Below are 57,671 nucleotides of genomic sequence, written 5' to 3'. Positions count from 1 at the left end.
CGGAACGGCGGGGATATGGCCGATTTCGCCGGCATTGCCCCAGGCGCCGCGCATCACTGTCCCGTCATGCATCATCGCGCCGCCAAGGCCGACGCCGAAGAACAGGTAATAGTAATCCGAAATCTGTTGTCCGAGACCGTAGAGCTGCTCGCCGAGCGCCGCTGCCGCCATGTCGTTTTCCATAAAGGCCGGCAGACCTGTCGCCTCTGTGAGGCGGGAATTGATGTCGACGTCTTTCCAGCCGGTCATCGTTGTCGGGCCAACGAAGCTGATGGATTCCACGTCGAACGGCCCGGGCAAAGCCAGTCCGGCGCCCAGCAGGCGGCCGCGGCATGGGCTTGCCTTGAGTTCGTCCACCATCTCGCCAATCAGAGCGAAGGCTTCGTCCGGCGTCGGGTTGGACGCGCTGCGGTGGCGGCTCTCGACGACATCACCGCGCAGATTGACCAAGGCAACGTCGATGCCAAGCGGCGTCAGGTGAATGCCGACCGCATGCCCACCCTCCGGATTGACGGTCAGCTTCGAGGGCGGAATACCGCGGCCCCGAGGCTTTTCGCGCACCGAGACGATGAGCTCTTGTTCTTCGAGTTCCCGGACAATGGTAGAGACAGTCTGTACGGTGAGGTGAACCCGTTCGGCAATTTCGCCACGCGTCGTCGGACCAGTCAGGCGGATCGCTTCCAAGACGATCCGTCTGTTGTAGGGCCTTCCGGATTCCTGGTTGGTACCGCGCAGCGCCATTTCGAATGTCTCCGAATGACGAAAGTGTGTCAGCGCTCACGTATTTAGTCAAATGGTTTTCAAAAAAGAAAAACGCGCGCGCGAAGGGCCCGATCGCGCTGACGTTGCAAAGGCTGATCTGGCGGTACGCGCGCTATCCGCGAAACTCTTAATGAGTTCGCCTCACCCTCGGAGCCAGGAATCATGACCAGCGCCTGATCAACTTGAGCACGAAAGCGTCATCCTCCGCTGGTAGGTTGCGCTATGTCACGGGGGTCATACCCGCAAGGCGGCCGGGTGGGCACGCCAAATGGTAGGCGTTTGGCAAAAGCCTATGCCGTCGCCTCCAACGGTTGAGCGAGGGGCGAGAATATCGCCCGGCTGCGATCGACCATGTATGACGCTGTATGGGAAGGGGCATCCCGGGCGAGTTGGATCACCGCTTCAAGGATGAACCTGATTTTTTCCTCGGAATGGAGAACGCTCAGATTGAGCCGGGTGAAACCCGGTTTCTCGATTTCGTTGCCGTTCCGGATCGATTGCCTGATCCGCTCCGAATGCTCGTCATCGATCGACAGAAGCCGGTGGACATAGGGGCCGGCGCAGGCGCAGCCGCCGCGTGCCTGTATGCCGAAGCGATCGGAAAGCATGCGGGTGATCAGCTGCTGATGCACATAGCCACCCTTTCCATCCCTGATGCGAAACGAAAAGATCGGCAGTCTCGACATACTCATCGAGCCCAACAGCTCGATCTGGGGAATGCCCTGCCAAGCCTCGAATGCGCGCGCGGTGAAATCCTCGTTCAGGCTCGCAATTCTCTCAAGGCCGATTGCGTGCTTGACCAAGAAGGCGAGTGCAGCGCGGATATCGCCGATGACGTTGGGGGTTCCGGCTTCTTCGCGCGCTTCGATATTGTCGCTGTAATCGTGGCCCGTCGGGGAGACGAATTTGACGGTGCCGCCGCCTGGCCAAGAGGGTTTTGTAGTGTCGACTGCATCGCGTCTGACCACGAGGATACCGGAGGCACCGGGGCCACCGAGGAATTTATGGGGTGATACGACGATGGCGTCGATCTCGGCGCCTTCGGCCGGTGTCATCGTGATTGGGATATAGGGACCTGCGCCGGCGAAATCCCAGAGGATCTTTGCGCCTGCCGATTTTGCGAGCCGGGTGACCGCTTCGATATCCGTCAGGATACCGGTGATGTTCGATGCGGCCGAAAACGAGCAGATCGTCAGAACGTCCCTGCTGTCTTCAAGAGCCTTTTCCAGGAAGATGAGGTCAGGGCCACCATCGCAACCTTCCTGAATTTCGATGATCTCAGCGCCGCTTTCCCGCCAGGGGAGGATGTTCGAATGATGCTCGTAGGGGCCGATGATGACCCGTGCGGGTTTGCCGGTAGTGACTGCATCCTCGACGCCGAGCAACTTGACCAGGCGGTTGATGCCGGCCGTTGCACCGGATCCGGCAAAGATCACCGCATGGCGGCTGTCGGCGCCACAGCATTCGGCGATAGTGGCACGCGCTTCACGGCGCTTGCGGGTCATCATCGCTCCGCAAAAGGACGCTTCCGTATGGCTGTTGGCATAGTAAGGCAGGACCTCTTCAAGAACGAAGGTTTCCACCTGCCGGAGCGCCCGTCCTGACGCCACATAATCGGCATAGATGAGATCCTTCAGGCCGTATGGCCCGTCCACCTTGGCGGATGCGCCAATCATTCCCGAGGTCAGTGCTGCAATCGGATCGGCGACAGCCAGACTGCGACGAAATCCCTGAAGAGCAGTTTCGGGTTCGGTTCGTGGCATGCAGTCAGCCAGCTGGCGCATTGTCGATCTCCTTGACGAGTTGACTGCGATTATAAACTGAAGCAGGGTCTGAATTCTTCACCGTATTTGCGCTGATTATGCCAGGAACTGTGTCACATGATCGAGAAAGACCTGAATTTCGATGAAATCGATCTACGGATCCTCACGAGCCTGCAACGCAACTCGGCCTTATCGCAGCGTGATTTGGCAGAGCATGTCGGACTTTCGCAAAATGCATGCTGGCGCAGGCTGCAGCGTCTGCAGGCAAGCGGGATCATCGGCAATGCCCGATCCGAGATCGATCTCGACCTGCTGGGCTTCGATCTGACGGTCATTGTGATGATTCGCACACGCCACCATTCCAAGGAATGGGCTGACGATTTTCGCAGTCATGTCGATCGCCTGCCGGAGGTGATCGACTTTTACAGGATCGGGGGAGATTGGGATTATCTGATCAAGGTCGTGACCCGCGGAATATCCGGGTATGACGCATTTTATCAGAAGCTCATCACGAATTTCGATCTCGCGACGGTGACGGGCTTTTTCGCGATGGAGGCGATCATTCGCAACCGTGCACTAGATCTCAGCCGAATGAACCGGTGAGACCTGGTTCGGTTTCCAGCCATATTTGGCGGCACAACCGATGGATTAACCCGCAGAATGTGCCTAGCCCACCCTAAAGCAGGCTAGGCGCTTTTTATCGTCGCTTAGAGAACCGAGACGTTTTCAGCCTTCGATTTACCGGTCTTGCGATCCTGTCCGACTTCGAAGCTGACCTTGTCACCTTCGCGAAGCGAGCCGCCGCGCTGCAGAGCAGAAACGTGAACGAACACGTCCTGGCCGCCATTCTCAGGCGTGATGAAGCCGAAGCCCTTGTCGTCGTTGAAGAATTTAACCGTACCTGTCGCCATGAGAAACCTGTTTCCTATGTAATCCGCGAAATTGCGATGGGCAAACTATAGCGCCACCGCTTCACTATCAACCCCAGCACCATGAACACCGTGATGCCCGGCCCGTATCAACGCCAAATTTTCTTGCCACCGACTACGCAAAGTATCTTAAGCATTGATATCTCTGGCGAGCAAGCCTGCCGCGACACCTAACTCCGTTATCTTGATCGGATATTGGTCGCATAGCGGGCAATAAGCCGTATAAACCAGGGGGTTGCCGCCGACCTGACGCTGTAAACGATGCTAGAATTTGAGGAAGCCCATGATCAAAAGCACGACGGTTTTCACCAATGCCAGGCTGGCGGAGGGCGTTCTGCGCGATATTCACGTCGAGTCGGGGCGGATATCTGCGATTGAAGCCGCAGGCTCGGTTACTCCTTCTGCCGAGGTCATCGACATCGGCGGCGAGTTGCTGGTTCCGGGTTTTGTCGAAGGGCACATCCATCTGGATACGAGCTTCTACGGCGATAAATGGATGCCGCATCGGCCCTGCACCAACGGTTTCGACGTGCAGGAGCGGGTCACCTTCCAGGCGGAGAACATGGCCGCCGCGGCGCCGATGGACAAGCGGGCCCACGATCAGCTCGATCTCTGCATCGCCAATGGCACGCTTTCCATGCGCAGCCACGTGATGGTCGATGGTTCGGTCGGGTTAAAATCGCTGGAGACGATCCTGGCGGTTCGCGAGGACTATAGGGATGTGATCGATCTCCAGCTGGTGGCTTTTCCGCAGAGCGGCATCCTCAGGAGCCCCGGCACACCGGCGCTGCTGGACGAGGCCATCGGGCTGGGTGCCGATCTGGTCGGCGGTCTCGATCCAGCCAGTTTCGATCGTGACGTCACCGGCCATCTCGATGTGGTCTTCGGCGTTGCCGAAAAGCACGGTGTCGATATCGACATTCATCTCCACGATTCCGGCAGCATGGGCGCGTTTACCATCGAGGAGATTTGCGCCCGCACGGTGGCGCTCGGCATGCAGGGCCATGTCGCGATCAGCCATGCCTATGGGCTTGGAGATCTCGACGCTGACGCGGCGCGCAAAATTGCCGCAACGATTGCGAAAAGCGGCGTTTCGATCATGACCAATGCGCCGGGCAACCACAATTTCCCGCCGGTCGCTCTGTTGCGGCGAGAAGGCGTCACCGTGTTCAGCGGCAGCGACAATATTCGCGACAGCTGGTGGCCCTATGGCGATGGCGACATGCTGCACCGCGCGGAAATCATCGGATATCGCTCGGGCTTCTACACCGACGACGAACTGACAGCCGCCTTCGACATCGTCACTTCGGAAACAGCAAAGGCGCTGAGGATAGAGGGCTATGGCATCAAGATTGGCGCGCAGGCGGATTTTGTGACGCTTTCGGCTGCCAATATTCCGGAAGCGGTCGTCGCTTTCCCCCGCAACAGGCGTGTGTTCAAGGGTGGACGTCTCGTTGCCCAGGGTGGCAAACGGGTCTGATTCGCTTTGAGATCGGTGACGGAGGACGGCTTCAAACCGTAACTCCGCCGATCGGGATGGCGGGCATGGTGTTCTTCGTCCACATCATGATACCGGTCGAACAGCCGGAGTCGGACAGGCCTTTGCTATTACCGGAGGTCCTGACGCGAATTACCCTGCAGCTCGTTCGATACTGAGAGGAGATTTCATGACATTCAATGCTGAAACCAAGGGCGTTTACGCCATTGCCGCGACGCCGTTTAACGACGATGGTTCGATCGATTTCAATTCCGTCGATCGGCTGACCGATTTCTATGAGGAGAGCGGCTGCACCGGCATTACCATTCTCGGCATCATGGGAGAGGCGCCGAAGCTGGAGGCGGATGAAAGCCGGGCGATCATCAAGCGGGTGGTTTCCCGTGCCAAGGTGCCGATCATCGTCGGCGTGTCGGCGCCCGGTTTCGCCGCCATGCGGTCGCTCGCTCGCTCCTCCATGGACATGGGTGCCGCAGGCGTGATGATCGCGCCGGGGCAGGGCGCCAAGACCGACGACCAGACTATCAATTATTTTGCAGGCGCGGTGGAAGCGGTCGGCGAAGACGTGCCGTGGGTGCTGCAGGATTATCCGCTGACGCTCAACACGGTGATTGCGACCAGCGTGGTTGCCAAGATCATCACCAACCACCCTTCCTGCCTGATGCTAAAGCATGAGGACTGGCCAGGTCTTGAGAAGATTTCGAAGCTGCGCGCCATGCAGAAGGCCGGTGAATTGCGGCCGTTCTCCATTCTCTGCGGCAATGGCGGCATGTTCCTCGATTTCGAGCCGGAGCGTGGTGCTGACGGCGCAATGACAGGTTATGGCTTCCCGGATATGCTGACCGAGCTGGTTGACCTCTTTGCTGCCGGCAAGCGCGACGAGGCGCATGACCTGTTCGACGCGCATCTGCCGCTGATCCGCTACGAGCAGCAGCTCGGCATCGGTCTCGCGGTTCGGAAGCACGTCCTCAAGCGCCGTGGCGTGATTGCCTCCGATGCGCAGCGCAAGCCCGCCCAGATGCTGACGCCGGCCGCCCAGGCAGAGGTGGACTATCTGCTTTCACGCCTTGCCCGCCACGACAAGCGCGCAGCACTCTGACATCGGAGGGAGCGGGATACCCCTTACCCGCTCCTTCCTCCCCCCGATTTTCTTACGGATGAGGGTGGCTGCTGCCTATCGGCCGTGTTCCATGGTAGGTCTTGAGCCCCCGAGATTCGGTCAGCGACGGAAAAACAGCATGCATTGCAAACTCATCGGCGTTCCCCTTCAGGATGGAGCATCCCAGCTCGGTTGCGAGATGGGGCCGAGTTCGTTGCGCACCGCAGGCCTTGCCGGCGCGCTCGCCGATCTCGGCCATCAGGTGAGCGATCTCGGCAATCTGGCGCTGCCGCCGGTCTCTGATATCACCCATCCCAACACGGCGGTTCGCCGCCTGCCTCAGATCGTCGCCTGGGTCGAACTGCTGACGAAGATCGCCCACCGCGAAAGTGCCGAGGGCATGCCGATCTTTCTCGGCGGCGATCATGCGATGTCGGCCGGTATCGTCGCGGGCTTGGCACGCACCGCGGCGGAAAAGCAGCGCCCGCTCTTCGTTCTCTGGGTCGATGCGCATACGGATTTCCACACGCTGGAAACGACCGGCAGCGGCAATCTGCATGGCGTTCCCGTCGCCTATTTCACGGGTCAGCCGGGTTTCGAGTGTTATTTCCCGCCCCTGACGCATCCGGTCGATCCGGCCAATGTCTGCATGATCGGCATCCGTAGCGTCGATCCGCAGGAGCGCTCGGCGATCAACAAAAGCGACATCACGGTGCATGATATGCGCGCGATCGATGAACATGGTGTGGGTGCCGTGCTGCGCTCCTTCATTGAAAAGGTCGAGGCCGCGGGCGGCCTGCTGCATGTCAGCCTCGATGTGGATTTCCTCGATCCTTCGGTCGCTCCCGCCGTCGGCACCACGGTGCCGGGTGGCGCGACATTCCGCGAGGCGCATCTGGTGATGGAGATGCTGCATGACAGCGGTCTCGTCACGAGCCTCGATCTGGTCGAGCTCAACCCGTTCCTCGATGAACGGGGCCGTACCGCCACCCTGCTGGTGGATCTGACCGCCAGCCTGATGGGCCGCACCGTGCTTGACCGCCCGACGCGGCGGTTCTGACGGCTCGTCAGATGAGCATGCTGGCGCCACGGTCGAGATAGGTATCGAGGAACTGGTCGAGCCGCGGATGGCGCGGCTTGGCAAAAACCTCCGAGGGCGGGCCGGAAAACAGCAGCTTGCCATGGTCGAGAAACGAGATTTGCTGGCCGACGGTCGCGGCAAAACCGATCTCGTGGGTCACGACGACCATGGTCATGCCCTCTTCGGCCAGATCCCGCATCACTTTCAGCACTTCGCCCGTCAGTTCCGGGTCAAGCGCTGATGTCGCTTCGTCGAACAGCATGATCTTCGGCTCGAGTGCCAGGGCCCGGGCGATGGCGACGCGCTGCTGCTGGCCGCCGGACAATTGCGACGGGTAATGGCCGGCGCGGTTTTCCAAGCCAACCTTGCGCAGCTGCGCCATGGCCTTTTCCTCGGCGTCTGCCTTCGACAGCTTCCGGACGATCTTCAGGGCTTCGCTGACATTGCCGAGCGCCGTCATGTGCGGCCAGAGATTGAACTGCTGGAAGACCATGCCGGTTTGGGCGCGGACAGTGCGGATCTGCGCCGGGGGCAGTCGTTCGCGCTTGCCGTCGGGCTTTTCGAAAAAGCCGAGCGCCTCGCCGTTGATGGTGATCATGCCGCTGGTTGATTCTTCCAGGAACGCCAGGCATCGCAAAAGCGTGCTCTTGCCGGAGCCGGAAGGGCCGATCAGGCAGGAAACCTTGCCCTCGGGTATTTCGAGATTGATATCCTGCAGAACGGTCGTCTCTCCGAACCGCTTGACCAGGTTGCGGATGGTGATGGCGGGTAGGGTCATGCTTTCAAAAACCTCAAACGGGAAAGCCGGTATTCGGCGGCGCGGCCAAGCCGGTCGGTCAGCTCGACAAGTGCCCAGTAGACGACAGCGAGAATGAAGATCGCCTCGAGATAGGCATATTGCTGCGAGCCGATGGCGCTGACGGTGGCCGTCAGTTCCGGCACGGTGATGATCGACAGAACGGCGGATTCCTTCAGCAGGATGACCGAGAGATTGACTGCCGGCGGCAGCACGATCAGCGCCATTTCCGGGATCTGGATGCGGCGGATCGTCTGCAGGCGCGTCATGCCAAGGCAGCCGGCAGCCTCAACATGGCCAACAGGCACGGCGGCAAAACCGGCTCGGAAAATCTCGCTGTAATAGGCGGCACTATAGACCGTCAGACCGATGAGGCCGCAGGGGATCGGATCCAGCATCAGGCCGACGAACGGACCGCCGTAGTAGAGAAGAAAGATCTGGATCAGGAAGGGCGTGCCGCGCAGCACTTCGACAACGGAGCCCAGGACTGCGTTGGTGGCGAACCCACCGAAGCGGCGGGCGGTTGCGACGAGAAAGCCGATGACGACGCCACCGGCAATGCCGGCGATCCAGAGCAGAAGCGTGACGAACAGCCCGCTGCCGAGTTCGGGCAGCTTTTCGATGATGACCTGAGGATTGAACATCATGCGGAGGTCCTCGCCATGGATCTTTCCGCGTAGCGACCGAGAAGCGCGATCGTCGAGCAGATCACGAAATAGACCAGTCCGGCACTGAGGAAGATTGGGATCGGCTGGTAGGTGCTGGAGGCCAGATCCTGTGCCATCTTTGTCAGCTCGATGATACCGACGACAGACACAAGCGACGATGCCTTCAGGATCATGATCGATTCGTTGACCAGCGTCGGGAGGGTCAACCGAAGAGCGATTGGGACCTGGATCCGCGCAAAGATCTGCAGCGGATTGAAGCCCGTCACTTCAGCTGCCTCGATCAACCCTTTCGGCACGCTGGAGAAGCCGCCGCGCAGGTTTTCCGCCTGATAGGCCGCGGTGCAGAGCGACAATCCGATAATCGCCGCGACGATGCTTGGCACGTTGAGGCCGATCGCCGGCAGCAGCGTGTAGATCAACAGCAGCTGGACAAGCAGCGGCACGCCGCGGAAGAAGCTGACGAACAGTCTTGCAGGAGCCGAGTAGATTGTCTTGCCGGACAGGGTCGCGGCCGAAAGCAGGATCGCGATGACGAATCCGATCGCAATCGAGACCAGGCTGATGCCGATGGTCGACACCGCCGCCTGCAGGAGAAGCGTGAATAGTTTGAACGTCATCTGTCGTCACGTCTCGCCCGGGGAATGCGGCGGGCGGATGGAGCAGTGGATTGAAGCGGGCAGGACAGGAGCTGTCCTATCCTGCCCGTTCGCAAGGTGTCTTAGAACGCAGGTTCTTTCACTTCGTCCGGCGTATCGAACGTCGTGCCGAACCACTTTTCCTGCAGCTTGGCCAGGCGCCCGTCCTTCTTCATCTTGATGACTTCGGAATTGACGTATTCAACGAGGCTGGCGCTGTCGGCGTCCTTCTTGCCGATGAAGCCGAAATAGGCTTTCTTGCCGAAGGCGGGCGTGACAACTTCGAAGACGCCTGCGCGCTGCTTTGCAACGAAGGCGATGTTCGGCAAGGAATTTGCGACGGCCACGATACGGCCGGCAGCCAGATCCGCATAGGCATCGTTGAAGGAAACGTATTCGCGGGCGGTCACCTTGGTCGGAAGCGTCTCGGAATATTGCTGCAGCTGAGCAAGCTGCGCGGTCGCCTTGCCGGCGCCGACGGCCTTGCCGGCAATGTCTTCAGGCTTGGTGATCGATGTATCGCCGGCTTTCTTCAGGATGGCGACGGTTGCCTCTGCAATCGGCGCGGTCATCTTGAAGCGTTCCAGGCGTGCCTTGGTGATGGTGGCAGGGCCGGCTACGAAATCGAACTTGCCGGCTTCCAGTGCCGGGAAGACGCCATCCCAGGGCAGCTCGACCCATTCGATCTTGACGCCGAGATCCTTGCCGAGTTCTGCGAAGAAATCGACGTTGAGGCCCGTATGCGTGCCGGCATCGATAAAGTCGAATGGAGCAAAGGCGGTTTCCGTGCCGACCTTCATGACGCCGGCCGCCTTGATGCGGGCAAGCGCGTCATCTGCGGCATGGGCGGAAAGTGCCGTGGTTACGAGAAGCGCGGCGCCGACGGCGGCCTTCAGCAGGTGTCTCTTCAGCATTGGTGATGTCTCCACGTTATCGGCATACGCGTGCCGATTGCTGTTCCCGTTTATTGGCTCGGCGGAGTGAACCGGCCAAGCATGGAACAAATAGACAGAGCTTCCCAAACAGAGTCAACGCGCTTTCGCACCGCAATATAGAACCTTGGTAAGTGTTCAGATACTGATCGATCAGCCGATCGCGAGCGCGTCTTTCAATCCGAGGCCCTGCTTCTCCTGCAGGTCGAGATCGGCCTCGATATGATCGATATGGTGCAGCATCAGGGTGGCTGCCCGTTCGCCGTTACCATCCTTGAGGGCATCGAGAATGGCGAAGTGCTCGCTGTGGCCGCAGCTCGACACGCCTGAGCGTCCGTAAAGCGCGATCACCAGTGAAGAGCGGGCTATCAATTCGTCCATGAAGCGCTGCAGAATGGAATTGCCGGCAACGGAAGCCAGCATCAGGTGGAAATCTCCTGAAGCCTTGATCTCCGCGCGTCGTGCGGCCGGACCGCGCTCGGTCATGTAGCGCTCTTCTTCCTGAAGCTGGCGCCGGAACTGCTCGATGTCCTCAAGCGTGATCCGCTCGAGCGCGGCCGCGACAATGCCGGGCTCGATCAGCCGGCGCGACGCGAAGATCTGCCGCGCTTCGTCGGGAGACGGATTGGAGACAAAGGCGCCGCGGTTGCGCTCGGTCTTCACCAAGCCTTCAAAGGTCAGCATCTGCAGTGCGGCGCGGGCGACGGTGCGGCTGACGTCGAACAGCGAGCCGACTTCGGCTTCCGAAAGCTTGGTTCCCGGCGCCAGGCGACGGTCGATGATCGCGTTGCGCAGCGCTTCGCGTATCGCCATAGACCGGTCTTCCGGCGTCGTCTCGCTGAGAATGATCTGCTCGCTGATACTCATCACCACATCCCGTTAATCTCCATTACTCCAGCCACATCGAGATTGCCAGATCGGATGTCTGCGATCCACGGGCAGGATTGCATACGATTTGCGCATGGGATCGGCATCGATCGCATGATTTTTGCGCACTGCACTCAGACGGTTCTTTCAGCGCAAACCGATGTTCCAGTGCGGTCAAAGGGTTATCGGAACTGGCACGGCGGATGCATCTCATTCTGGAAGCAGGGAGCACCGCATGAGCAAGGCCGCCGAAATCGATATCGCCTCCGTCACCAAGACCTATGGGACGACGACGGCGGTCCATGCGATCAGTCTCAAGATCCCGGCCGGCACCTATTGCTGCCTGCTCGGCCCGTCCGGCTGCGGCAAGACCTCGACGCTGAGAATGATCGCCGGACACGAGAGCATCACGTCGGGCGACGTGCGGCTCGGCAACACGGTGGTCACGGATCTTCCGCCCGCCAAACGCGGCACGGCGATGATGTTCCAGTCCTACGCGCTGTTTCCGCATCTCGATCTCGTCGACAACGTCGCTTTCTCCCTGAAGATGAAGGGCGTCGACAAGGATGTCCGCCGTGCCAAGGCGATGGACCTGCTGCGGCTGATGCAGATGGAAGGCTATGCGACGCGCCGCCCGGCCCAGCTTTCCGGCGGTCAGCAGCAGCGCGTGGCGCTGGCGCGTGCGCTGATCACCGATCCCGAAGCCCTGTTGCTCGATGAGCCGCTTTCGGCGCTCGATCCGTTTTTGAAGATCCGCATGCGCGCGGAGTTGAAGAAACTGCAGACCTCGCTCGGCATCACGTTCGTGCATGTGACCCACAGCCAGGAAGAGGCGATGGCGCTTGCCGATATCATCGTCATCATGAATGACGGTCGCATCGAGCAGGCGGCTCATCCGCGCGTCGTGTTCGAAAAGCCGGCGACAGCCTTCGTCGCGAAGTTCATGGGCGATCACAACGTGATTTCCGGTCGCGTTACCAAGAGCGATGGCCAGGAACTGATGCTGTCCGTGCCAGCCGGTGCCGATTTTCTGGCCGTCGGCGACAATGGCGACCTGACCGATCAGGCCGATATCGCCATCCGCACCGATCATGTCCGGATCGGCCAGCCATCCGAAACGGGCCTCGGCTTTACCGGGTCTATCACCAATATCGAATATCGCGGTTCCTCGGTGAAGCTGTCGGTCAACGGCGCCGGCATCGAGGATTTTACCGCGATCCTCTCCGACACCGATTTCTTCGCCAATCCGGTCAAGGTCGGAGAGGCGATCCCCCTATGCTGGGGCCGGGAGGACGCGATTGTCCTCGGGCGCCTCAAGCACTGATCCCACTCACAATAATCAACTAGAGGAGAACATGGGAATGACTGAAATTCAAAAGACCGCGAAGGGACTTTCGCGCCGCTCGCTGCTGAAGACCGCATCTGCCGCTGCCGGCCTTGCTGCCGGTTCGGGGGCCATTACCGGCTTCCCGACCATCTGGGCGCAGAACCCGATCACGATCCGCCAGTTCGGTACCGGCGTTTCAAACCTCAATGCGATTGCCGAAAAGTGCAAGGCGGATCTCGGCATCACGCTCGAGATGACCGCAACCGACTCGGATGCCGCTGCCCAGCGCGCCGTCACGCAGCCGAACTCCTACGACATTGCCGACATCGAATACTGGATCCTCAAGAAGGTCTATCCGGCAGGCGTCATCCAGCCGATGGATGTGAAGAAGCTGAAATATTACGACAAAGTCGTGCCGCTGTTCAAGAACGGCAAGCTGAAGCCGGACAGCGTGATCGCCCAGGGCACGGCGCCGCATACGGTCGGCTTCGTCGAAAAGGCGGGCGACAAGAAGTTCGCCAAGGAAGAGACCCAGTGGTTCACCATGATGCCGACGATCTACAATGCCGATACGCTCGGCATTCGTCCGGATCTGGTCGGCCGTGAAATCTCCACCTGGGCCGATATCATGGACCCGAAGTTCAAGGGCAAGACGTCGATCCTGAACATCCCGTCGATTGGCATCATGGATGCCGCGATGATCATGGAAGCCATGGGCAACATCAAGTATGCCGACAAGGGCAACATGACCAAGGCCGAGATCGATGCGACCATCGATTTCCTGATCAAGGCCAAGCAGGCGGGCCAGTTCCGCGCCTTCTGGAAGTCGTTCGACGAAAGCGTCAACCTGATGTCGTCGGGCGAAGTCATCATCCAGTCGATGTGGTCGCCAGCCGTTGCCGCCGTCCGCTCCAAGGGCATCGCCTGCAAATATCAGCCGCTCAAGGAAGGCTATCGCTCGTGGGGCGGCGGTCTCGGTCTTGCCGCGCATCTTTCCGGCGCCAAGCTCGATGCGGTCTATGAATATATCAACTGGTACACATCCGGTTGGGTCGGTGCCTACCTCAACCGCCAGGGTTACTATTCCGCCGCCATGGACACGGCCAAGGAACATATGTCGGCCGACGAATGGGGCTACTGGATCGAAGGCAAGGCAGCTCAGGGCGATATCGTCGCGCCCGATGGCAAGGTCATGGAAAAGGCCGGTGCCGTGCGCGATGGCGGCTCCTTCGAGGAACGCATGGGCCATGTGGCCTGCTGGAATTCGGTGATGGACGAGGACCGCTACATGGTTCGTCGCTGGAACGAATTCATCGCGGCGTAACGGCAGGTACGACAAGTTCCCTCCCCCTTGTGGGGAGGGTTAGGGAGGGGCCTTTCTTCAAAACCCCTCCCGGCCTGCCGGCCACCCTCCCCCCAAGGGGTAGGGGGACTTGCGGCACCGCTCCATCTTTCGACGAAGGCAGGAAACACCGATGGCGACGATCACATCCGCGGACGCGGTGAAACCGGAAATGCCCAAAGCCCGCAGCTTTCGCATCCCGCTTGGCCTCGTTTCCTATCTACAGGCGACGCCGCTGACGCTGATCCTTGGTTTCTTCCTGGCGCTTCCCATCCTGATGATCGTGATCGTCAGTTTCTGGGATTACGATTTCGCCCAGATGTATCCCGACTTTCTGACCATGAACTATGTGGAGACGCTCGGATCCTGGGTCACCTGGAAGACCTATCTCAACACGCTGAAATTTGCGGCGATCGTCTGGGCGATCACGCTGTTCGTCGGATTCTGGGTCGCCTATTTTCTCGCCTTCCACATTCGCACCTCGGCGATGCAGATGGTGCTGTTTCTGGTCTGCACCGTGCCGTTTCTGACATCCAACATCATCAGGATGATTTCGTGGATCCCGGTTCTCGGGAGAAACGGGCTGATCAACAGCGCGCTTGTCAGTGCCGGCATCGTGCCGGAGCCGATCCAGTGGCTGCTGTATTCTGACTTTGCCGTGGTGCTTGCCATGGTGCATCTCTACACGCTGTTCATGGTGACGCCGATCTTCAACACGCTGATGCGCATTGATAAATCGCTGGTCGAAGCGGCGCGTGATGCCGGTGCCTCGTCCTTTCAGATCCTGACCAACGTCATCATTCCGCTGGCCAAACCCGGCATGGCGATCGGCACGATCTTCGTGGTGACGTTGGTCATGGCCGATTTTTCCACCGTGCAGGTCATGTCCGGGGGCCAGAGCGCGTCGGTGGCGCTGATGATGAAGAACCAGATGTCGCTGCTGCAATATCCGGCTGCCGCTGCCAATGCGGTGGTTCTTCTGGTCCTCGTTCTCTTGATGGTCGCGGGCATCCTGCGCATCGTCGATATCCGCAAAGAACTGTGAAGATGGGGGAGCTTTGAGATGCACAGCGACAAGCGCGGCCGCGAATTCTATTTTCTTGCCCTATTCTTCGCCATCTTCGTGCTGTTTCTCTACGGCCCGCTGTCTGCGGTGCTGATCCTGTCGTTCCAGGGACCGAACGGTGGTCTGACGTTCCCGCTGAACGGCGTCTCAACCCGCTGGTTCGTCAACCTGTTCGAGACCCAGGCGGTCGGCGATTTCGGCGGTTCATTCCGGCGGTCCACAGCACTCGGGGTGATGGTGATGATCGTCACGGTCGTCGTGGCACTCCTGGCGGGCCTTGCCTTTCGCCGCAAGTTTGCCGGGGCTACCGCGCTCTTTTACCTGGCGGTGGCCAGTCTCGTCGTTCCCTCGATCATCGTATCGCTCGGCATCGGCGTCGTCTTCCAGCAGTTCGGGCTGGAGCCTACCTGGTACACGTCTGCCTTCGGCGCGCATCTGACATGGACCCTGCCGTTCGGCGTGCTGATCATGTTTGCCGTGTTCAACCGCTTTTCGCCGGCCTATGAGGAGGCTGCGCGCGATCTCGGCGCCTCGTCCTGGCAGACGTTTTCCAATGTCGTGCTGCCGATGATCGCACCCAGCCTGATCGGCGTCGGACTGTTCGGCTTCACGCTTTCCTATGACGAGTTTGCCCGCACGCTGATGACAGCTGGCACGTACAATACGCTCCCGCTCGAGATCTACGGCATGACCACCAATGTCACGACGCCGGTGCTTTATGCGCTGGGGACGGTGACGACGGTGTTCTCGTTCCTGGTCATTGCCGGAACGCTCGGCTTGATCGTCTATATCAACCGTCGCCGCCTGCGGAGCTGATCCCACACGATGCGCATTTTGATCGTCAACCCCAATACCACCGCCAGCATGACGGCAACCGTGGCCGACAGCGCCGCCCGCGTTGCCAATTCCGGCACGCAAATCCATGCCGTCACTTCGTCCATGGGGCCGGTGTCGATCGAAGGCTATTATGATGAGGTGTTTGCGGTCCCCGGCCTTTTGGTCGAGCTTGCCAAGGGTGAAAAGGCCGGTGCCGACGCGGCGATCATCGCCTGTTTCGATGATACGGGGCTCGATGCGGCGCGGGCTCTCGCAAACATTCCGGTTATCGGCATCTGCGAAGCGGCGCTTTCTGCCACCGCCTTTATCGCGCAACGCTTTACCATCGTGACGACCATGGAGCGCTCACGCCTGCCGCTCGAACATCTCGTCCATCGCTATGGCATGTCTGGCCGCTGCAAGGTGCGGGCCGCCGATATCCCGGTTCTGTCGCTGGAAGATCCGACATCCAACGCGCGCGAGCGCCTTCGCTTAGAAATCGCGCTAGCCTTGAAGGAAGACAAGGCCGAGGCGATCGTGCTCGGTTGCGCCGGCATGGCAGACCTCACCGCAGAGCTGCGGGCCGAATTCGGGGTGCCAGTCGTGGATGGTGTCGCGGCTGCCGTCAAACAGGCGGAAATGCTGGTGGCACTCGGCCTGTCGACAGCTAAAAACGGCGCCTATGCGACGCCGGTCAACAAGCTGTATGCGGGGCTTCTCGAGGGTTTTGCGCCTAGCAGGCTTGCGACGCGATGACAGGCTCAGCCGTCATCCGGACGCTGGCACTTTCGGAGCTTGAATGCCTTCTCGACTGGGCGAGAGCGGAAGGCTGGAACCCCGGGCTTGCCGATGCGGCGGCCTTTCATGCGGCGGATCCCGAGGGGTTCATCGGCTGTTTCGTCAATGGCGTACTAGCAGCGGGCATCTCCGCTGTGCGATACGGCCATGACTTCGGGTTTATCGGCCTCTATATCGCAAATCCCGATTTTCGCGGGCAGGGTATGGGCCGGCGTGTATGGGATGCTGGCATGGCCCATCTGGAGGGACGCACGATCGGTCTCGATGGCGTTGCGGAGCAACAGCAGAATTATCGCAGCATGGGGTTCGAGCCGTTCTACGAGAGTATACGCTGGAGTGGCCGCCTCAAAGGTACCGCCGTTGCCGGCGTGACCGATGTCAACGTTGGTAATTTGCCGGCTATCATCCACTACGATGGCAGCGTCTTCCCGCAAGTCCGCAAGGCGTTTCTTTCCGAGTGGCTGAAGCCGCCGAGGTCGACGAAGGTCCTGATCGATGATGGAGAGATCAGAGGATATGGCGTCTGCCGCAAATGTAGCGACGGGTTCAAGATCGGTCCGCTTTTCGCCGAGGGTGCGACCGAAGCCGTCACGCTACTGCAAAGCCTCGTCGCGGAAACCGGAGGCGAGACCGTGCATATCGATGTGCCGGCGCCGCAGCAGGAATTTTCGGACTATCTTTCAGAAGCCGGATTCCAAAAAGGTTTTACGACAGCCCGAATGTATCGCGGCTTGCCGCCGTCAGCGCAGACATCCGATGTCTTCGGGGTCACGACGTTGGAACTCGGGTAGAATCTGGGAAGCGCAGCTCGGCGGTCTTGTTGCCTGGCACGTTCTCCGCAGCATCCAGCGACGTGCGGATGCGGATTTTGCCGACGTCGATCACATGACGCATCGCCGACATCGCCTTTTGCGGATCGCGGGACGCGATGGCATGGGCGATGCGCAGATGGTTGGAGGCGACTTCGTCGATCATTTCCGGCGACGCGGCCGGTGACGACAGCTGGAAGGAAATCGCCAGTGCCGCCTCGATCAAAGCGCTTGCCGAACGCATGAACGGATTGCCGGACATGCGGGCGATGGCCAGATGGAATTCGAGATCCACGTTGGCGATTGATTCCGGCGTGTGGTTGAGATTGTCGAATTTGGCAGCGATCGCGTAAAGCGAAACGATGTCGTCGCTCGTTGCCCTCAAAGCCGCCGCCGCCGCCGCTGCCGGCTCAAGCGCGGTGCGCATTTCGGCCAGATGCTCGATGAATTCGTAATCGAGACTCGTCTCGAAACGCCAACTCAAGACATCCGCGTCGAAGAAATTCCAGCTCGAACTGTCGAGGACGCGGGTACCGACCTTCGCCTTGGCTTCGACCAGCCGCTTGGCAGACAGCGTCTTCATCGCCTCGCGTAACACCGTGCGCGATACGCCGAACCGTGCGGAAAGCTCGGTGTCGCCGGGCAGGAGAGAGCCTTCGGGGAACGTGCCGGAAACGATCCCGCGGCCAAGCCCAGCGACCACCGTTGCGTGGTTGCTACGGCGCTTTCGCCCGTTAATCGTCGTTTCCAGCAAACTCAAACTAGATCTCCTTAAGCCGACTCTCGGCCAATCGCCGGTTTGAATACCAGATGATACCGCGCTGCAACACAATGAACACGAAAAGGAGGATGCCGATGACGATCTTCGTCCACCAGGACGACAGGGTTCCGTCGAAGACGATGTAAGTCTGGATCAGGCCTTGGATAAGGATGCCGACGAACGTGCCGGCTACAAGCCCGACGCCGCCGGTCAAAAGCGTACCGCCGATGACGACGGCTGCAATCGCATCGAGTTCGACGCCGACGGTGGCCAGCGAATAACCCGACGAGGTATAAAGCGTGTAGGCAATGCCGGCCAAGCCCGACAGGAAGCCTGACAGGGCATAGATGCCGATCGTCGTGGAGCCGACGGGTACGCCCATCAGCTCCGCCGACTGGATATTGCCGCCGATCGCGTAGACATTCGCGCCTAACCGCGTCCTTCCGGCAATGAACCCGCCGATGATGAAGACGAGCAGCATCAAAATCGCAAGCGCCGTCAGCCGCCCGCCGCCGGGAAAGCGAAAGTAGAAACCCTGGATCGCGTCGATCATCTCGTGGCTGATCGGTACCGACGCCGTGGAAATCAGGTAGGCGGCGCCGCGTGCCAGAAACATGCCGGCCAACGTCACGACGAAAGGCGGAATGCCGAGATAGCGGATCATCGCCCCCATCAGACTGCCGAACAGGGTGGAGATGACGAGAACGGCTAAGAAGGCAGTCAGCGGGTGCAGGCCGAGCGAGCCGACGGCCACGGCCACGAACACGCTCGTGAAGGCAATCACCGAGCCGATCGAGAGATCGATGCCGCCTGACAGAATGACGAAGGTCATGCCGACAGCGGCGATGCCGAGAAACGCATTGTCTGTCAGCAGATTGCCGATCACCCTCGTCGACAGCATGTTTGGAAACTGCAGGATGCAGAGCCCGTAGGCTATAACGAAGATGGCAAGCGTCGTGACGAAGGGAAGGTTGCGGGTGTGGATCATCTTGCCGCTCCTTCAACCTTGGAAACCGGGTTCTTGCTGGCTTTCGGCTGCGACCTCAAGAAGCCAAGCATGGTGATGACGGCGGGTGATTGCAGTGTCAGCACGATGATGATGATGCCGGCCTTGATGATGAGGTTGAATTCCGGCGGGAAGCCGGAAACGAGAATGCCGGTGTTGATCGACTGGATGATCAGCGCGCCGATCAGCGACGCTGTGATCGAAAAGCGCCCGCCGTTCAGCGACGTGCCGCCGATGACGACCGCGAGGATCGCATCGAGTTCAAGCCAGAGACCGGCATTGTTGGCATCGGCGCCGCGGATATCGGCGGTCACGATCAGACCGGCGACTGCGGCACAGAGGCCCGAGATCGCATAGACGAAGAACAGCAGGAAGCGGGCTTTGACACCGGCAAGCGTTGCGGCACGCCGGTTGATGCCGGTTGCCTCGATCAGGAAGCCGAGTGCCGAGCGGCGGACCAGCAGGCCGACGAGAAGGCCGGTGCCGAGCCAGAGAAAGATCGGGATCGGAATGCCGGCGAAGGAACCGGATCCGAGCGCCGAAAACGTGTCGTCATTGAAGGTGAGGATGACGCCCTCTGTGATCAGCTGGGCAATCCCGCGTCCCGCCACCATCAGGATCAGCGTTGCGATGATCGGTTGGATATCGAGGAGGGCAACGAGAATGCCGTTCCAGAGACCGCAGACGAGGCCGATGCCGAGCGATACGACGATGACGACCGGGATCGGATATCCATCGGCGATCAGCGTTGCGGCAACGGCACCGCAGATGGCGATGACGGCGCCGATCGAAAGATCGATACCGCGCGTCGCGATGACCAGCGTCATGCCGATGGTCAAAAGTGCGACCGGTGCGGCGCGCACCAGAATGTCGATGAGGCTGCCATAGACGCGGCCGTTCTGGACCGAGATCGTCAGGAAGCCGGGCGCGATCGCCGTGATCATGCCGAGGATGATCGCAAGCGCGATCAGCTGCGGCGCAAGTCGCTTGAGGCGACGGGTTATCGGGTTCATCAGGCGGCCTCCGTCCGGTTCGGTGCGGCAATCGCCTGCATGATATTGTCGGCGTTGACGTCGCTGCCGGTGAGTTCCGCCACGTGGCGGCGGTCGGAAAGAACAATGACCCGGTGGGCGATCGCCGTCAGTTCCTCCAGTTCGGAGGAAATCACAACAAGCGACATGCCTTCGGCACACAGCCGCTCGATCATTTTCAGGATTTCCGCGTGAGCGCCGATATCGATGCCGCGGGTCGGTTCGTCGAGGATCAGAAGCCGTGGTTCGGTCGCCAGCCAGCGGGCGAGGATAGCCTTCTGCTGGTTGCCGCCGGAGAGGAACTTGATAGGCCGCTCCGCGTCGGCGGGGCGAATGTCCAGGGATTTGATGAACCCTTCAGCTAGGGCCCGGCGCTCGCGCGACGAGATCGGTTTTGCCCAGCCCTGACGGGCCTGCAGTGCCAGGGCGATGTTGTCGGCCACGGAAAGGTCGCCGATGATGCCGTCCGTCTTTCGTTCTTCCGGACAGAAGCCGAACCCGTTCGAAATGGCCGCCACCGGCGAGGAGAGGGCGATCTCCTTGCCGTCGATGCTGGCTGTACCGCTGTCTGCGCGGTCGATGCCGAAAAGGAGGAAGGCCGTTTCGCTGCGGCCAGACCCGAGAAGTCCAGCGACGCCGACGACTTCACCGGGGCGGATGTCGAGATCGAACGGGGCGACGCTGCCGCGTTTTCCGTAGCCGGCGAAACGAATGGGCGCCTCGCCGGTTGGGGCGACGGTTTCTTCGTGGGCCTGATGCTCTCGGGTAATGTCCTGCAGCTCACGGCCGAGCATCATCGAGATGAGTTCGAGACGCGGCAGTTCGGCCAGCGCCCGGCTGCCCACCAGCCTGCCATTGCGCAACACGGTGACCCTGTCGGCCACTGCATAAACCTGGTTCAGGAAGTGGGTGATGATGATGATGCCGAGACCTTGTTCGCGCAGCCTGCGCAGCACGACGAACAGCATTTCGACTTCCTGGCTGTCGAGACTTGCGGTCGGCTCGTCGAGAACAAGCACCTTGCCGGAAAGATCGACGGCACGGGCAATCGCGACGATCTGGCGGATCGCGACGGAATAGGAGGAGAGAAGCGCATCGACGTCGATATCGAGGCCGTATCTCGCGAGAAGCGCTTTCGCGCGCCGACGCATCTCGCGTCGGTCGATGAACCCGAAGCGGCTTGGTTGGCGACCGAGGAACAGGTTTTCGGCCACCGTGAGATTTTCGAGAAGATTGACTTCCTGGTAGACGGTGCCGATGCCGAGCGCCTGCGCTTCCGCGACGTTGGCCGGAGTCACGTCATGGCCATCCAGCCGCATCTCGCCGCGGTCACGCGTGTAGACACCTGTCAGGATCTTGATCAACGTGGATTTGCCGGCGCCATTTTCACCAAGCAGCGCATGGATCTCGCCCCGCTGCAGCGTGAAGTCCACGCCCTCAAGCGCGGTGACGCCGAGAAAGGATTTGCCGACGCCCCTTGCTTCCATGAGCGGGTCATCGAGACGTTCTCGGTCTGTGGCGGAGAACGAATTTTCTGAGGAAGTCTGTATGTCTGTCATGCTCCAGCCCGCATAAGTGGAGGCCGGGACAGCTCTTGAAAAAGCTGCCCCGGTTGAAAACTGCCCGGCTCGGTCGAGAGCTAGATCGGGCGGCGGGAGATCAGTAGCCGAGGCCCTTCTTGGCTTCGTACACCTTCATCGGGTCATCAGAAGCCGTGTACAGCTTCGATTCTGTCTGGATCCACTTTGGTGGTTCCTTCTTGTCCTTCAGGTAGGCTTCGAGTGCGTCGAGCGCGGGGCCTGCCATGTTCGGCGTGAGCTCCACAGTCGCGTTTGCTTCACCCTTCGACATAGCCTGGAAAATATCCGGAACGGCGTCGATCGAGACGACCTTGATGTCGGTGCCCGGCTTCAGCCCGGCTTCCTTGATGGCCTGGATCGCGCCGACGGCCATGTCGTCATTATGAGCGTAAACGGCGCAGATGCCCTTGCCGCCGCCTTCTGCCTTGATGAAGCTTTCCATGACTTCCTTACCCTTGGTGCGGGTAAAGTCACCTGTCTGCGAACGCGCGATCTTGATGTTCGAATGCGAGGCAATAGCCTGTTCGAAACCCTTCTTGCGGTTGATGGCAGGCGAGGAACCGGTGGTTCCCTGCAGTTCCACGACCTTGCAGTCCTTGGAACCGACATCCTTCACCAGCCAGTCGCCGGCAACCTTGCCTTCAAAGGTCTGGTCAGAGGTGACGGCCGTCAGGTAGAGATCTTTCGGTGCATCGATTTCGCGGTCGAGAAGGATGACAGGGATCTTTTCTTCCTTGGCTTCCTTCAGGACTGCGTCCCAGCCGGTGGCAACGACAGGTGCGATCAGGATCGCATCGACGCCCTGGGCGATAAAGCCGCGGATTGCCTTGATCTGGTTTTCCTGCTTCTGCTGCGCATCGGCAAACTTCAGGGTGATGCCGCGCTTTTCGGCCTGCTGCTTCGTCACTGTCGTTTCGGCAGCGCGCCAGCCGGATTCAGATCCGATCTGCGAGAAGCCGATTGTCAGGGATTTTGCGGAAACGCTCGACGCTAGGCATGCGGTAACAATGGCGGTAGCCGCCCATAGTGCTCTCTTCATCTTAAATCCTCCCAGAGATGATAAGAAAACTGACGGTCGAAGGTTTGGCATATAATCATACTTTTGCAAGACGCAAAATTGCGAAAAATCACGCTTTCGAAACGCGATTTTGCGAGATCCTCATTTATCTATATGATTCCACTCGCTATTTAGAATTCTCCCTTGTTTACGATGATGGCACTCTGAAGCCATCTCGTTCTTGACAGTACGTCCCGTTATCCAATAGTCGTATTAATGACGCATCGGATCGTGATCTGATGGGAGGGGTTGGCGCGGTTTCGGGAGACACTGCGCTTCAATATTATCAGACTTATCGGATGGCAGGGCATATGTTGCGAATTCTTCAGGTTGCGAGCTTGTCTGGCGATGTTCAGGTTGTCGCCTGGAGCGGAGATACTCCGCGCGTCGTCAATGGCGTTTCCTCAACCTACGAGCTTGCCCAGAAGGCCATTGCAGCAGGCCTGAGTCTGGCGCAGCAGATCGAAGCACTCGGGCTTGGTGATGAAGTCGACCTCGACGTTGCCGCGCAGAGCGGACGTCTTGGTCTGCCGGTCTCGCATCCCGATCCAGCCCATTTCATCGTTGCCGGCACCGGCCTCACGCATCTCGGTTCCGCCGATGGTCGCGACAAGATGCACAAGGCAGCGCAGTCGGAAGAAAAGCCGACCGATTCCATGCGCATGTTCCTGATGGGCGTCGAGGGCGGCAAGCCGAAGGACGGCGAAGTCGGTGCTCAGCCGGAATGGTTCTACAAGGGCAATGGAACGCAGCTGCGCGCAACCGGCGAAGATCTCGTTTCTCCCTCGTTCGCGCTTGATGGCGGCGAGGAGCCGGAACTGGCGGCGATCTATCTGATCGGCCCCGACGGCACGCCGTTCCGCCTCGGCTTCTGTCTCTCCAACGAATTTTCCGATCACGTGACCGAGAAGGGCAACTATCTCTGGCTTGCCCATTCCAAGCTGCGCCAGGCAGCGCTCGGACCGGAACTTCTGGTCGGCGAGCTGCCTGATCATGTCGAAGGCACGTCGCGCATCCGTCGCGGTGACGAGGTGATCTTCGAAAAGCCGTTCCTGTCGGGCGAAGCGAACATGTCGCACTCGATCGCCAACCTCGAATACCACAATTTCAAATACGACCTGTTCCGCCAGCCGGGCGATCTGCATGTCCATTTCTTCGGCACGGCGACATTGTCGGTCTCGCATGGCATCAAGACCGAAGCCGGCGATGTGTTCGAGATCGATGCGGCGCCGTTCAAGCTTCCGCTCGTGAACCGTCTGGCTGTGGCAGCGGAAACGCCTGTCGCGATCAAGGCGCTCTGAGGTGGCCATGACCCCCATTCGTCTCGCTATCGTCGGACTTGGCAAGATTGCCAGGGACCAGCATCTCGGCGCAATCGAAGCGACCGACGGGATCGATCTCGTCGCAGTCGCCAGCCGCAACGCCTCGCTCGAAAATGTCGCGTGTTTTGCCGATATTCACGAGCTGCTGGCCTCCGGCGTCGAAATCGACGCCGTCTCTCTCTGTACGCCGCCCCAGGGCCGGTTCGAGCAGGCAAAGGCGGCGCTTGAAGCCGGCAAGCATGTAATGCTCGAAAAGCCGCCGGGCGCAACGCTTTCGGAAGTCTTTGCGCTGGAAACGCTGGCGAGGGAAAAAGGCCTCAGCCTGTTTGCAACATGGCATTCCCGCGCTGCCGCGGCTGTCGAGCCTGCACGGGCGCTGATGGCCGAGCGGACGCTGAAAAGCGTTTCGGTCGAGTGGAAGGAAGATGTTCGCCACTGGCATCCGGGTCAGGCGTGGATCTGGGAGCCGGGCGGTCTCGGCGTTTTCGATCCCGGCATCAATGCTCTGTCGATCGTCACGCGGATCATGCCCGAAACGTTTCATCTCGTGCGCTCCGAACTGACCTTCCCGGCCAATCGTGCCGCGCCGATCGCTGCAAGCCTTGCCTTCGAAACGAAAAGCGGCTTGCCTGTGGCGGCCGAATTCGACTGGCGTCAGACGGGGCCGCAGACCTGGGACATCCGGGTCGAGACCGAAGAGGGCACGATCGTCCTCACTCACGGCGGCAGCCGCCTGATCGTCGACGGCGAGGCGCAGATCGTCGAGGAAGATCGCGAATATCGCAATCTGTATCGGGATTTCGTGGCGCTCGTCACCAAGGGTGACAGCGATACGGATTTCTCACCGCTGGTGCATGTGGCGGATGCCTTCATGCTTGGCCGGCGCATTGAAACTGAAGCATTCGAGGACTGAAGATGAGCAATTCGGAAAACGCGCCCTCAAGTGAAATCGCCGAAACCGGAGAGCGCCGCCAGGACGCGCGTAAGCTGCGGTCGCGCGCCTGGTTCGACAATCCTGACAATGTCGACATGACCGCGCTCTATCTCGAGCGCTACATGAACTTCGGTCTCAGCCAGGCCGAACTTCAGTCGGACCGGCCGATCATCGGCATCGCCCAGACCGGTTCGGACCTGTCGCCGTGCAACCGCCACCACCTCGAGCTTGCCAACCGTCTGCGCGAAGGTATTCGCGAAGCGGGCGGCATCGCCATCGAATTTCCGGTGCATCCGATCCAGGAAACCGGCAAGCGCCCGACCGCGGGCCTTGACCGCAACCTAGCCTATCTCGGCCTTGTCGAAGTTCTCTACGGTTACCCGCTCGATGGCGTCGTGCTGACGATCGGCTGCGACAAGACCACGCCAGCCTGTCTTATGGCTGCTGCCACCGTCAACATTCCAGCCATCGCCCTGTCGGTCGGCCCGATGCTGAACGGCTGGTTCCGCGGTGAACGCACCGGTTCCGGGACGATCGTCTGGAAGGCACGCGAACTTCTGGCCAAGGGCGAGATCGATTACGCGGGCTTTGTGAAGCTTGTCGCGTCTTCGGCACCATCCACCGGCTATTGCAACACAATGGGCACGGCAACGACGATGAATTCGCTGGCCGAAGCGCTGGGCATGCAGCTGCCGGGTTCGGCCGCCATCCCGGCTCCTTACCGTGACCGCCAGGAAGTCTCGTATCTCACTGGCCTTCGCATCGTCGAAATGGTCAGGGAAGACCTGAAGCCTTCCGACATCCTGACCAAGGACGCTTTCATCAACGCCATCCGCGTCAATTCCGCGATCGGCGGCTCGACCAATGCGCCGATCCACTTGAACGCGCTCGCCCGCCATACCGGCGTGGAACTAACGGTCGACGACTGGCAGACCTATGGCGAGGAAGTGCCTCTCCTGGTCAACCTGCAGCCAGCCGGCGAATATCTCGGTGAAGACTATTACCATGCCGGCGGTGTTCCGGCTGTTGTCAACCAGCTGATGACGCAGGGCCTCATCAACGAAGATGCGATGACGGTGAACGGTAAGACGATCGGCGACAACTGTCGCGGTGCGATCATCGAGGACGACAAGGTCATCAAGCGTTACGACGAACCGCTGAAGGCACGGGCCGGCTTCCGCGTTCTGCGCGGCAACCTGTTCTCCTCGGCCATCATGAAGACCAGCGTTATCTCGCCTGAGTTCCGCGAGCGTTACCTCTCCAATCCGAACGATCCGGAAGCCTTCGAAGGCCGTGCGATCGTGTTCGACGGTCCGGAAGATTATCACCACCGCATCGACGATCCATCGCTCGAGATCGACGAGCATTCGGTTCTCTTCATGCGCGGTGCCGGTCCGATCGGTTATCCGGGCGCTGCCGAAGTCGTCAACATGCGCGCTCCCGATTACCTTCTGAAGCGGGGTATCAGCTCGCTCGCCTGCATCGGTGATGGACGCCAGTCCGGCACGTCGGGCAGCCCGTCGATCCTCAACGCGTCTCCGGAAGCGGCAGCAGGTGGTGGTCTTGCACTTTTGAAGACCGGCGACCGTGTGCGCATCGATCTCGGTCGCGGCGAAGCCAACATCCTGATTTCGGATGATGAGCTTGCACAACGTCGAAGCACTCTGGACGCCGAGGGCGGCTATCGCTATCCGAAGCACCAGACGCCGTGGCAGGAAATTCAGCGCGGCATCGTCGGGCAGATGGAAACCGGTGCGGTTCTCGAACCGGCTGTCAAATACCAGCGCATTGCGCAGACCGAAGGTCTGCCGCGCGACAATCACTGACCTGAAAAAGGTCGTGAGGGGAGGCGGGGAGCCTCTCCCGGATAATACGGCAGCTTAATTGTGAGCTGCTTGAAACGGAGGAGTTACTTATGAAAATTTTGAAACTCATGACCACGGTTGCAATTTTCGCAGGTGTCGCGCTCGCGTCGCCTGTGTTTGCTGCAGACAAGGGTCTCGTCGGCGTCGCGATGCCGACCAAGTCTTCTGCCCGCTGGATCGCCGATGGCGACAACATGGTCAAGGTTCTGAAAGAACGTGGCTATGACGTGGACCTTCAGTACGCTGAAGACGATATCCCGAACCAGCTGTCGCAGATTGAAAACATGGTCACCAAGGGTGCCAAGGTTCTCGTGATTGCATCGATCGACGGCACGACACTGTCCGACGTTCTGCAGCAGGCTGCCGATCAGAAGATCAAGGTCATTGCCTATGACCGCCTGATCCGCGAAACACCGAATGTCGACTATTACGCGACCTTCGACAACTTCCAGGTCGGCGTTCAGCAGGCAACCTCGCTGGTAAAGGGTCTCAAGGCCGATACCGAAAAGGGCCCGTTCAACATCGAACTGTTCGGCGGTTCGCCGGACGACAACAACGCCTTCTTCTTCTATAACGGTGCGATGAGCGTCCTTCAGCCGCTGATCGACAAGGGCACGCTCAAGGTCGGCTCCGGCCAGACCGGCATGGACAAGGTCGCGACCCTTCGTTGGGATCCGGCAACTGCCCAGTCTCGCATGGACGCCATCCTGTCCTCGACCTATTCCGACAAGAAGCTGAACGGCGTTCTGTCTCCCTATGACGGTATCTCGCTCGGCATCATCTCGTCGCTCAAGGGCGTAGGCTACGGTTCCGGCGACATGCCGATGCCGGTTGTCTCCGGTCAGGACGCGGAAGTGCCTTCGGTCAAGTCGATCATCGCCGGCGAACAGTATTCGACGATCTACAAGGACACGCGCGAACTTGCGAAGGTCACCGTGGACATGGTTGATGCCGCTATGAACGGCAAGGAACCTGCTGTCACCGACACCAAGACCTATGACAACGGCAAGAAGGTCGTTCCGTCCTACCTGCTGAAGCCAGTTGTCGTCGACAAGACGAACTGGAAGATCCTCGTAGACACTGGCTACTACCAGGAATCGCAGCTCAAGTAAGTCTCTGGCCGCGCGGCGCAAGCGTCGCGCGGCTTCCTATTCCAGGAGTTCTCATGCTTGATCCTGTATTGTCGGCGGATAAACCGCCTATTTTGGAAATGCGCGGCATTTCAAAAAGTTTTGGCGCCGTTAAGGCGCTTTCGGACGTGAGCTTTACCGTCAAGGAAGGCGAGATTCACGCCCTTGTCGGCGAAAACGGTGCCGGCAAGTCGACGCTGATGAAGGTGCTTTCGGGCGTGTACCCGCATGGTTCCTACGAAGGCTCGATCCTGTTCGACGGCGAGGAACGCCACTTCCGCGACATCAACGATTCCGAAAAGCTCGGTATCATCATCATTCACCAGGAGCTCGCGCTCATCCCGCTGATGTCGATTGCCGAGAACATCTTTCTCGCGAACGCGCCATCCAAGTACGGAGTGATCGACCGCGATGCTCGCTACATCCGCACGAAGGCCCTGCTCGCCAAGGTCGGTCTCGTTGCCGAGGTGCCCGAAACCCTCATCACCAACCTCGGTGTCGGCAAGCAGCAGCTGGTCGAGATCGCCAAGGCACTGTCCAAGGACGTGCGCCTGCTGATCCTCGACGAGCCGACCGCTTCGCTCAACGAAACCGACAGCGCAGCCCTGCTCGAACTCCTCAAGGAATTCCGCCGCAACGGCATTACCTCGATCATGATCAGCCATAAGCTGAACGAGATCTCGGAAGTTGCGGACCGCATCACCGTGCTGCGCGACGGTCGTACGGTCGGCACGCTCGACTGTCACGAAGGTCCGGTCGACGAGGACGAGATCGTCCGCCGCATGGTGGACCGCGATCTCGAAAGCCGTTACCCGAAGCGCGAGCCGAAGATCGGCGAGGTGATCTTCGAGGTCGACGACTGGTCCGTCCACCATCCGCAGCATTCGAACCGCAAGGTGGTCAAGAACGTGTCCATGAAGGTCCGGGCCGGCGAAGTCGTCGGCATCTCCGGCCTGATGGGGTCCGGCCGCACCGAGTTCGCGATGAGCGTGTTCGGTCGCGCCTATGGCCGCGATATTTCCGGCACCGTGAAGATCCATGGCAAGCCAGCGGATACCTCGGACGTGCACCGGGCGATCAAGGCGGGCCTTGCCTATGTCACCGAAGACCGCAAGCATCTCGGGCTGATCCTGTCTGAGGACATCCGCAAGAATGTCTCGCTCGCGCACCTGGGCGGCGTTTCGTCACGCGGCGTGATCGACGACATCCGCGAAATGAAGGTTGCCCAGGAATTCCGCGACCGTATGCGGATCCGCAGCCATAACGTCTACCAGGAAACCGGCAAGCTTTCCGGCGGCAACCAGCAAAAGGTCGTGCTGTCGAAATGGCTGTTCACCAACCCGGACATCCTGATCCTGGACGAACCCACACGCGGCATCGATGTCGGCGCCAAGTACGAAATCTATTCCATCATCAACGAACTTGCGGATGCCGGTAAGGCAGTCATCGTGATCTCGTCCGAAATGCCCGAGCTCATCGGCATCTGCGACAGGATCATGGTCATGCACGAGGGCGAATTTGTCGGCGAAGTCGCCGGCGAAGAGGCAACGCAGGAAAATATCATGCGCGCTATCATGCGCCGCAAGGGGAGATAATTATGAGCACTCCGCAGGAAGCAATTACCGCTCCCAAGGCGGCGACAGGTTTCTGGAAGGAAAATCTTCGTGACTACGGGATGCTGATCTCGCTGGTCGTGATCGTCATCTTCTTCCAGGTCGCAACGGGGGGCGTTCTGCTGAAGCCGCTCAACATCACCAACATCGTTCTCCAGAACAGCTATATCGTCATCATGGCGCTCGGCATGCTGATGGTGATCGTGACCGGCCACATCGACCTTTCGGTCGGTTCGGTCGCCGGTTTCGTCGGCGCGGTCGCGGCGATGCTGATGGTGCAGTACAGCTTCGACTTTGTCACGGCGAGCATCATCTGCCTCGTGCTCGGTGGCGTGATCGGCGCAATGCAGGGCTATTTCGTCGCCTATTTCAGGATTCCGTCCTTCATCGTGACGCTTGCCGGCATGCTGGTCTTCCGCGGGTTCATGATCGCGGTCCTTAGCGGCCGGTCGATCGGTCCCTTCGATCCGACCTTCCAGAAGTTGTCTTCCGGCTTCATCCCGGAACTGATCTCCTCGACGGGCGGCCTTTATCTGACGTCCTTCATCATCGGCCTGGTACTGGCCGCCCTGATGGTCTGGCAGAACTTCAGAAGCCGCGCACGGCGTGTCGAGCATGGCGTCGAATCCGAACCGATGGCTTTCTTCATCGGCAAGAACATCCTTGTCATGGCTGCCATCGGCTATGTCGCCTACCTGATCTCGTCGCACCGCGGCCTGCCCAACGTGCTGATCATCATGGCCGTGCTGATCGTCGCCTACGGCTTCTTCACCAACCGCACGATCATCGGACGGCAGATCTATGCGGTCGGTGGCAATGCCCGCGCAGCCGAGCTGTCCGGCATCAAGACCGTGCGTCTGGTGTTCTGGACCTTCGTCAACATGGGTGTGCTGGCAGCGCTAGGCGGCCTCGTCGTTTCCGCTCGCCTCAACAGCGCGACCCCGAAGGCAGGCACGGGCTTCGAGCTCGACGTCATCGCGGCCTGCTTCATCGGCGGCGCCTCGGCTTACGGCGGCGTTGGCAAGGTCACGGGTGCCGTCATCGGCGCCTTCCTGATGGGCGTGATGAACAACGGCATGTCGATCCTCGGCATCGGCATCGACTATCAGCAGGTCATCAAGGGTCTGGTTCTGCTCGGCGCCGTCTGCGTCGACGTCTACAACCAGCGCCGTTGAACCCTCATCACAGAGAGACAGCGAAAGGCGGGAGCTTCAGCTTCCGCCTTTTTTATTGCGACGCCGATGCGCTAAACCCTTATTGAAAGTAGGCGAGCGCCTACGTAATGAGGGCGGCAACACAGACATATTATTGCCGCGATCGGGTCGCCTTAGCTGCCCGGCTCGTTCGGGGAGAAATCCCCGGCAATGCTTCAACAACCGGCATGACCATTGATGTCCACAGATCAGCAGAAGACCGGCCTCCGCGAGACGTTTGAAAACTATCGCGGCTATCTCGTTCCCTTCATCATCCTCGTGGTCTTCGGCTTCACGACGTTTGCGATCTACGATCTGACTACCGAAGTCAGTTATGACGACGTGCTTGCAGCGCTTGCGGCCACGAAGGCATCGTCCATCCTTCTCGCGATCTTCTTCACCGCGCTGAGTTTTGTTGCCCTGACCGGATACGACCTCAACGCACTCTCCTATATCGGCAAGAAGCTGCCACCGGTGCCGGTCGCGATGACCGCGTTCAGCGCCTACGCGGTTGGCAACACAGCCGGGTTCGGTGCCTTGAGCGGCGGCGCGATCCGGTTTCGCGGTTACTCGCGGCTGGGCCTCAGCCCCGACGACATCGGCCGCGTGATCGCCTTTGTCACGCTCGCCTTCGGGATCGGCCTGCTAGGGGTGACTGCGATCGCATCGCTTGTCACGGCGCCTCGGATCGGCAGCCTGCTCGGCATCGGCGAGGGCTGGGTGCGCGGCATTGCGGTTGCGATCATCGTGGTGCTCTCAGCGCTTGTCGTTGCCGGCTGGAATGGCCGCGAAGTGGCGTTGGGCAGGCTGAAGCTGCGGCTTCCCGATACGAAAACCTCGTCGCAGCAGTTCCTGATCACGGCGCTCGATATCGCTGCCTCGGCGTCGGTTCTTTACGTGCTTCTGCCGCAGACGGATATCGGCTGGCCGTCGTTCCTGGCGATCTATGCCACGGCTGTCGGTGCTGGCGTTCTCAGCCACGTTCCGGCGGGGCTGGGCGTGTTCGAGACGATCATCGTTGCGGCGCTCGGAAGCACTGTCGATATCGATCAGGTTCTCGGCAGCCTTGTTCTCTACCGGGTTATCTATCACGTGCTGCCGCTTCTGGTCGCGACGCTGTTCGTGATCGGTATGGAGGTGCAGCAGCTTTCTAACCATCCGGTCGCCTCGACGCTGCGCAAGCTGGAATTCCGTCTGGCGCCCCTGCTGCTTGCCGCATTCGCGATGATCGCTGGTGCAATGCTGGTGTTTTCGGGCGTTACACCGACGCCGGATTCGGATCTCGATTTCCTCTATAACTATCTGCCGCTGCCGGTTGTCGAAGGTGCGCATTTTCTGTCAAGCATTCTCGGCATCGTTCTTTTTGCTTCGGCCCGCGGTGTGAGCCAGAGGCTCGACGGGGCGTGGTGGACGGCAACGGCTTGTTCCGCGCTGGCTTTGCTGCTCGCCTTCGTGCGTGCGGTCGCGGTGTTTGAAGCGATCTTTCTGGTCATTCTGCTCGCCGGCCTGTTGCTCAGCGCCCGGCAGTTCACCCGTCCGGCGTCACTCCTCCGGCAGGTGCTGACGCCTGCATGGGTCGTGGCGATGCTGGTGCTGGTGGCGGCAGCGATAACAGTTCTTCTGTTCGTCTATCGCGAGGTGGATTACAGCCGCGAGCTCTGGTGGCAGTTCGAGTTTTCGGCAGAAGCGCCGCGTGGGCTTCGCGCGATCCTGGGTGTGGCGATCGTTGCGGGCACGATCGCGATTGCCAGCCTGTTGCGCCCGGCTGCGACCCGCACGGCGCACTCCACGCCGGAGGAGCTGGAGCGGGCGATCTCGATCGTTCGGCAGCAGGACGTCGCGGACGCGAATGTCGTACGCATGGCCGACAAGCGGTTGATGTTTTCCGCAAACGGCAAGGCCTTCATCATGTACGGCATCCAGGGTCGTTCCTGGATCGCCTTGTTCGATCCGGTCGGCCCGGCGGAGGAAATCCCCGAACTGGTGTGGAGCTTCGTGGAAGAAGCGAGGGCTCAGGGCGGACGGGCCGTGTTCTACCAGATTTCGCCGGCACTTCTGCCTTACTGCGCCGATGCTGGCATGCGGGCCGTCAAGCTCGGAGAACTGGCGATCGTCGATCTGGAGCGCTTCGATCTCAAGGGAAGTCGTCTTGCGGGTCTGCGTCAGGCCGTCAACAAGGGGCTTCGCGAGGGGCTCGAATTCGACGTCATCGAGCAGCCGGATGTGATGAGTTCGATCGAGGATCTGCGCCGGGTGTCCGATACCTGGCTCGCCGCCCACGAGACACGCGAGAAGACGTTTTCGCTCGGTGCCTTCCAGGATGCCTATGTGGCATCCCAGCCGGTGGCGGTGCTGCGCACGCAGGGAAAGATCGTTGCCTTTGCGACGCTGTCGCTGACCGAAACGAAGCAGGAGGCAACCGTCGACCTGATGCGGTTTGCGCCGGATGCGCCCAGAGGCTCGATGGATTTCCTGTTCGTCCGCTGCATGGAATATCTACAGGCTGCCGGCTACAGGACCTTCAACCTCGGCATGGCGCCGCTTTCCGGCATGGCACAGAGGGAAGCCGCCCCTGTCTGGGACCGGATCGGCAGCGTGATCTTCGAACACGGCGAGCGGTTCTACAATTTCAAAGGCCTGAAGGCATTCAAAACCAAGTTTCACCCGCACTGGGAACCGCGCTATCTTGCGGTGGCAAGCGTCAGTCCTGCCATCGCCATGGTGGATGCGACGCTGCTGATCGGTGGGGGCTTGAGAGGAGTGGTCGGAAAATGATGATGCTGTCCCGAATTCTCGCCGTCGGCATTCTGCTGGCCGGCGCCGGTTTCGCCTCCGCCCAGCAGCCTGCTTCCGAGCAAACCGGTTCGCAGACGGATGACTACAAGACCGGCATGATCGTCTCGCCGCATATCACTCTGCCCGCCGACAAGAATCTGAAGGCGATGGTCTTCCTGATCTCGAAGGGCGCAGGCTGGGGTGCCGAGGAAGAGAGTCAAGCCAAGGCGCTTGTCGATCAGGGGGCGGCGGTGGTCGGTATCGATTATCCCTCCTACATCGCGTCGCTTGCCAAGGATGACGGCGATTGCATCTACATGGTTTCCGATATCGAAGACCTGTCGCAGCAGGTGCAGCGCCGGATCGGCAATGCCAGTTACCGGCATCCGATCATTGCCGGAATCAGGGATGGCGCGGCGCTTGCGCTCGGCATGATCGCGCAGAGCCCGTTTGCGACAATCTCGAAAGCCATCGCAGTCGATCCGACGGCCGGCATTCCGCTCGAAAAGGTTCTCTGCACCCCCGCGACCAAGGAAAAGGCTGGAGACCGGACGATCTACGGCTTTACCGATGGAAAGCTGCCGGCCGACGTGACGATCGGCTTGACCGATGCGGCCGATGCCGCCGGCAAGGACCACGCCAACAGCCTCAAGGCTGGATGGCCGGATCTTGAGCTTAAGGATGTATCCGCGCCTGCAACTGAAGCGCTCGCTGATCTTCTCGATACTGCGATTGAAGGCGACGGCAATAGCGATCAACTCGATCTGCCAGTAACGGTCCTGGAGACGAAACCGACACTCGACACGATGGCGGTTGTCTATTCCGGCGATGGCGGATGGCGTGATATCGACAGCGAGCTCGGCGGTTATCTGCAGGCCCAGGGTGTGCCTGTGGTCGGGGTGGATTCGCTGCGGTATTTCTGGAAGGAACGCACGCCGCAGGAAACGGCGGATGATCTCGTCAAGATCATCGACACGTACCGGCGCCAGTGGAACGTGAAAAACGTGGTGCTGATCGGCTATTCATTCGGAGCCGACATCCTGCCGGCGACCTTCAACGTCCTGCCGGCTGCGACCAAAGCGAGGGTGAAACAGATTTCGCTGCTGGCGCTGTCGAAAGAGGTCGATTTCGAGATTTCCGTTACCGGTTGGCTTGGTGTTGCCGGTGAGGGCAAGAACGGCGACAGCATTTCCGATATCGCCAAGATCGATCCGCATGTCGTGCAGTGCCTTTATGGTACCGACGAAGACGACGATCCTTGCCCGACGCTGAAACCGCAGGGTATCGAGACGGTCGGCATCGAAGGCGGACACCATTTCGATGAAGATTACGAGGGGCTTGGAAAGCTCATTCTTGAGAGCCTCCACAAGCGGCTGACCAAGTAGACGCCGTTTTCCCGCGAAGAAATCACACTCCCGTGAGCTGGTTCGTGAGTTGGGGCTTGATTTCTGCGGCTCCCAAGATAAATCTCAGCGCACCAGGACCGGGCCCCTCTGGCAGTTCGCAGGAACTGTGATGTCGGACTGGATTGTTCAACTTCAGGTGCCTGGTGTTTGTGGGGGTCGTCACTCGACCTTGACGGCAATCGAATGGATAGCGGTGAATTTCCGCCCGTAATTCGTCGCCCCTCTCCACGACATGGGTGCTCCGTATTGAAAGATCGGGTACCAAATGATGGAATTCTTTACGCCGGAGGCACTGTCCGCCCTCGCGCAAGTAATCATGATCGACCTTGTTCTGGCGGGTGACAACGCAATCGTCATCGGCCTCGCCGCCGCCGGACTGCCCAAGGATCAGCGCGCCAAGGCGATCCTGATCGGTATCATTGCCGCCACCGTGCTGCGTATCGGTTTTGCGCTTGCCACGACCCAGCTTCTGCAGATCGTCGGCCTGCTTCTTGCCGGTGGTGTCCTGCTTCTGTGGGTCTGCTGGAAGATGTGGCGCGAGCTGCGCACCCCGCACAGCCATGAGGACGATGCCGAAAATGTCGTCTCGAAGGCCGTCGAGGAAGGCGAGAACGCGTCCGTCAGCGGTGCGCCACGCAAGACCTTCGCCCAGGCTGCCTGGCAGATCGTCATCGCCGACGTTTCCATGTCGCTCGACAACGTTCTGGCCGTTGCCGGTGCCGCACACGAACATCCCGAAGTGCTGATCTTCGGCCTCATTCTTTCGATCGCCTTGATGGGTATCGCGGCAAGCTTCATCGCCCGCCTGCTCAACAAGCATCGCTGGATTGCCTATGTCGGTCTGGTCGTCATCCTCTACGTTTCGCTGGAGATGATCTACCGCGGCGTTCTGGAAGTCATGCCTTACATCAACGGCTGAGTGCACAAGACCCTGCGGCGGTTTTTCCGCCGCGGGGTCCCTCAGGCAAAGCGGGCGCGCAGTCGCGTCAGGCTGGCCTGAACGGGCTTTGAAAGCCCAATGATCGCCCGTCTCGCGGCAGGCTCAACTGTTCTTGCGATGATCATCGCGACAGCCAACAATCCCCCAATCAACAAAGCCAGAATGGCGAAGCGATTGTCCGACGTGCCGAAATTGGCAAAGGCGGCATAGCCGATATTCTGATGCAGAAGGTAAAGCGGATAGGTCAGCCCGCCGAGCGAGATCGCGAGCTCTCTCTTGATCGGCAGTGTCGGCGCGTAGATCGCGATCGTCACGGCCGCAAGCGCCAGCGGCCCCATCGCGGCCAGGCCCGCGGTATTTCTCCCGAAACCGTACAGGGAAATGAATTCCGGCTCCGTTATGAACGGTGCAGCAATGGCCCAGCCGGCTGCGAGGCTGAGCACTGCAAAGCTTGCCCGGGAGTTTTCCAGTCGCGTCCGAAACAGCGCCAATCCGAAGGCAAAATAGCCTGAATACTGGGTGATCAGCAGTTTCTGCAGCACGACGCTTTGCAGCGCTGTCTCGTTCAGCACCGAAATGGCAAGCCAGACCGTGACGATGAGACGCCAGTGCGACTTCAACAGGCCTGTTGCGAGAGCGACGAAGATCCAGCCGTAGAAGATGATCTCGTAGGCGATCGTCCAGTATGCTCCGTCGAGGAAGGGTTGGCCGAATACGCGCGACAGGATCACGAGATGGGCCAGCCATTGCCGCACCGTCGGGGCACTGAGCGCCGGGACCGGCCAGATCGACAGGACGACGGCGGTGATGGTGGCGCAGACGACGAATGTCGGCCAGAGCCTTGCAACCCGTCCAGCGGCAAAATCAAAGGCCAATCGACCTTCTGCCGACATCATGATGACGTAGCCGGAGATGGCAAAGAAGATCAGCAGGCCGATATCGAACCACTTGGCTATCGGCGCGAGCTCCGGAAAGCCGATCCCGGCGCCTTCTCCGGTGATCCGCATGCGAAAACCGTAGTGGAAGAACAGGACGAGCAGGGCCGAGACCAGCCGGAGCAGATCGAGGTTCAAGAGCCGCACAGGCTTTGCTTCCGTCATCACAGCCTCCCGGCAACCGCAACATCGCTACAGCGTATCGCGGCCGCGTTGGGAAAGCGTGAATGAGGCCGGCTGCTCTTGCCGCTTTACCGGAATGTGGCTCCCAGCCTCTATCGGGAAGTCCGTTCTCGTCTATAACCGATTGATCGCGGTTATCCGGAGCGGGGGGCTCATGACGGTTTTTCTTTGCAATGCCTGTAGCACATCCTATCCCGATCGTGCCGAACCACCCGCATCTTGCCCGATCTGCCTCGACGACCGGCAATATGTCCCGGCTTCCGGCCAGGCGTGGGTTTCCGCTGAAAAGCTTGCGCAGGGGCATGCCAATAGCTGGCTCGAACTCGAGCCTGGCCTCCTTTCCATCCGTACCGTTCCCGCGTTTGCTATCGGCCAGCGGGCGCTTCTGGTGCAGACACCGTCCGGAAACATTCTCTGGGATTGTATCGCGCTCCTCGACGACGCGACGAAGACGCTGGTCAAATCGCTGGGCGGGTTGAGCGCCATCGCGATCTCCCATCCGCACTATTACTCAACCATGCAAGATTGGGCCGAGGCCTTCGATTGCCCGATCTATATCCACGCTCTGGACAGCCAGTGGATCCAGCGTCCGTCCGATCACGTCCGCCTGTGGGACGAGGATGCGCTCGTCCTGTCTTCTTCCGCGACGCTTGTACATGCCGGCGGTCATTTCGCTGGCGGAACTGTGATGCACTGGACAGCGCCGGATGGAACAGGCGTGCTCTTGGCCGGTGACATTGTGCAGGTGACGCCGGGGGCCGACCGGGTTTCCTTTATGTGGAGCTATCCCAACATGATGCCGCTCAGCGCAGCTGAGGTGGCGGATGTCGCGGAACGGCTGGCGGCCTGGCCGTTCGAGCGGATCTACGGAGCCTTCGCCAAACAGGATATCCGCGGCAACGGCCAGGCGATCGTCGCGCGCTCGGCAAAAGACTATATCGCGCGGATTTCAGCCAGCGCAGGTTGACGCTCGTTCATCCATTCCGCGCTGGCTCTGATACCACCCAGCGGGAAGACGTGGATCTGCTCGATCAAGCTTTGCGGGTTGCGGGCCTTGTAGTCGGCGATTTCAGTCAGGAATTCGGTCGGCTCGTAGGGTACCAGGAGTTTGGAGATGTCCATGGCCCGCTTCTGGATGACGCTGATCGACGGGCCGACACCACAGGTGAGGGCGAATTTGATCAGCGTCTGAAGCTTGGTCGGTCCCGCGACGCCGAGATGGATCGGCATGCGGACGCCGGTTGCGGCGATGCGCTCCGCCCACAGGATCACCGGCCGCGAATCGAAGGCGAACTGGGTGACGATGGCAAGCTTCGCATCGGTGCTTTCGGAATAGATCTGCTTGAACTTCAAGGCTTCGTCGACAAGCTTTGTCGTGCCGTCGAGGTCGATATCCCTGTTGCCTTCGGGATGGCCGGCGACATGCAGGCGCTTGAAGTCGTGACGGTCGAAGATGCCGGTCTCGATCAGCTGCAGCGAACTGTTGAGAGCGCCAGCAGGACGCGACAGACCGCCGCCGAGGAGGAGCGCCTGGTCCACACCTGCCTCGTTGTGATATCGGCTTACCCAGTCGTCGAGCATGGCGCGGCTCTCGATGCTGCGGGCCGGAATGTGCGGCATGACCTCGAAGCCATCTTCACGCAGCCGTTTGGCCGTCTTCACCATATCGTCGATCGGTGTGCCATCGATATGGGCGATATAGACCCGGGTGTTTGCGGGCAGCAGCGTCGTGAAGTCGTCGATCTTGGCCGCGGTTCGCGGCATCACCTCGATCGAGTATCCCTCGACTAGGGACTTGAGCAAGGCGGGCTCCGGCGCTTTGTCCTGCTGCCTGCCTCTGAACAAGTTCAACAATGCCATGCCGCTACTCCCACCCTGCCACAATGACGCTCGCCGTTTTCCGGCGAGCTGGCAGAGGTTTCTTCTTGCATGACTTCTGATGCGAGAGATTTCTCTCTGCGTCAACTTCAAGCTCAATTCCGTGATAATGCCGACAGCTGCCGGCATTATCAGTGCATCTTAGGCGTTCAAGCGGCCGAGGCAGCCTTCTTCTTAGCAATACGAGCGCGGATCGATTCGACATCGGCGCGCGGCGTCGCCTTGAACAGGGTCTGGGTGTATTCGTGCTTCGGCGCGGAGAACACCTCTTCGCGGGTGCCGTATTCGACCGCCTCGCCGAAATACATTACCATCACCTCGTCGGCGATGTAGCGCACAACGGAAAGGTCGTGGCTGATGAAGACGTAGGTGAGGTTGAACTCGTCCTGCAGGTCGGCCAGCAGGTTCAGAACCTGTGCCTGAACAGAAAGATCGAGCGCCGAGACGGGTTCGTCCAGCACGAGAAGCTTCGGGTTCATCATCAGCGCACGGGCGATCGCGATGCGCTGGCGCTGGCCGCCGGAGAACATGTGCGGATAGCGGTTGTAGTGTTCAGGACCGAGGCCGACCTTGATCAGCATCTCGGTTGCGCGGTCGCGCCGCTCGGATGCCGGCATCGACGTGTTGATCGCCAGCGGTTCGCCGAGAACGTCGCCTATCTTCTGGCGCGGGTTGAGCGAGCCATAGGGGTTCTGGAACACGATCTGCACCTTCTGGCGCATTTCTGATGTCAGGTGGCCCGGACGCGTATCCATCTTCTGGCCGTCGATGATCAGTTCGCCGGCCGTCGGTTCGTCGATGAAGGTGATCATGCGGGCAAGCGTGGACTTGCCGCAGCCGCTTTCGCCGACGATTGCCAGCGTCTTGCCGCGTTCCAGCTTGAAGGAGACGCCCTTGACCGCATGGACGGTCTTTTTCGGCTTCATGAAGCCAGCCGGCAGTTCGTAGTCGCGCTTGATGTCGCGCACTTCCAGCATGATGTCGGTGTTGGTCATATCGGTCATGCATTCACTCCCGAAACCTGGTCCGGATTGCCGTCGAAGAAGGCGGAGACGGTGGTCAGTCGGTCACCCGTCGCGTTTTCCGGCAGGGCTGCGAGAAGCGCCTTGGTATAGTTGCTCTGCGGGTTTTCAAACAGCGAAAGCACATCGGCTTCCTCCATCTTGCGGCCCTTGTACTGCACCACGACCCGGTCGGCGGTTTCGGCAACCACACCCATGTCATGGGTGATCATGATCAGGCCCATGCCGGTGCGGGTCTGCAGGTCCATGATCAGGTCGAGGATCTGCTTCTGGATGGTGACGTCGAGTGCTGTCGTCGGTTCGTCAGCGATCAACAGCTTCGGGTCGCAGGCGATCGCGATGGCGATCATCACGCGCTGGCACTGGCCGCCCGACATCTGGTGCGGAAAGCTGTTCAGCCGTTCCGCGGGGTCCGGCAGGCCGACCAGCTTGAACAGTTCGATGGCGCGGGCGCGGCGGGCTTGTCTGTCGAGGCCGAGGTGGATGCGCAGCACTTCCTCGATCTGGAAGCCGACCGTGAAGCAAGGGTTGAGGCTTGCCACCGGCTCCTGGAAGATCATCGCGATATCCTTGCCGATCAGCTTGCGACGATCGGCAGGGCTCAGTTTCTGGAAGTCCTTGCCTTCAAACAGCATGCGGTCGGCGGTGATCTTCGCCGTCCACGGCAGAAGCCCCATGACGGCCAGCATCGAAACGGACTTGCCGGAGCCGCTTTCGCCGACGATGGCGAGCACTTCGCCCTTTTCGACCGTGATCGAGACGCCGTCGACGGCCCGGAACCAGCCGGTCGCGGTTTCGAACTCAACGGTGAGATTGTCGATTTGCAGAAGCGCCATGATCAGGACCTCTTCAGTTTCGGGTCAAGCGCATCGCGCAGGCCGTCGCCCATCAGGTTGATGGCAAGAACGGTGATGAGAATTGCAAGGCCGGGGAAGGTGACGACCCACCAGGCGCGCAGGATGAACTCGCGTGCTTCGGCCAGCATCGTGCCCCATTCGGGCGCCGGCGGCTGTGCGCCCATGCCGAGGAAGCCCAGCGCTGCTGCATCGAGGATCGCGTTCGAGAAGGACAAGGTCGCCTGGACGATGAGCGGTCCGGTGCAGTTCGGCAGGATGGTGCGGAACATCAGACGGATCGGACCGGCGCCGGCGATGCGGGCAGCGGTGACGTAATCCTTCGTCTTCTCTTCCATGACGGCGGCGCGGGTCAGTCGCACGAAATGCGGCTGCAGGGTGAGCGCGATCGCGATCATGCCGTTGGTGAGGCTGGGCCCCAGGATTGCGACCAGAACCAGCGCCAGAAGCAACGACGGAAACGCCAGGATGATGTCCATCAGGCGCATGATCACCGTATCGATCCAGCCGCGATAGTAGCCCGCGATCAGGCCGACGAGAATGCCGCCGAGCAGCGACAGCGTCGTCACGAACAGGCCGATGAACAGCGAATACTGTGCGCCGTAGATCAGGCGCGAAAGAATGTCGCGACCGACAGGGTCTGTTCCGAGAAGAAAGCTCCAGCTGCCGCCTTCGGCCCATACCGGCGGCCGCAGCACGGCGTCACGATACTGTTCGAACGGTGAATGCGGGGCAATCACCGGAGCGAGGACGGCTACGACCACGAGAGCGATGAAAACGAACAGGCCGATGACGGCACCGCGGTTTTCGGAAAAGTAGAACCAGAACTCCTTGAGCATCTGGCGGCGCATCTGCCCGGTCGTGACGATCTCTGGCGTCTTGGCGGTTATTGCATCTGCCATGGGATTTTTCTCCTTCTTATCTCGGCGGATCAGTGGCGGATACGGGGATTGATGAGGCCGTACATGAGGTCGACGATGAGGTTGACCGTCATGATGATCGCCGCGATCAGAAGCAGGCCACCCTGGATGACCGGGTAGTCGCGACGGAAGACGCTATCGACCATCCACTTGCCGATGCCCGGCCAGGAAAAGATCGTCTCGGTCAGGATCGCGCCCGCAAGCATGACGCCGATCTGCAAACCGATGGTGGTGATGACCGGGATCATCGCGTTGCGCAGCGCATGCACGCCGACGACGCGGAACGGCGACAGGCCCTTGGCGCGGGCGGTACGCACGTAGTCTTCGGACAGCACTTCCAGCATGGCCGAGCGGGTCTGGCGGGCGATGACGGCAAGCGGGATGGTGGCAAGCACGATCGACGGCAGCGCCAGATGGCTGATGGCCGAGGAGAAGGCACCCTTTTGCCCGGACAGCAGCGAGTCGATCAGCATGAAGCCGGTGACCTGCGGGAAGTAGAACATAAGCGAGATGCGACCCGAAACCGGGAACCACTGCAACGTGCCGGAAAACAGAATGATCAGCAGCAGGCCCCACCAGAAGATCGGCATCGAATAGCCGACCAGCGCGATGCCCATCAGGCCCTGGTCAAAGATCGAACCCCGCTTCATGGCGGCGATGACGCCGGCGGGAATGCCGAGCGCAACGGCGATGATCATTGCGCAGATGGACAGCTCGACGGTCGCTGGAAACAGCGCCCAGAACTGGTCGAGGATCGGCTTCTTGGAGACGATCGAGGAGCCGAAGTCACCCGTCAGCACGCCGCCGAGATAATCGAAATACTGGATGACCATCGGGCGGTCCATGCCAAGCTGGGCGCTGATCTGCGCATGCCGCTCGGGCGACATGACGCGCTCACCGGACAAGAGCATGACCGGATCGCCCGGCAGGAGCCGGATGAAGGAAAAGGCGATGATCGAGACCCCGAGGAAGGTCGGGATCAGCACGGCGAGGCGCCGCAGTAGCAAACCAAACATTGTAAGCCTTTGTGGAAGGGGCTCCGGTCGATTTCAAACCGTGTCAAGCCACGAACCGAGCCATTTCGGCGTCGCGCCGCATTTTTGGGCGTCTCATAAGAAAATGCCGCGGGAAACGCAACGCTCCCCGCGGCAAAAAGTTGTGATTAGGCTGGATTACTCAGCGATATCGACGGTCTCGAACGTAAAGTCGCCAAGCGGGCTCTGGGTAAAGCCGGTCACACCCTTTGCCATCGGGACGATAGCAAGCGAGTGATCGAGGGTTGCCCAAGGTGCTTCCTTCTTGAAGACGACCTGCGCCTGCTCATAAAGCTTGGTGCGCTCGGCCATGTCGGACGTGACCTTGGCCTTCTTCACCAGTTCGTCGAACTCCTTGTTGCACCACTGAGCGCGGTTGTTGCCGCCGACGGCGTCACAACCAAGCAGGGTGTCGAGGAAGTTGTCCGGGTCACCGTTGTCGCCGGTCCAGCCGAGCATGGCAGCACCGTCGCGGTCCTTTGCCTTCGAACGCTGCAGGTATTCTGCCCATTCGTAGGAAACGATCTCGACCTTGACGCCGATCTTGGCGAAATCGTCCTGGATGATTTCAGCGGCGCGGCGCGCGTTCAGCATGTAGGGACGCGAAACCGGCATCGCCCAGACCTTCATGGAGAGGTCCTTGACGCCAGCATCGGCCAGCATCTTCTTGGCGGCTTCGAGATCGTATGTGTCGTCCTTGACGGAGTTGTTGTAGGACCACATCGTCGGCGGGATCGGGTTGGTTGCAGGCGTTGCCATGCCCTGGAAGACGGCGTCGACGATCGCGTTCTTGTTGATTGCCTTGTTGAGCGCGATGCGCACTTCCGGCTTGTCGAACGGAGCCTGGGTCGTGTTGTAGGCGAGGTAGGCGATGTTGAGGCCTTCCTGCTCCAGAACCTGAAGGTTCGGGTCCGACTTCATCGACTGGACGTCAGCGGCGTTCGGGAAAGGCATCAGGTGGCATTCGCCGGCCTTGAGCTTCTGGTAACGAACGGCAGCGTCGCTGGTGATCGCGAAGACGAGGTCGTCGATCTTCGGCGCGGTGCCCCAGTAATCGGCGTTCTTCTTGAAGCGGATGATGGCATCCTGCTGGTAGGCGACGAAGGTGAACGGGCCGGTGCCAACCGGGTTCTGGTTCAGCTGTTCCTTCTTGCCGTCCTTGTCGAGGCTGTCTGCGTATTCCTTCGACAGGATCGAAGCGAACGGCATGGCCAAGTTGGCGAGGAAAGGTGCTTCCGGACGGTTCAGGGTCATCTTCACGGTCAGGTCATCGACCTTTTCGATCGACTTGATCAGCTTCGGGAAGCCCATGCCGTCGGCATATTCCCAGGAAGCGCCGTTGATGTACTTGTTCCAGGCGTTCTTCTCGTCGATCTGACGACCGATGGAGAAGATCACGTCATCGGCATTCAGCGCGCGCGTCGGGGTGAAGAATTCCGTGGTCTGGAACTTCACGTTCGGGCGCAGCTTGAATGTGTAGACGGTGCCGTCGGACGAAATGTCCCAGCTCTCGGCAAGACCGGCTTCCGGCTGCGTCGTTCCAGGCTTGAACTCGAGCAGGCGGTTGTAGATCGGGTGGGCCGAAGCGTCGAACGTCGTGCCGGCGGTGTACATGCCGGGGTCGAAGCCTTCTGGCGAACCTTCGGAGCAATACACGAAGGTCTTGGCGTTCGCAGCGCCTGCGAAAATTGTTGCCGACAGCAGGGCTGTGGCAAGGGCGAGCTTGTATTTCATATCGGTCTCCCAATGACCTTGAGCCGGCTAACTGCCAGGCTAGGCCGTGTTTTGAATTTGATGATACGCTTACGTGCGCGTCAATCCTGCTTGTGTGTCTCACCTCCTGGTCGCAAATCTTTTGTTTGCTGACCGTATTCTTCAGTCTTCGACGGATCTCCGATACCTTTTCGGCACTCAACCCATGTTTTCTCGAATTGACGACGGATTTCCAAGTATTCGGCTTTCATGAGCATGAACTCACGGCGTCGGCCTTATTTACGCAAAATTGTTATCGTCTTCTGCGGTATCCTTGGTCTTCCTGTGACGTCGGGCGCGAGCATAGCGATTATGATGCACTTGTCGAGATACCAAGTTTCACGCGTTGCGTTGCCGAGCGCGGCATGTTGATTTTTTCAGCCGCGCTTATTTTTTAAGCTGCCGGTCCATTGTCATTGGGCGGGAAACGGTTAGGGTTTGGCGCCTTCAGGACCGAATGCTTGATCGAGGCGCATATTATGACGACCGTAAATTCCAATCTTCCCCACATCTTAACTCTTATCGACCGCAAGACCGAGGTTTTCCGGGAGCTGTCCGACCGCGTCTGGGAGACGCCGGAAACCTGCTACATGGAAACCCTGTCCGCGGCAGCGCATCGGGAAATGCTGGAAACGCAAGGGTTCCGGATCACCGATAACGTGGCCGGCATTCCGACCGCGCTGATCGGCGAGGCTGGGGAAGGTGGACCGGTGATTGCCTTTCTCGGGGAGTTCGACGCTCTTGCAGGGTTGAGCCAGAAGGCGGGCGAAACCGCTTACGATCCGATCACTGCCGGCGCAAACGGCCATGGCTGCGGCCATAATCTTCTCGGTTCCGCCTCGCTTCTTGCCGCAACGGCTCTCAAGGATTGGCTCGAAGCCAACGGAACGTCGGGACGCGTGCGCTATTACGGCTGCCCGGCGGAAGAGGGCGGGGCTGCCAAAGCGTTCATGGTGCAGTCCGGTGCGTTTGAAGATGTCGATATCGCCATCAGCTGGCACCCCAGCAATTTCGCAGGCGTCCAGCGCGAGACATCGCTTGCCAACTGCCGTGTCGATTTTACCTTTACCGGGCGTGCGGCGCATGCCGCGGCGGTTCCGGAACTTGGCCGCAGTGCGCTCGATGCCGTCGAGTTGATGAGTGTCGGCGTCAACTATATGCGCGAGCACATGCCATCCGATTGCCGGATCCACTACGCGGTTCTCGACAGCGGCGGCATTTCGCCAAACGTCGTCCAGGCGCATGCCAAGGTTCGCTACGTCATTCGCGCACCCGAATTGCCGGGCCTGCTGCCTCTGATCGAGCGGGTCAAGAAGGTCGCGGAAGGTGCGGCGCTGATGACCGAAACGAAGGTGGAAAGCACGATCCTTGCCGGCGTTTCCAACCTCGTCGTCAACACACCGCTGATGGACGCGATGCAGGATATCTGGGAAAGCCTCGGCCCGCCGCCTTTTGAAGCCGCCGACCAGGAATTTGCGGCCAAGATCCGTGCAACGCTGACGCCGGAGGATATTGCGGCGAGCTGGCGCCAGGAGCGGCTTGACGAACGCGATGTTCCCCTGGCGGATTTCGTGCTTCCGGCGCATGGCGAGCTTCGTCAGATGGGCGGCTCGACCGATGTCGGCGATGTCAGCTGGGTGGTGCCGACCGTTCAGGCCTATGGCGCAACGCTTGCCATCGGAACCCAGCTTCATACCTGGCAGGTCGTCGCGCAAGGCAAGAGCGAGCTTGCCCACAAGGGCATGGTGTCTGTTGCGAAAGCGATGGCCGCCACGGGTCTTGCGGCGCTGGAAAGCGAGCAGCTGCGCGAGGCCGCCTGGGCGGACCTGAAAAAGCGGCTGAAGGGCCAGGCCTATATCAGCCCGATGCCTGCCGGTACCGAGCCGCCGGTCGCCGCAATGACGGTGAAGTGAACATGTAATCCGTCGTGTCAACTATTTCGAACGGAGAAGTTCTTGGACAGTGTTTTGCGCTGTCCAAGATCGGCGTTTCGCCGTAAGAATGACGCCAAAATCAGTCAGGTGCAGAGGAGGCCCTTCGTGACGGTACAGCCCAATTCCATGGAAGCCCGCGACAAGGCTTATCACATGCACTCCTACACGAACGCCCGCGCTCTGGAGCGCGACGGTGCGCTGGTGATGGAACGCGGCGAAGGCATCTACGTCTACGACAACAACGGCAAGAAATATATCGAAGGCATGTCCGGCCTCTGGAGCGTCGCTGTCGGCTTTGGTGAAAACCGGCTGGTCGAGGCCGCCACGCGGCAGATGAGCAAGCTGCCCTATTACCATACGTTCACATCGCGGGCGAACAGCCCGTCGATCGAGCTTGCCGAAAAGCTGGTGCAGATGGCGCCGGTGCCGATGTCGAAGGCGTTTTTCACGAATTCGGGTTCGGAAGCCAACGATACGGCCATCAAGATGATCTGGTACCGGTCGAACGCCATGGGCAAGCCGGAGAAGAAGAAGATCATCTCCCGGATCAAGGGCTATCACGGCGTGACCGCCGTTTCCGCGAGCCTGACCGGTCTGCCGAACAACCACCGGTCGTTCGATCTGCCGCTGCCCGGCATCTTCCACACATCCTGCCCGCATTACCGCGCCTTCAAGCTTGAGGGCGAGAGCGAGGCTGCCTTCGTCGAACGGTGTGCCAAGGAACTCGAGGACCTGATCCTGCGCGAAGGCCCCGAAACCGTCGCAGCCTTTATCGGCGAGCCGGTGATGGGTGCTGGCGGCGTGATCGTGCCGCCTGCCGGTTACTGGCCGGCCATCCAGGCCATCCTCAAGAAATACGACATCCTGTTCATCGCCGACGAAGTGATTTGCGGCTTTGGCCGCACCGGCAACATGTTCGGGACGCAGACTTTCGATCTGCAGCCGGATTTCATGACGCTGTCGAAGCAGATCTCCTCGTCCTACCAGCCGATCTCGGCGCTTCTCATCAACGAGAACGTCTACGCCCCGATCGCGGACGAATCCGCGAAGATCGGCACGTTCGGACACGGCGTCACCGCCGCCGGCCACCCGGTCGCGGCAGCCGTCGCGCTTGAGAATATCGCGATCATCGAAGAGCGCGATCTGGTCGGAAACGTCCGGGCGCTTGCGCCAAAATTCCAGTCGCGCCTGAAGGAACTCGAAGGTCATCCGCTGGCGATCGAAGCGCGTGGCATCGGTCTCATCGGTGCACTCGAACTTGCTCCGCGCGAAGGGTTTGCCACCGGTCAGCTCGGCCCGAAACTGTTTTCGATCATGGTCGAGAAGGGGCTGATCAGCCGTGCGATCGGCGACTCGCTGGCGCTTTGCCCACCTCTCATCATCAATGAGTCACAGCTGGACGTGCTGTTCGACACATTCGAAGCGTCGCTCGACGTGCTGAAAAAGCAGCTCGACGCCTGATGTCATCAGGAGCCGGGCTAACCTTTGTCCGGCTCCGATTGCCCAAAGCGATGGGGCGCATATATTCGCCTCATGCTTGACCTCTTCCATACCTACTGGCCGCACATCCTGTTCGTCTTTTCGCTCGTTGCCGGCACGGCAGCCGCTATCCATGCGGCCATGACGAAGGAAGAGGTGCGCTCGGCGATTGGCTGGGTCGGCATCATCGTCCTGTCGCCCATCATCGGCGCGTCGCTCTATATGCTTGCCGGCGTCAATCGCATCCGCCGAACGGTCATCAGTGATCGCCGTGCCCTGCTGCAGGGCCGCGAGTGGGCGCATTTTGCCTCCTACGACGCGACAGATGCACTGATCATCAAGGATTTTGGTCACCGGTTCCGCGCGATGAAGACGCTGGGAGACCGGGTGACTTCCCATCACCTCACATCCGGAAATTCAATTCTTTCGCTGGATACCGGCGACGCCGCCTATGCCGCCATGCTGGGTGCGATCCGCAAGGCGAAGAAGAGCGTCATTCTGGAAACCTACATCTTCGATCGGGACAGGATCGGACGCCAGTTTGTCGAGGCCCTGATTGCTGCGGTAAAGCGGGGTGTGGAAGTGCGTGTGCTGATCGATGCGGTCGGCGCCCGCTACTCGGTTCCAAGCGTACTCGGCATGCTGCGCGATGGCGGCGTCGGGGTCAGCGTCTTCAACGGCAACGTCATTGTCGGCTTGCGGCTGCCTTACGCAAACCTTCGAACCCACCGCAAGATCCTGGTCGTGGATGGCCGCGTCGCGTTTACCGGCGGCATCAACATTCGCGAAAGTTTCTCGAGCGAATTCAATGGCGATGGGTTTTCGCTCGATACGCATTTCAAGGTTACCGGGCCATTGGTGGCCGACCTTTTTGCCGTTGCCGCAGCCGACTGGCAGTTCACCACGGGCGAGACATTGGAAGATGACGCGTGGGAGCTTGTCGCGCCCGCGGCGGAACCCGGCAAGGCGGTCATTGCCCGGGTCGTTTCGACCGGACCGGACCGCAGCGTCGAGACCAACCACAAGATGCTGATGGGCGCATTTTCCGTCGCCCGGTCATCGATCCGCATCGTGTCGCCGTATTTTCTGCCGGACCGGGAACTCATTACCGCGCTGGTTACGGCGGCAAGGCGCGGTGTGCGGGTTGATATCGTCGTGCCCGGCGCGAACAACCTGACGCTTGTCGATCGTGCGATGACGGCGCAGTTCGACCAGATGCTGAAGAACTACTGCCGTATCTGGCGGGCAAGCGGCGCCTTCAATCATTCCAAGCTTCTGACCGTCGACAGCCGCTGGTCCTATGTGGGGTCGTCCAATCTCGATCCGCGTTCGCTGCGGCTAAATTTCGAGGTGGATCTGGAAGTGCTGGACGAGGCTTTTGCGCGAACTTTGGAACGAAGGATAGACTTGATGATTTCCTCTTCGACCGAGGTGACGCTTCACAGCCTGAGATCACGGCCGTTTCCCGTTCGCCTGATCGAGAAAGTTCTTTGGTTGGGATCGCCCTATCTTTAAACCGGCAAGACCGAAGCGCGATATCATGCATCAGAAACGTCCCAACCTTCCGGCCAGCATCCTGGCATCGATCAAGGCCCGCAAGAACCGGGGCGAAGGCGTTCATTCCGTGCATGACAGAGACAGCGGCATGCTGATCGCCTCCTACAACGTGCATAAATGCGTCGGCATCGACCGCAAGTTCGATCCGGCCCGTATCGCTCACGTGATCCGCGAAATCGGCGCGGATGTGATTGCTCTGCAGGAGGCGGACAGCCGGTTTGGCGAACGTCGGGGACTGCTTGATCTTGGCTGGATGGAGCGTGAAACGGGGCTGCTTCCGGTGCCGATCTCCGGCGTCGCCAAGGCGCATGGCTGGCACGGCAATGTGATCTTTTTCCGCGAAGGTCTCGTCCGCGACGTGCATCAGGTCAAACTGCCGGGGCTGGAGCCGCGCGGGGCGCTGATCACCGAACTCGAGATGAAGGATGGCAGCACACTTCGCGTGATTGCGGCGCATCTTGGTCTTCTCAACCGGTCGCGTCAGCAGCAGGCGCGCATGCTGCTCGACATCGTCGGCTCCCGCGACGAGCATCCGACAGTGCTGATGGGCGATCTCAACGAGTGGCGGCTGGGTGACCGCTCGGCGCTCAACACACTCGCTACCGTATTCGGCCTGCCGCCGGCGGTTCCAAGCTTTCCGTCGCGCCTGCCGGTGCTGGCACTCGATCGGATCATGGCGAACCGGCCGGGCCTGATCGAGAGGGTCGTGACCCATGACACGCCGCTTGCGCGGCTCGCGTCCGACCATCTTCCAATCAAGACGGTGGTGAAACTCGGTTCAACGGCTGAAGGATAGCGGCACTTGTCGGTCCTCGGCATCTTTACGCCTGCAGTATCGGCGAATAGGTTCGGGGTCTCGCCTGTTCGTCCCCAAGGATTTCCCGATGACCGATATTGCTATGATCGAAGCCGCGCGCGGCCGTCTTTCCGGCCATGCCCGCCGCACGCCGCTTCTGTCCTCGTCATTTCTGGATGACATCGCCGGGCGGCGCATCTTCGTGAAACCCGAATGCCTGCAGCAGACCGGCTCGTTCAAGTTCCGTGGCGCGTGGTCGGCAATTTCGTATCTTCCGGCGGACGTTCGCGCGAAGGGCGTTATCGCCTTTTCGTCCGGGAACCATGCGCAGGGCGTGGCGCTGGCGGCCAGGATGCATGGCATTCCGGCCGTCATCATCATGCCCGCCGATGCGCCGCGCATCAAAATTGAAAACACGCGGGCCTACGGCGCCGAAGTGGTGCTCTACGATCGCGCCAGCGAGGATCGTGACGAGATCGGCCGGCAGCTTTCGAGCGAAAGAGGCCTGACCCTCATCAAGCCATTCGACGAACCGCTTGTCATCGCCGGGCAGGGGACGGCAGGTCTGGAAATCGCCGAACAGGCTTCGGAAGAGGGGATCACGCAGGCCAGTGTTCTGGTGCCGACCGGCGGGGGCGGTTTCATCTCCGGGATTTCGCTGGCGCTCGAAGCACGTGCACCGGGCTTTACCGTGCATCCCTGCGAACCTGAAGGCTTTGACGACGTGACCCGTTCGCTTGCGTGCGGAACGATCCAGAAGAACGCCACGCAATCGGGTTCGCTCTGCGACGCGATCGTCACGCCGCAGCCTGGCACGATTACCTTTCCGATCATGTCGCGTCTCTGCGGCCCGGGCATAGTGGTGACGGAAGATGAAGCGCTGCATGCGGTGGCACTTGCCTTCAACCGTCTGAAGATCGTCGTTGAACCGGGCGGCGCGGTTGCGCTGGCGGCAGCGCTTTTCCATGGCGAGAGCCTTGGTGAGACGGTGATTGCGGTCTGCTCAGGCGGCAATATCGACCCGGACGTGTTCCGCCTGGCGCTCGACAGGTTTGCCGCCTGAGGTCTCGTTTTAGGCCGCAGGCATAATAAACCGTTAACCGGCACGTTGGGGCATTAAGAAAAAAGTATTTTCCAAGGAACGTGGTGCTCAGGAGAAAGTTATCTCTATCAGCTTGGTAGAGTTAAGCTAAACTACATGGGAAGAGACACAAAACCGGGAGGTTCGCATGCAGCCGATCCAGCATCATACTCGGGCATTCCCTCACCGCGCCGCGGGCGTCGTCAGCAGGTGGCAGTGGGTAGCATATGCAGGCCTTGTGACTGCCGCCTTCGTGTTCATCGGGGCAGTTACGCTCGGTATTCTCGCCTGACACGTATCCGAAATTGAAGGTTTCAATAGCAACGAAGCCTTCCGATCCGCGCCCGGATCGGAAGGCTTACTGTTTCAGCCCTGTGTCGTCGGCAGATAGGCTTCGGCCAGTTCCACCCAGAAATTCGTCCCGATCGGCAAGGCGTCGTCGTTAAAGTCGAATTTCGGATGATGGAGCGGGGGATCGTTCTTGGTTCTTGCGGTGCCTAAGAAGAAATAGGTGCCTGGCCTCTCTGCGAGGAAGTAACCGAAGTCCTCGGCGCCCATCATCGGCCGTTCGATTTCTGCAAGGTTTTCCGGGCCGACAACCTTCTTCGCCAGGTCCCTGACAAAATCCGTCTCTGCTTTGTGGTTGACGGTCGCGTCGTAGCCACGGGTATATTCGATCGTCGCTGTCATGCCGTAGCTTGCCGCCTGGCCAACTGCTACACCGCGGATCCGTTCCTCCAGCTTGTCTCGCACGGCAGGGTCGAAGGACCGGATGGTGATAACCATTTCTGCCCGCTCCGGGATGACATTGCTGGCGATGCCGGCGTTGAAGGCGCCGACCGTGACGACGGCCGGATCGAGTGGATGGATGTTGCGGGAAACGACAGTCTGCAGCGCCATGATAATGCTGGCGCCGGCGACGATCGGGTCTGCGGCATCCTGAGGTTCGGCGCCGTGGCCGCCGCGGCCGTTGACGACGATACGGCATTCGTCGACCGCCGCCATGATCGGCCCTTCCTTGACGAAGATCTTGCCGAAGGGCAGGCTCGGGTCATTGTGCAGGCCGAAGACGGCGTCGCAGGGAAAGCGATCGAACAGTCCGTCCTCCATCATCAGCCTGGCGCCGCCGAAATTTTCTTCGGCCGGCTGGAAGATCAGATTGAGTGTGCCGTCGAAGTTTTTGCGCTGTGCGAGTATCTTTGCGGCACCCAGAAGCATGGCGGTATGGCCATCGTGACCGCAGGCATGCATGACGCCCTTGTTGAGGCTGGCATAGTCCGCGCCGGTTTCTTCCTCGATCGGAAGCGCGTCGATATCGGCGCGAATGCCGACCGATCGATCGCTCGATCCGTTCTTCAGGGTCGCAACGATGCCGGTCTTGCCGAGTCCGCGGGTGACGGCGTAACCGAATTCCTCAAGCTTTGCCGCGATATAGTCCGAAGTGGTGAATTCTGAGAGGCCAAGTTCGGGATGCTGATGCAGAAAGCGGCGGGTTGCCACAACTTCGCTCATGTCGTTGGTAAACTTGATCGTCATCGTTCCATCACCCTATCTGCCTGCAAACGCGTCCAAGCTGCTCACTCGTATCGTTCACGTTTAGCAGTGCCATCATCGTTCAGGCAAATGAACAGCCTCGCATTCAGCATTTATTCAGGCTGTTGGCCCTAGAGCCGACAATGTCTTACTGCGTGAGCAGATGCGATAGCGATTGATCCACGATTTGCAATATAAGGATCGCTCTCTATCTCATGCTTCGCATCTTAGTTCGTGAAACGAAATTCATTCAGAAGTTCATCCATGTCCCCTGATATTCAGCCTTCGGCTTCTACCCGCGAAACGGAAAGCAAGCAGATCGATCATAACGATTCGATCCGCGCGACGTATTTTACGGCTGATGATCTTCGGCAATGTGGAGAAACGCTGGGTCGGCAAGGTGCAGCCGATCTGCCGGGCTTCATGAAATTCGAGTTTTTCACGCGCCACGCGGAAAACGAGAAGGAAATTCTGAGGGTCTATCGCGCCGCCGCGCAGGATGTCGATGCGGGTGCTTCGATCACGCCTGCCGCCGAATGGCTGCTCGACAACTATTACATTGTCGAGGAAGCGATCCAGGAAGTCCGCCGCGACTTCCCGAAGAAATTCTTCAAGCAATTGCCGACGACCAAGATCGGCAGCCAGGAAATCCCGCGCGTTCTCTCGCTGGCATGGCTTTATGTGGCGCACACCCACAGCAGCATTTCGCGCGAAACGCTGGCCGAGATGGTTGAGGGTTACCAGACCGACGAGCCGCTGGAGATCGGCGAACTCTGGGCATTGCCATCGTTCATCCGCTTCGTTCTCATTGAGAACCTGCGTCGTATCGCCAGCCGCGTTGATCGCTCGCGCAACATGCGCCGCCGCGCCAACGATGCCGCCGACGAGATCATTCGTCTGAACGACGAGACTGCCGGTGCCGAGCTCCTGAAGAGCCTCGAAGGCCTCACCGACGACAACACGTTCACAAGCCAATTCCTCTATCGCCTGCGCAATGCCTCGCAGAATTCCGGCTTTGCGATCGAATGGCTTGAGAAGCGGCTGGTCGCGTCCGGCAAGGCTGTCGAAACCGTGATGCAGGCGGAACAGAGCCGCTTGTCGTCCGGTAACGTGACGATGGGCAACATCATCAAGAGCCTGCGCCTGATCGATGATACGGAATGGAGCGTCTGGTTCGAAGAGGTCTCGCAGATCGACAAGATCTTCCGCGAGCATACGGATTACGAAGCGCTCGATTTCGGCTCGCGCAATGCCTTCCGCAGCCGCATCGAAAAGATCGCCCGCGTTTCCAAGCGCAGCGAAGCCGAGGTGACCCAGGCTGCCGTTGATCTTGCGATCGCGGCTAGGGCGCAAAATCCGGACGAGCGCGAAACCAATATCGGCGCCTTCATCGTCGGGCGCCGCCGCAAGGAGCTGGAGACGGCCGTCGGCTACCAGCCGCCGCTTCTGCAGCGGGCTGTGCGCGCCTACCGCAAGCTCGGCTGGTTCGCCATCGGCGGCCCAGTCATGCTTCTCACCTTTCTGGCGCTCGCCGTTACCGGCTATTTCCTCGTGGCGGCTGCCATTCCGCTGGTGGTCGTCTTCTTCCTGCTTCTGATGTTCGCGCTGCCCGCGTCGGAAGGCGCGACCGGTCTGTTCAATACGGTCGTGACCTATTTCGTCAAACCGGCCCGGCTTGTCGGATACGAATACAAGGAAGGCATTCCGGAGGAGGCGCGCACGCTGGTTGTTGTGCCTTGCCTGATCGCTGACCGCGACACGGTCGATGAACTCGTTCGCAATCTGGAAGTCCATTATTTGGCCAACCCGAAGGGCGAGATCTATTTCGCGCTCCTCAGCGACTGGCGCGATGCCAAGTTCGAGGAACAGGAAGCCGATCTTGAAATCCTCGAATATGCCAAGCGCGAAATTGCAGCGCTCAATACCCGCTACATGGAAGAGGCGGGGACGCGCTTCTATCTCCTCCACCGCCGCCGCCTGTTCAACCCGAACGAAGGCGCCTGGATGGGTTGGGAGCGCAAGCGCGGCAAGCTGCACGAACTCAACCTGCTTCTGCGCGGCGACCGCGACACGACCTATCTCCAGGGCGCCAACATGGTGCCGGAGAATGTCCAGTATGTGATGACGCTCGATGCCGACACCCGCCTGATCCGCGATGCGGTGACCAAGCTGGTCGGCAAAATGCATCACCCGATCAACCGTCCCGTCATCGATCCTGATACGCACCAGGTCGTGCGCGGCTACGGTCTGATGCAGCCGCGCGTGACGCCGTCATTGACGACCGGCAAGGAAGCCTCGGTCTTCCAGCGCGTGTTTTCGGTCGGCCGCGGTCTCGATCCCTATGTCTTTGCGGTCTCCGATGTCTATCAGGACCTGACGGCCGAAGGCTCGTTCACGGGCAAGGGCCTCTATCACGTCGACGCGTTCGAGACGTCCCTCAAGGGCCGTATCGAAGAAAACGCCGTTCTCTCGCACGACCTTCTCGAAGGCTCGTTCTCGCGCTGCGCGCTCATCACCGATGTCGAGCTGGTCGAGGATTTCCCGGTTCGCTACGAGGTCGAGGTCTCGCGCCAGCATCGCTGGGCGCGTGGCGACTGGCAGCTCCTGCCTTACATTCTTGAAGCCAAGCGGGGCGTCAGCGCCCTTGGCCGCTGGAAGATGCTCGATAACCTGCGCCGGTCGCTCACCCCGATCGCATGGTTCTTCGCCTCCATTCTCGGCTGGTACTTCATGGATCCGCTCGGTGCGCTGATCTGGCAGATCCTGCTGATCTTCTCGCTGTTCGTGGCGCCCACCATCTCGCTTCTCACCAACCTTCTGCCGCGCTCCAGCGACAATGTCACGAGCGCCCATTTCTATTCGGTCTGGTCGGATGTGCGTTCCACCAATGCGCAAGTCGCACTGCGCATCGTGTTCATCGCGGATTCCGCCTGCATCATGACCGATGCGATCGCCCGTTCGCTCTATCGCCTGCTCGTCAGCCGCAAGCTGATGCTGGAATGGAAGACCGCGGCCTCGATCCAGTCCGGCGCCCAGGGCAGCCCTACCGATTACTACCGTGCCATGTGGCATGCGCCGGCGATTGCCGTTCTGTCGGTAATCCTTGCGGCACTTCCGGGCGACAACGCGTTCCTGGTCGGCATTCCGTTCGCCATCCTGTGGATCTTCTCGCCGCTCGTTGCCTGGTATGTCAGCCAGTCCGCTGAGACCGAAGACAAGCTGTTCGTACCGGAAAACGTCTCGATCGAGCTGCGCAAGATCGCGCGTCGGACCTGGCGCTATTTCGAAACCTTCGTCACGGCCGAGCAGAACTACCTGCCGCCTGACAACTACCAGGAAAAGCCCAATCCCTCGATCGCCAAGCGGACGTCGCCGACCAATATCGGCGTCTACCTTCTGTCGATCGTCTCGGCGCGACATTTCGGCTGGATCTCGTTTACCGAAACGATCGAGCGGATCGAGCAGACGCTTGCGACCGTCGAGCGTGCGGACAAGTTCCGCGGCCATATGTACAACTGGTATCACACCGATACCCTGAAGCCTCTGATGCCGCGCTATGTGTCGTCGGTCGACAGCGGCAATTTCGCGGGCCATCTGATCGCCATTTCGTCGGCCTGCCGTGTCTGGGCGGAAGCGCCTTCTGCGCATCTCCAGGGCAATCTCGATGGTCTCGGCGATGTCGTCGGCATTCTCGAAGAAACGCTGACAGCCCTGCCGGACGATCGCAAGACCGTGCGTCCGCTGCGGCGCCGTCTTGAGGAGCGTATCATCGGCTTCTCCAACGCGCTTGCCGCCGTCAAGCGCGAGCACGAGTTTGCCTCGATCCGCATCATCAACCTGTCGGTGCTTGCCCGCGACATCCAGAAGCTGTCGCACAATCTCGATCATGAAGTGCGTTCCGCGCAGAGCGAGGAAGTGACCAAGTGGGCAGCGTCGCTGGTTGCCGTGTGCGAAGCGCATATCGGCGACAGCACGTTCGACAACGGCAATATCGAGGAACTGCGCGACCGTCTCGCCGTGTTGCGTGACCGTGCCCGCAAGATCGCCTTCGGAATGGACTTCAAGTTCCTGTTCCGCAAGGACCGCCGCCTTCTGTCGATCGGCTACCGGGTCGAAAGCAACGAGGTCGACGAGGCCTGCTACGACCTTCTCGCGTCCGAAGCGCGTCTCACCAGCCTGTTCGGGATTGCCAAGGGTGATCTGCCCACGGAGCACTGGTACAAGCTTGGCCGTCACGTCGTGCCGATCGGCGCGCGCGGTGCGCTCGTCTCGTGGTCGGGTTCGATGTTCGAATACCTGATGCCGCCGCTCGTCATGCAGGAGCGCCAGGGCGGTATCCTCAACCAGACCAACAACCTGATCGTCAAGGAACAGATGAACCACGGCCGCCGTCTCGGCACGCCATGGGGCATTTCGGAAGCCGCGTTCAACGCGCTCGATCATCAGATGCACTATCAGTACACCAACTTCGGTGTGCCGACGCTCGGTCTGAAGCGCGGTCTCGGCCAGAATGCCGTTATCGCACCCTATGCCTCGATCCTCGCCAGCCAGTACGATCCGATCGCGGCCGTCGAAAACCTCAACGAGTTGCGCAAGCTTGGCGCGCTCGGCATCTACGGCTTCCATGATGCGGTCGACTTCACGCCGACCCGCGTGCCGGAAGGCAAGCGCTGTGCGGTCGTCTACAACTACTATGCCCACCACCATGGCATGTCGATCGCAGCCGTCGCCAACGTCGTCATGAACGGTCTGCTGCGCGAACTCTTCCACGCCGATCCTGTAATCGAAGCGGCGGAACTGCTGCTGCAGGAAAAGGCACCGCGCGACATTCCAGTGATGAGCGCCAAGCACGAGGAAAAGCCAGGTACCGGCGGCGGCGAACTGCTGCGTCCGGAAATCCGCACGGTCACCAACCC

General features: G+C 60.2%; 47 protein-coding genes (2 of these 47 cut by a window edge). 26 read left to right on the top strand and 21 right to left on the bottom strand.

All coding sequences use genetic code 11. From position 1 onward, the window contains the following. On the bottom strand, window positions 1–741 hold the 5' portion of the coding sequence (locus J3A65_RS17215) for an ROK family transcriptional regulator (protein WP_209902456.1). It extends 399 nt beyond the left edge of the window; the window shows 741 of its 1,140 coding nt (coding positions 1–741); the start codon lies at window positions 739–741; its stop codon lies beyond the left edge, outside the window. Window positions 742–1,052: 311 nt separating this feature from the next. After that, on the bottom strand, window positions 1,053–2,546 hold the full coding sequence (locus tag J3A65_RS17210; RefSeq protein ID WP_209902454.1) for an aminotransferase class V-fold PLP-dependent enzyme: 1,494 nt from the start codon (window positions 2,544–2,546) through the stop codon (window positions 1,053–1,055). Window positions 2,547–2,642: 96 nt separating this feature from the next. Between J3A65_RS17210 and J3A65_RS17205 the strand changes: the two genes are divergently transcribed. Then, window positions 2,643–3,128 (top strand): Lrp/AsnC family transcriptional regulator, encoded by a 486-nt coding sequence (locus J3A65_RS17205; RefSeq protein WP_184654674.1) that lies wholly within the window; start codon window positions 2,643–2,645, stop codon window positions 3,126–3,128. A gap of 104 nt (window positions 3,129–3,232) precedes the next feature. Here J3A65_RS17205 and J3A65_RS17200 read toward each other — a convergent pair whose 3' ends face one another. Beyond that, window positions 3,233–3,436: a cold-shock protein gene (locus tag J3A65_RS17200; RefSeq protein WP_012760580.1), complete on the bottom strand. Its 204-nt coding sequence runs from the start codon at window positions 3,434–3,436 to the stop codon at window positions 3,233–3,235. Window positions 3,437–3,737: 301 nt separating this feature from the next. Here J3A65_RS17200 and J3A65_RS17195 point away from each other — a divergent pair, with 301 nt between their 5' ends. The 3 genes from J3A65_RS17195 (at window position 3,738) to rocF (ending at window position 7,108) form a co-directional block, all read left to right on the top strand. Further along, window positions 3,738–4,934: an amidohydrolase family protein gene (locus J3A65_RS17195; protein ID WP_209902452.1), complete on the top strand. Its 1,197-nt coding sequence runs from the start codon at window positions 3,738–3,740 to the stop codon at window positions 4,932–4,934. A gap of 187 nt (window positions 4,935–5,121) precedes the next feature. Next, window positions 5,122–6,048: a dihydrodipicolinate synthase family protein gene (locus J3A65_RS17190; protein ID WP_209902450.1), complete on the top strand. Its 927-nt coding sequence runs from the start codon at window positions 5,122–5,124 to the stop codon at window positions 6,046–6,048. A 139-nt stretch (window positions 6,049–6,187) separates the two neighbouring features. After that, complete coding sequence (rocF, locus tag J3A65_RS17185; RefSeq protein ID WP_209902448.1) at window positions 6,188–7,108, top strand: arginase; 921 nt, start codon at window positions 6,188–6,190, stop codon at window positions 7,106–7,108. A 7-nt stretch (window positions 7,109–7,115) separates the two neighbouring features. On the opposite strand, the gene J3A65_RS17180 is transcribed toward rocF, so the two are convergent. From J3A65_RS17180 to J3A65_RS17160, 5 genes are all read right to left on the bottom strand, one after another. Next, on the bottom strand, window positions 7,116–7,907 hold the full coding sequence (locus tag J3A65_RS17180; RefSeq protein ID WP_113165627.1) for an amino acid ABC transporter ATP-binding protein: 792 nt from the start codon (window positions 7,905–7,907) through the stop codon (window positions 7,116–7,118). Beyond that, window positions 7,904–8,572 (bottom strand): amino acid ABC transporter permease, encoded by a 669-nt coding sequence (locus tag J3A65_RS17175; protein WP_209902446.1) that lies wholly within the window; start codon window positions 8,570–8,572, stop codon window positions 7,904–7,906. Before J3A65_RS17175 ends, J3A65_RS17180 begins: the two co-directional genes overlap by 4 nt. Beyond that, window positions 8,569–9,210 (bottom strand): amino acid ABC transporter permease, encoded by a 642-nt coding sequence (locus J3A65_RS17170; protein WP_062462075.1) that lies wholly within the window; start codon window positions 9,208–9,210, stop codon window positions 8,569–8,571. The genes J3A65_RS17175 and J3A65_RS17170 overlap by 4 nt, the downstream gene beginning before the upstream one ends. 101 nt (window positions 9,211–9,311) lie before the next feature. After that, window positions 9,312–10,142, bottom strand: coding sequence for a transporter substrate-binding domain-containing protein (locus J3A65_RS17165; RefSeq protein WP_092659166.1), 831 nt, complete (start codon window positions 10,140–10,142; stop codon window positions 9,312–9,314). Between the two features lie 171 nt (window positions 10,143–10,313). Beyond that, on the bottom strand, window positions 10,314–11,027 hold the full coding sequence (locus J3A65_RS17160) for a GntR family transcriptional regulator (protein ID WP_209902444.1): 714 nt from the start codon (window positions 11,025–11,027) through the stop codon (window positions 10,314–10,316). A 235-nt stretch (window positions 11,028–11,262) separates the two neighbouring features. Between J3A65_RS17160 and J3A65_RS17155 the strand changes: the two genes are divergently transcribed. The 6 genes from J3A65_RS17155 to J3A65_RS17130 all read left to right on the top strand — a co-directional run bounded on the left by J3A65_RS17155 (window position 11,263) and on the right by J3A65_RS17130 (window position 17,167). Next, a complete protein-coding gene (locus J3A65_RS17155; protein ID WP_192077900.1) occupies window positions 11,263–12,351 on the top strand; it encodes an ABC transporter ATP-binding protein in 1,089 nt (362 codons plus the stop codon). Between the two features lie 37 nt (window positions 12,352–12,388). Further along, entirely contained in the window at window positions 12,389–13,678 is a 1,290-nt protein-coding gene (locus J3A65_RS17150; RefSeq protein WP_092659172.1) for a PotD/PotF family extracellular solute-binding protein, read from the top strand. Window positions 13,679–13,829: 151 nt separating this feature from the next. Then, window positions 13,830–14,741: an ABC transporter permease gene (locus J3A65_RS17145; protein WP_209902442.1), complete on the top strand. Its 912-nt coding sequence runs from the start codon at window positions 13,830–13,832 to the stop codon at window positions 14,739–14,741. Between the two features lie 18 nt (window positions 14,742–14,759). Next, on the top strand, window positions 14,760–15,578 hold the full coding sequence (locus J3A65_RS17140) for an ABC transporter permease (protein WP_062462092.1): 819 nt from the start codon (window positions 14,760–14,762) through the stop codon (window positions 15,576–15,578). Between the two features lie 9 nt (window positions 15,579–15,587). Next, window positions 15,588–16,334, top strand: coding sequence for an aspartate/glutamate racemase family protein (locus J3A65_RS17135; RefSeq protein WP_209902440.1), 747 nt, complete (start codon window positions 15,588–15,590; stop codon window positions 16,332–16,334). Beyond that, a complete protein-coding gene (locus tag J3A65_RS17130) occupies window positions 16,331–17,167 on the top strand; it encodes a GNAT family N-acetyltransferase (protein ID WP_209902437.1) in 837 nt (278 codons plus the stop codon). Before J3A65_RS17135 ends, J3A65_RS17130 begins: the two co-directional genes overlap by 4 nt. Here J3A65_RS17130 and J3A65_RS17125 read toward each other — a convergent pair. The 5 genes from J3A65_RS17125 to ytfQ all read right to left on the bottom strand — a co-directional run bounded on the left by J3A65_RS17125 (window position 17,145) and on the right by ytfQ (window position 22,601). Next, on the bottom strand, window positions 17,145–17,945 hold the full coding sequence (locus J3A65_RS17125; RefSeq protein ID WP_082471960.1) for a FadR/GntR family transcriptional regulator: 801 nt from the start codon (window positions 17,943–17,945) through the stop codon (window positions 17,145–17,147). The two genes, J3A65_RS17130 and J3A65_RS17125, sit on opposite strands and share 23 nt — an antisense overlap. Before the next feature lies 1 nt (window position 17,946). After that, window positions 17,947–18,933, bottom strand: a complete 987-nt coding sequence (yjfF, locus tag J3A65_RS17120) for a galactofuranose ABC transporter, permease protein YjfF (protein ID WP_209902435.1) — start codon at window positions 18,931–18,933, stop codon at window positions 17,947–17,949. Then, a complete protein-coding gene (locus J3A65_RS17115; protein ID WP_062462101.1) occupies window positions 18,930–19,964 on the bottom strand; it encodes an ABC transporter permease in 1,035 nt (344 codons plus the stop codon). The genes yjfF and J3A65_RS17115 overlap by 4 nt, the downstream gene beginning before the upstream one ends. Then, entirely contained in the window at window positions 19,964–21,469 is a 1,506-nt protein-coding gene (locus J3A65_RS17110) for a sugar ABC transporter ATP-binding protein (protein WP_062581521.1), read from the bottom strand. The genes J3A65_RS17115 and J3A65_RS17110 overlap by 1 nt, the downstream gene beginning before the upstream one ends. 172 nt (window positions 21,470–21,641) lie before the next feature. After that, a complete protein-coding gene (gene ytfQ / locus J3A65_RS17105) occupies window positions 21,642–22,601 on the bottom strand; it encodes a galactofuranose ABC transporter, galactofuranose-binding protein YtfQ (RefSeq protein WP_113111665.1) in 960 nt (319 codons plus the stop codon). Between the two features lie 329 nt (window positions 22,602–22,930). On the opposite strand from ytfQ, the gene araD1 reads away from it, so the two are divergent. From araD1 to J3A65_RS17060, 9 genes are all read left to right on the top strand, one after another. Next, window positions 22,931–23,920, top strand: coding sequence for an AraD1 family protein (gene araD1, locus J3A65_RS17100; protein WP_062582998.1), 990 nt, complete (start codon window positions 22,931–22,933; stop codon window positions 23,918–23,920). A gap of 1 nt (window position 23,921) precedes the next feature. Beyond that, the gene (locus J3A65_RS17095; protein ID WP_156461874.1) at window positions 23,922–24,854 is read left to right on the top strand and encodes a Gfo/Idh/MocA family oxidoreductase; all 933 of its coding nucleotides are present in this window, start codon (window positions 23,922–23,924) and stop codon (window positions 24,852–24,854) included. Window positions 24,855–24,856: 2 nt separating this feature from the next. Next, the gene (locus tag J3A65_RS17090) at window positions 24,857–26,701 is read left to right on the top strand and encodes an IlvD/Edd family dehydratase (RefSeq protein WP_062581527.1); all 1,845 of its coding nucleotides are present in this window, start codon (window positions 24,857–24,859) and stop codon (window positions 26,699–26,701) included. Window positions 26,702–26,808: 107 nt separating this feature from the next. Next, window positions 26,809–27,852, top strand: coding sequence for a multiple monosaccharide ABC transporter substrate-binding protein (gene chvE, locus J3A65_RS17085; protein WP_245341700.1), 1,044 nt, complete (start codon window positions 26,809–26,811; stop codon window positions 27,850–27,852). A gap of 53 nt (window positions 27,853–27,905) precedes the next feature. After that, the gene (mmsA, locus tag J3A65_RS17080) at window positions 27,906–29,465 is read left to right on the top strand and encodes a multiple monosaccharide ABC transporter ATP-binding protein (RefSeq protein WP_113165639.1); all 1,560 of its coding nucleotides are present in this window, start codon (window positions 27,906–27,908) and stop codon (window positions 29,463–29,465) included. Between the two features lie 2 nt (window positions 29,466–29,467). Next, complete coding sequence (gene mmsB, locus J3A65_RS17075; RefSeq protein WP_209902432.1) at window positions 29,468–30,658, top strand: multiple monosaccharide ABC transporter permease; 1,191 nt, start codon at window positions 29,468–29,470, stop codon at window positions 30,656–30,658. Window positions 30,659–30,874: 216 nt separating this feature from the next. Then, on the top strand, window positions 30,875–33,451 hold the full coding sequence (gene mprF / locus J3A65_RS17070) for a bifunctional lysylphosphatidylglycerol flippase/synthetase MprF (RefSeq protein WP_209902430.1): 2,577 nt from the start codon (window positions 30,875–30,877) through the stop codon (window positions 33,449–33,451). Next, window positions 33,448–34,836, top strand: a complete 1,389-nt coding sequence (locus J3A65_RS17065) for an AcvB/VirJ family lysyl-phosphatidylglycerol hydrolase (protein ID WP_281064414.1) — start codon at window positions 33,448–33,450, stop codon at window positions 34,834–34,836. Before mprF ends, J3A65_RS17065 begins: the two co-directional genes overlap by 4 nt. 286 nt (window positions 34,837–35,122) lie before the next feature. After that, the gene (locus J3A65_RS17060; protein ID WP_062462125.1) at window positions 35,123–35,776 is read left to right on the top strand and encodes a TerC family protein; all 654 of its coding nucleotides are present in this window, start codon (window positions 35,123–35,125) and stop codon (window positions 35,774–35,776) included. A 41-nt stretch (window positions 35,777–35,817) separates the two neighbouring features. Here J3A65_RS17060 and J3A65_RS17055 read toward each other — a convergent pair whose 3' ends face one another. Next, window positions 35,818–36,897, bottom strand: a complete 1,080-nt coding sequence (locus J3A65_RS17055) for an acyltransferase family protein (RefSeq protein ID WP_209902428.1) — start codon at window positions 36,895–36,897, stop codon at window positions 35,818–35,820. Between the two features lie 172 nt (window positions 36,898–37,069). On the opposite strand from J3A65_RS17055, the gene J3A65_RS17050 reads away from it, so the two are divergent. Beyond that, complete coding sequence (locus tag J3A65_RS17050; RefSeq protein ID WP_062581532.1) at window positions 37,070–37,882, top strand: hypothetical protein; 813 nt, start codon at window positions 37,070–37,072, stop codon at window positions 37,880–37,882. Here J3A65_RS17050 and J3A65_RS17045 read toward each other — a convergent pair. The 6 genes from J3A65_RS17045 to J3A65_RS17020 all read right to left on the bottom strand — a co-directional run bounded on the left by J3A65_RS17045 (window position 37,849) and on the right by J3A65_RS17020 (window position 44,357). Continuing rightward, window positions 37,849–38,718 carry a methylenetetrahydrofolate reductase gene (locus J3A65_RS17045; RefSeq protein WP_245341570.1) on the bottom strand — a complete coding sequence of 290 codons (870 nt, stop codon included), beginning with the start codon at window positions 38,716–38,718 and terminating at the stop codon, window positions 37,849–37,851. The genes J3A65_RS17050 and J3A65_RS17045 overlap by 34 nt on opposite strands. 224 nt (window positions 38,719–38,942) lie before the next feature. Beyond that, the gene (locus J3A65_RS17040; protein ID WP_062462611.1) at window positions 38,943–39,788 is read right to left on the bottom strand and encodes a dipeptide ABC transporter ATP-binding protein; all 846 of its coding nucleotides are present in this window, start codon (window positions 39,786–39,788) and stop codon (window positions 38,943–38,945) included. 5 nt (window positions 39,789–39,793) lie between these two features. Next, entirely contained in the window at window positions 39,794–40,651 is an 858-nt protein-coding gene (locus tag J3A65_RS17035) for an ABC transporter ATP-binding protein (protein WP_113111671.1), read from the bottom strand. A gap of 2 nt (window positions 40,652–40,653) precedes the next feature. After that, complete coding sequence (locus J3A65_RS17030) at window positions 40,654–41,571, bottom strand: ABC transporter permease subunit (protein WP_062462138.1); 918 nt, start codon at window positions 41,569–41,571, stop codon at window positions 40,654–40,656. A gap of 29 nt (window positions 41,572–41,600) precedes the next feature. Next, window positions 41,601–42,605, bottom strand: a complete 1,005-nt coding sequence (locus tag J3A65_RS17025) for an ABC transporter permease subunit (protein ID WP_062462141.1) — start codon at window positions 42,603–42,605, stop codon at window positions 41,601–41,603. Between the two features lie 156 nt (window positions 42,606–42,761). Further along, window positions 42,762–44,357, bottom strand: coding sequence for an ABC transporter substrate-binding protein (locus J3A65_RS17020; protein ID WP_062581538.1), 1,596 nt, complete (start codon window positions 44,355–44,357; stop codon window positions 42,762–42,764). Window positions 44,358–44,854: 497 nt separating this feature from the next. On the opposite strand from J3A65_RS17020, the gene J3A65_RS17015 reads away from it, so the two are divergent. The 5 genes from J3A65_RS17015 (at window position 44,855) to J3A65_RS16995 (ending at window position 51,204) form a co-directional block, all read left to right on the top strand. Beyond that, window positions 44,855–46,288: a M20 family metallopeptidase gene (locus tag J3A65_RS17015; protein WP_209902424.1), complete on the top strand. Its 1,434-nt coding sequence runs from the start codon at window positions 44,855–44,857 to the stop codon at window positions 46,286–46,288. Between the two features lie 126 nt (window positions 46,289–46,414). Continuing rightward, window positions 46,415–47,770 (top strand): aspartate aminotransferase family protein, encoded by a 1,356-nt coding sequence (locus J3A65_RS17010; RefSeq protein WP_209902421.1) that lies wholly within the window; start codon window positions 46,415–46,417, stop codon window positions 47,768–47,770. A gap of 72 nt (window positions 47,771–47,842) precedes the next feature. Further along, window positions 47,843–49,303, top strand: a complete 1,461-nt coding sequence (locus tag J3A65_RS17005; RefSeq protein ID WP_062462148.1) for a phosphatidylserine/phosphatidylglycerophosphate/cardiolipin synthase family protein — start codon at window positions 47,843–47,845, stop codon at window positions 49,301–49,303. A gap of 25 nt (window positions 49,304–49,328) precedes the next feature. Then, on the top strand, window positions 49,329–50,141 hold the full coding sequence (locus tag J3A65_RS17000; protein ID WP_092659200.1) for an endonuclease/exonuclease/phosphatase family protein: 813 nt from the start codon (window positions 49,329–49,331) through the stop codon (window positions 50,139–50,141). Window positions 50,142–50,229: 88 nt separating this feature from the next. Beyond that, window positions 50,230–51,204, top strand: coding sequence for a threonine/serine dehydratase (locus J3A65_RS16995; RefSeq protein ID WP_209902419.1), 975 nt, complete (start codon window positions 50,230–50,232; stop codon window positions 51,202–51,204). 384 nt (window positions 51,205–51,588) lie between these two features. Here the strand turns inward: J3A65_RS16995 and J3A65_RS16990 are convergent, their stop codons facing one another. Then, window positions 51,589–52,758: a M20 aminoacylase family protein gene (locus J3A65_RS16990; RefSeq protein ID WP_245341569.1), complete on the bottom strand. Its 1,170-nt coding sequence runs from the start codon at window positions 52,756–52,758 to the stop codon at window positions 51,589–51,591. Between the two features lie 261 nt (window positions 52,759–53,019). On the opposite strand from J3A65_RS16990, the gene J3A65_RS16985 reads away from it, so the two are divergent. Beyond that, a protein-coding gene (locus J3A65_RS16985) for a glucoamylase family protein (protein ID WP_209902416.1) crosses the window boundary here: on the top strand, window positions 53,020–57,671 show its 5' portion. It continues 3,844 nt past the right edge of the window; only the first 4,652 of its 8,496 coding nucleotides appear in the window; the start codon lies at window positions 53,020–53,022; its stop codon lies off the right edge, out of view.

This window comes from Rhizobium sp. PvP014, from assembly GCF_017876855.1.
In the GTDB taxonomy this organism is placed as follows: Bacteria; Pseudomonadota; Alphaproteobacteria; order Rhizobiales; family Rhizobiaceae; genus Neorhizobium; species Neorhizobium soli.
This window is presented reverse-complemented; position numbering and strand designations above follow the sequence as displayed.

Excerpts from the sequence above, each read along its gene's own strand:
- mmsB (WP_209902432.1), top strand. The coding sequence starts at position 29,468 with ATGAGCACTCCGCAGGAAGCAATTACCGCTCCCAAGGCGGCGACAGGT.
- yjfF (WP_209902435.1), bottom strand. The coding sequence starts at position 18,933 with ATGATCCACACCCGCAACCTTCCCTTCGTCACGACGCTTGCCATCTTC.
- araD1 (WP_062582998.1), top strand. The coding sequence starts at position 22,931 with ATGTTGCGAATTCTTCAGGTTGCGAGCTTGTCTGGCGATGTTCAGGTT.
- J3A65_RS17000 (WP_092659200.1), top strand. The coding sequence starts at position 49,329 with ATGCATCAGAAACGTCCCAACCTTCCGGCCAGCATCCTGGCATCGATC.
- J3A65_RS17205 (WP_184654674.1), top strand. The coding sequence starts at position 2,643 with ATGATCGAGAAAGACCTGAATTTCGATGAAATCGATCTACGGATCCTC.
- J3A65_RS17170 (WP_062462075.1), bottom strand. The coding sequence starts at position 9,210 with ATGACGTTCAAACTATTCACGCTTCTCCTGCAGGCGGCGGTGTCGACC.
- J3A65_RS17130 (WP_209902437.1), top strand. The coding sequence starts at position 16,331 with ATGACAGGCTCAGCCGTCATCCGGACGCTGGCACTTTCGGAGCTTGAA.
- J3A65_RS17175 (WP_209902446.1), bottom strand. The coding sequence starts at position 8,572 with ATGATGTTCAATCCTCAGGTCATCATCGAAAAGCTGCCCGAACTCGGC.
- J3A65_RS17060 (WP_062462125.1), top strand. The coding sequence starts at position 35,123 with ATGATGGAATTCTTTACGCCGGAGGCACTGTCCGCCCTCGCGCAAGTA.
- J3A65_RS17025 (WP_062462141.1), bottom strand. The coding sequence starts at position 42,605 with ATGTTTGGTTTGCTACTGCGGCGCCTCGCCGTGCTGATCCCGACCTTC.
- mprF (WP_209902430.1), top strand. The coding sequence starts at position 30,875 with ATGTCCACAGATCAGCAGAAGACCGGCCTCCGCGAGACGTTTGAAAAC.
- J3A65_RS17020 (WP_062581538.1), bottom strand. The coding sequence starts at position 44,357 with ATGAAATACAAGCTCGCCCTTGCCACAGCCCTGCTGTCGGCAACAATT.
- J3A65_RS17035 (WP_113111671.1), bottom strand. The coding sequence starts at position 40,651 with ATGGCGCTTCTGCAAATCGACAATCTCACCGTTGAGTTCGAAACCGCG.
- J3A65_RS17135 (WP_209902440.1), top strand. The coding sequence starts at position 15,588 with ATGCGCATTTTGATCGTCAACCCCAATACCACCGCCAGCATGACGGCA.
- J3A65_RS17005 (WP_062462148.1), top strand. The coding sequence starts at position 47,843 with ATGCTTGACCTCTTCCATACCTACTGGCCGCACATCCTGTTCGTCTTT.
- J3A65_RS17180 (WP_113165627.1), bottom strand. The coding sequence starts at position 7,907 with ATGACCCTACCCGCCATCACCATCCGCAACCTGGTCAAGCGGTTCGGA.
- J3A65_RS17165 (WP_092659166.1), bottom strand. The coding sequence starts at position 10,142 with ATGCTGAAGAGACACCTGCTGAAGGCCGCCGTCGGCGCCGCGCTTCTC.
- J3A65_RS17040 (WP_062462611.1), bottom strand. The coding sequence starts at position 39,788 with ATGACCAACACCGACATCATGCTGGAAGTGCGCGACATCAAGCGCGAC.
- ytfQ (WP_113111665.1), bottom strand. The coding sequence starts at position 22,601 with ATGAAGAGAGCACTATGGGCGGCTACCGCCATTGTTACCGCATGCCTA.
- J3A65_RS17050 (WP_062581532.1), top strand. The coding sequence starts at position 37,070 with ATGACGGTTTTTCTTTGCAATGCCTGTAGCACATCCTATCCCGATCGT.
- J3A65_RS17065 (WP_281064414.1), top strand. The coding sequence starts at position 33,448 with ATGATGATGCTGTCCCGAATTCTCGCCGTCGGCATTCTGCTGGCCGGC.
- J3A65_RS16990 (WP_245341569.1), bottom strand. The coding sequence starts at position 52,758 with ATGACGATCAAGTTTACCAACGACATGAGCGAAGTTGTGGCAACCCGC.
- J3A65_RS17055 (WP_209902428.1), bottom strand. The coding sequence starts at position 36,897 with ATGACGGAAGCAAAGCCTGTGCGGCTCTTGAACCTCGATCTGCTCCGG.
- J3A65_RS17210 (WP_209902454.1), bottom strand. The coding sequence starts at position 2,546 with ATGCGCCAGCTGGCTGACTGCATGCCACGAACCGAACCCGAAACTGCT.
- J3A65_RS17015 (WP_209902424.1), top strand. The coding sequence starts at position 44,855 with ATGACGACCGTAAATTCCAATCTTCCCCACATCTTAACTCTTATCGAC.
- J3A65_RS17200 (WP_012760580.1), bottom strand. The coding sequence starts at position 3,436 with ATGGCGACAGGTACGGTTAAATTCTTCAACGACGACAAGGGCTTCGGC.
- J3A65_RS17150 (WP_092659172.1), top strand. The coding sequence starts at position 12,389 with ATGACTGAAATTCAAAAGACCGCGAAGGGACTTTCGCGCCGCTCGCTG.
- J3A65_RS17160 (WP_209902444.1), bottom strand. The coding sequence starts at position 11,027 with ATGAGTATCAGCGAGCAGATCATTCTCAGCGAGACGACGCCGGAAGAC.
- J3A65_RS17030 (WP_062462138.1), bottom strand. The coding sequence starts at position 41,571 with ATGGCAGATGCAATAACCGCCAAGACGCCAGAGATCGTCACGACCGGG.
- mmsA (WP_113165639.1), top strand. The coding sequence starts at position 27,906 with ATGCTTGATCCTGTATTGTCGGCGGATAAACCGCCTATTTTGGAAATG.
- J3A65_RS17145 (WP_209902442.1), top strand. The coding sequence starts at position 13,830 with ATGGCGACGATCACATCCGCGGACGCGGTGAAACCGGAAATGCCCAAA.
- J3A65_RS17115 (WP_062462101.1), bottom strand. The coding sequence starts at position 19,964 with ATGAACCCGATAACCCGTCGCCTCAAGCGACTTGCGCCGCAGCTGATC.
- J3A65_RS17110 (WP_062581521.1), bottom strand. The coding sequence starts at position 21,469 with ATGGAAGCAAGGGGCGTCGGCAAATCCTTTCTCGGCGTCACCGCGCTT.
- J3A65_RS17190 (WP_209902450.1), top strand. The coding sequence starts at position 5,122 with ATGACATTCAATGCTGAAACCAAGGGCGTTTACGCCATTGCCGCGACG.
- chvE (WP_245341700.1), top strand. The coding sequence starts at position 26,809 with ATGACCACGGTTGCAATTTTCGCAGGTGTCGCGCTCGCGTCGCCTGTG.
- J3A65_RS17195 (WP_209902452.1), top strand. The coding sequence starts at position 3,738 with ATGATCAAAAGCACGACGGTTTTCACCAATGCCAGGCTGGCGGAGGGC.
- J3A65_RS16995 (WP_209902419.1), top strand. The coding sequence starts at position 50,230 with ATGACCGATATTGCTATGATCGAAGCCGCGCGCGGCCGTCTTTCCGGC.
- J3A65_RS17090 (WP_062581527.1), top strand. The coding sequence starts at position 24,857 with ATGAGCAATTCGGAAAACGCGCCCTCAAGTGAAATCGCCGAAACCGGA.
- rocF (WP_209902448.1), top strand. The coding sequence starts at position 6,188 with ATGCATTGCAAACTCATCGGCGTTCCCCTTCAGGATGGAGCATCCCAG.
- J3A65_RS17140 (WP_062462092.1), top strand. The coding sequence starts at position 14,760 with ATGCACAGCGACAAGCGCGGCCGCGAATTCTATTTTCTTGCCCTATTC.
- J3A65_RS17155 (WP_192077900.1), top strand. The coding sequence starts at position 11,263 with ATGAGCAAGGCCGCCGAAATCGATATCGCCTCCGTCACCAAGACCTAT.